Raw genomic sequence first — 48,720 nt, 5'->3', positions numbered from 1 at the left:
CGCAGCCATGTTTTCACGCCAGCAAGGCGTACCCGAAGGGAACAGGGAGACTGACCTGCGACAATTCGAGAGTGACAACAAGTCACTCTCAAAGGTCAGTCATCCACAGGCCCGTCGGAGCCTCACCATCTACTCCCGCCGCGCCGTCCTCAATGTCGCCATGCTGCTCCGGGACAGCGAAGTAGCACGTCAGGTACGTGCCTACCTCCTGGACATGGAGTATCTGGCGCGCACACAGCCTGTGGATAACCCGGTCCCCACCGAACCCGTCTCACTCGACGACCGCATCGACCAGCGCATCACCCACATCCTCGGCAGGACGGTCGTGCCGATGTTCAACACCCTGATCGCCGCATCCGGTGAACACCGCCGCGAGCTCATCGAGCTCCGCGAGGACATCGAGAACGTCGAGCGCAGGATGTGCTGGCACCACAAGCGTCTCGCCACCCTGGAAGGAGCGGCCCCCGCGGAGAACGTCCGGTCGACGCTCCAGGCGATGACCTGGCAGGCCTTCGAACAGCACGTCGCCGATCTCCTACGGCGCGACGGCTGCACCGATGTCGTCGTACGGCAGGCCCGCAGCGACAGGGGCATCGACATCACCGGCCGCACCGCGGACGGGCGGACCGTGGCCGTCCAGTGCAAGAACCGGTCCGGCCGCTCGACGGTGCCCAGTGCCGACCTGCAGAAGTTCGCGGGCGCGGCGCGGGCCATCAACCGTGTGGACCTCGCGCTCTTCGTCGCCACCTGCAACTTCAGCCATGAGTCTCAGGCGATCGCCGACCTGACCGGGGTCGTCACGGTCAATCGGGAGGAAGTCGAGGCCTGGACCGCCGGAGTGCGCCTCAAGGCTCTGCGGTAACGGCGGATCGCAGAAGCCCGAAGCCGCAAGAGCAAGTTGCGGCTTCGGGTCTTCGCCATGTTAGGCGACTGAGTTACTTGAAGTACCTCAGTCGCCTCAGCGCAGTTCCTCCGGCGGTGTCCGGTCCTCGTCGACCTTCTCCGTGCGGACCAGCTCGCCCCAGACGACGTAGCGGTACTTGCTGGTGTACAGCGGCGTGCAGGTCGTCAGCGTGATGTAGTGGCCGGCCTTCTTGCGGCCGGACTCCCCGGGGACCTTCGAGAGGACGTCCACGTTGTACTTCGAGGTCTCGGGAAGGATCGCGTACGTCTTGTAGACGTACCAGGTGTCCTTCGTCTCGAAGACGATCGGATCGCCGTCCTTGATCTTGTGGATGTCGTGGAACTTGGCCCCGTGGCCGTCCCGGTGCGCGGCCAGCGAGAAGTTGCCCTTCTTGCCGGACATCGGCAGGGTCGCCTTCACCGGGTCGGTGTAGTAGCCGGCGACACCGTCGTTGAGCACCTTCAGCGTGGTGCCCTTCTCGATCAGAATGTCGTCGCCGCCCATCGCGGGCACGTGCAGGAAGCCGATGCCGTTCTGGCTGTCGAAGGAGGCGGGACCGTCACCTGTGCCGGCACCGGGTCCCTGGGCCCAGTTGTCCCGCACCTTGTCCGCCTGCTTGTCCGCGGCGCGGTCGGCGAGCACGTTCGTCCACCACAGGGAGTAGACGACGAACAGGCCGAGCACCAGGCCCGCGGTGATGAGGAGTTCCCCGAGGGCGCTGACCAGCATCGCACCCGGTCCCATACGGCGGCGGCCCGGAGGCGACGGTGACGCGGGCATGGCGGTGTGCTCTTCGGTGTCGTCGGCGGTCGCTGCCACGTTTCCTCTGCCCTTAACTGACGAGCGCATCCGGCTTGCCCTTGCTGCGCGGCCGTTCCTCGTCCATCTTGCCCCAGACGATCATGCGGTACTTGCTGGTGAACTCCGGTGTGCACGTGGTCAGCGTGATGTAGCGGCCCGGTCCGGTGAAGCTCGATCCCTTCGGGACGGGCTCGAGGACGCTCACGTTGCTCGGCGGCGTCACCGGCAGGATCGACGCCATCTTGTAGACGAAGTACGTGTCCTGCGTCTCCACGACGATCGGGTCGCCCCGCTCCAGGCGGTTGATGTACCGGAACGGCTCCCCGTGCGTGTTGCGGTGCCCCGCGACCCCGAAGTTGCCCTTCTTGTCGTTCGGCATCGCCGTCTTCAGGGCCCCCTCCGCGTAGTGGCCCACCATGCCCCGGTCGAGCACCTTCTTGCTGTCGATGCCCTCGGCGATCGGCACGACCACGTCCAGCTTCGGGATGTGCAGCAGCGCGAAACCCTGCCCCGGCTCGAACGCCCCTGGATTGCGCTTGCCGTTGGCCCAGTCCTTCTGGAGATCGCTGGCCTCCTGGCCGGCCTGTGCCTGCGCACGCACATTCGTCCACCACAACTGGTACGTCACGAACAGCAGCATCAGCACACCGCAGGTGATGAACACCTCGCCGATACCCCGGCTCGCGACGACTGCGGGGCTCACCTTCCGCTCCCGGGCCCGCCGCCGCGCCTCCACGCGCGAGAGCGGCGCCTGGGGCTCGCTGTGGCCCTGCGGAGTATCGCAGTCCTCGGAGAGGCTGTTCGCGCCGCCACGGCGCCCGTGGCGGCTCTTGGCGGCCTTCCTGCGTGCCGCCCGGCCCCCGGGACCCGCCGGGGACTCCGTGCGCGCCCCGTTCGCCCCGTTCACTCCGTACGCCGCAGCACCGTCCGTGCCCGTCGTGTACCCCGTGCCGTCCGTACGCTGCGTGCGCTCCACGCGCTGCGACGGGTCGGGGATCCGCAGCGCCATCGTCTCCTCGTCGACGGGCGGCAGATACGCGTGCTCGTCGACGGGCGGCAGATACGCGGTGCCGTCGCCGGCCCCCGCCGCACCACTGCCGGCCGCACCACTGCCGGCCGCACCTGCGCCGCCGTAGGGGTAGGCGCCCTGTTGGGTGGTGTCGTACCAGTCGCCGCTCCCGAGCGTGCCGGGTGCCTCGTACGGCTGCTGCTGCCCGTACGAGGTCCCCTGCTCGCCGTCGGTGCCGTACGAGAAGCCATCCGTGAAGGGCTCTCCGTATCCGGCGCCGGACTCGCGCTCGGGGCGCAGCGCGGTCACGCCGGCGACCTGCCCACCACCGGGGCGAGCCCCGCCGATCTCGCCACCGCTCCCTCGTCCCCGCACTCCACCAGCCAGTTGGCCAGCATCCGGTGGCCGTGCTCGGTGAGCACCGACTCGGGGTGGAACTGCACGCCCTCGACGCACAGCTCACGGTGACGCAGACCCATCACGATGCCGTCCGGCGTCCGGGCCGTCACTTCCAGCTCTTTCGGCACGGTGGCCGGCTCGGCGGCCAACGAGTGGTAGCGCGTCGCCGTGAACGGTGAAGGCAGGCCCGCGAAAACGCCCTTGCCCTCGTGCTCGACCGGCGAGGTCTTCCCGTGCAGCAACTCGGGGGCACGGCCCACGACACCGCCGTAGGCCACCTGCATGGCCTGCATGCCGAGGCAGACACCGAAAACGGGCACCCCGGTCGACGCACAGTGCCGCACCATGTCCACACAGACCCCGGCCTGTTCGGGAGTGCCGGGCCCCGGGGACAGCAGCACACCGTCGAACCCGTCCTGTGCATGCGCCGTCGACACCTCGTCGTTGCGCAGGACCTCGCACTCGGCGCCCAGTTGGTACAGGTACTGAACCAGGTTGAAGACGAAGCTGTCGTAGTTGTCGACGACGAGAATGCGCGCGCTCACTGGTTGTCCACCGTCACATCGTTGAAGGGCAGCAGCGGCTCGGCCCAGGGGAAGACGTACTGGAAGAGGACATAGACCGCAGCGATGATCAGCACGAGCGAGATGAGTGCCCTCACCCATCCGTTCCCCGGCAGATGCCGCCAGATCCAGCTGTACATGCCGTCCCTTCCGTCGCACCACGGCACCAGACCCACGCCGTACGTCACCAGACTAGCGGCGCAACGCCTCCGGTTTCCCGGCCTCCACAGGCTGCGTGGAGTCCAGGTGGGCCCAGACGATCAACCGGTGGCTGTGCCCCCATTCCGGTTCACACGTCGTCAGCGTCAGGTAGCGGCCCGGACGTGCGTACCCGGAAGTACGTGGCACAGGGTCGATCACCTCGATGTCCGTGGGCACGGTTTTGTACGGGCCCCGGTCGATCCGGTACGTGAACCAGGTCACCCCGTCGGTCAGCACCACCGCGTCGCCCCGCCCCAGCCGGGGAAAGTCCTTGAACGGATCGCCATGGGTGCGCCGGTGGCCGGCGACGGCGAAGTTGCCCTCGCGGCCCAGCTGCGCGGTGTTCGCGTAGTGACCGAGGCCCTTCTTCAGGATGCCGCTCTCCGTGCCCTCGAGCACGGGCTTGTTCCACGTGAAACCAAGGCGCGGGATGTACATGATCGCGAAGGGCTTTCCCTCGGCGTACGGCTTCGGCTTCGCAGTGCCGACAGGGCCGGCGCCGGTACGGGAGCTCGGGGCGGGCACGGGCGCAGGCGTGGGCGTGGCGGTCGGCAGGGCGCTCCCACTCGCCCACTGGTCCTCGAGGAGGGCGATCTGGTCGTCCATGACCTGGTCGGCCCTCACCCCGGTCCAGAAGAGGACGTAGACGACGAAGAGCACGATCAGGGTGCCGACGGTGATGCACAGTTCGCTGACGGTCCTGACGATCACACGCACCGGCGGCTCCCGGCCTCGCTCCCGGAGCCCGTCCCGGTCCAGGGTCTGCCCCGTGGCCTCTACTCCACGGGCTTTGCGTAGTGCAGGTCCACTGTGCCCGAGTAGCCGGGCAGCGTCACCGGCCCCTCGTCCTCGACTTTCCAGCCGAGCCCGTAGACGTTGACGTACACCATGTAGTTCTGGATCGACGGGGAGGCCGCGAGCGCGTTCTTCAGCTTCTCCGGGTCACCGACCGCCGTGATCTTGTACGGCGGCGAATAGACGCGGCCCTGGAGAATCAGGGTGTTGCCCACACAGCGCACCGCGCTGGTGGAGATCAGCCGCTGGTCCATCACCTTGATGCCCTCGGCACCGCCCTGCCACATCGCGTTCACCACGGCCTGGAGGTCCTGCTGGTGGATGACCAGGTAGTCGGGTTCCGGCTCGGGGTATCCGGGAAGCTTGGCGGTGGCGTCCGGCGGAGCGTCGTCGAGCGTGACCGTGACGGCCTCGCCCTTGAGCTCCTGCGTGCCCGCGCGGTGCTCCAGGCCCGCGAGTTCGTCGTCCTCCGCCGCACTCCTGCCGGCATCGCGCTCGGCGAGGGACTCGACGTCATCCCGCAGGGCTCCGTTGGACTCCTCCAGCTCACCGTTCTTGCGGCTGCGCTCATGAATGAGGTCGGACAGCTTCAGCAGCGAGTCGTCCGTGCGGATGTTGGTCCCCTTCGCTGTGTTGAAGCTGGTGAAGAAGAGCAGACCCGCGAGGGCGAAGACACCCGCGGTGAGGATCCGGACGGGCCGGAAACCCTGTCTGCGGGCAGGGCTGGATTCCGTTCCGGGAGAGTCGGCAGAATTGCTCAACGTACCCTTATCTCCTTCAGCGCCACGGAAGGACTACGCTAACGGACGCCCGGGGAGCGCTCGGAGTCCCCTTCCAACCGCCCCGAGCCCGACCCAGTTCCCTGCGCGGCCACGCAGCGCATCGACAGGAGAGACCCTCGTGCCGAAGTCACGTATCCGCAAGAAGGCCGACTACACGCCGCCGCCGGCGAAGCAGACGACCGCCCTCAAGCTGACCAGCCGCGCCTGGGTCGCGCCCGTGATGCTGACCCTGTTCCTGATCGGCCTGGCCTGGATCGTCGTGTTCTACGTCACCGACGGCCAGCTGCCCATCGACGATCTGCGCAACTGGAACATCGTGGTGGGCTTCGGCTTCATCGCCGCCGGATTCGGCGTCTCGACGCAGTGGAAGTAGCGTCCGGCAGGGCTCACCGCCCACTGGACCAAGCCCTGCCCGGAGCTGCCCGACAGCTCCGGGCAGGGCTGTCGTCAGCTCTGGGCAGGACTGTCCACCGAGTTATCCACAGGCGTTTCCACAGCGTGGGGAAAAGAAACGACGATCTGTGGATAACCCATCGAACGTTGACGCCCCCGCAACAGAAACACCAGTAACCGAATGCTTGTTCGCAAGTCCCTGACCTGGGGAAACGCCAATCAGTGACATCGGGCACAGATGTTCTCGCACTGTGTGCACAAGATCCGCCACATGCTGTGGACAACTTGCACTCAGGCGAGCTGGGCCGTCCTCACCAGGGTCATCAACACGACTGCGGCAAGAACCAGTGCACAGGTCCCGTACTGGATCAGCGCCCGCCGCTCCCGCGGGGCATGAACCATGGCGTACCCGATCACGACACCGGCTACGAGCCCTCCGATATGAGCCTGCCAGGCGATGTTGCTCCAGCCGAAGGTGAAGATCAAGTTGATCACCAGCAGGACGATGATCGGCCGCATGTCGTAGTTGAGCCGGCGCACCAGGACCGCGGTCGCGCCGAACAGCCCGAAGATGGCGCCGGAGGCACCGAGCGAGGCCGTGGATCCCGAGGCCAGCAGATAGGTCAGCGCACTGCCCGCCAGACCCGAGATCAGATAGAGCGCGAGATAGCGGGCCCGGCCGAGGGCCTGCTCGAGCGGGCCACCGAGCCACCACAGACTGAGCATGTTGAAGGCGATGTGCCAGATCTCCTCGTGCGTGAACATCGAGGTGACCAGGCGGTACCACTCGCCCTCGGCGACACCCTCGGTGGGAGAGAACGGCGCTGGGGGCCGGGCCCCGATCAGCACGAGATGGCCCAGCAGCGACGACCAGACATGCACCGCGATGAACACCGCGACATTGATCCCGAGAAGGATCTTGGTGACCAGCCGGGGGTCCGCGGCGATGGTGCCGCCCGCGATCGTGCGGGGCATGGAGGTCGTGGGTGCGTGGCCGGTGCCCGAGCCTCCGCGGACGCATTCGGGGCACTGGAACCCGACCGAGGCGCTGATCATGCACTCGGGGCAGATCGGACGCTCGCAGCGGGTACAGCGAATGCCGGTCTCGCGGTCCGGGTGGCGATAGCAGACGAGGACGCCATGGGTGTCCTGCGGGCTGCCGGCAGCCTGGTCGTCCATGAGATCCCCTAGGTCGTGTGGAAAAGCCCCGCCCCGCTCATCCTTACGGATGAGCGGGGCGTTTGGTTCCCTCTGGGGGGCTTGCGCACTCCTCGGGGACAGGGCCGTCCTCAGCCCTCGCGGATCTCGACCGACTCGATGACGACGTCATTGAGCGGACGGTCGGTACGCGGGTTGGTCTGCGCGGCCGCGATGGTGTCGATGACCTTCTGGCTCGCGGCGTCGGTGACCTCACCGAAGATGGTGTGCTTGCGGTTCAGCCACGCCGTCGGAGAGACGGTGATGAAGAACTGCGAGCCGTTGGTGCCCGGACCGGCGTTGGCCATCGCCAGCAGGTAGGGCTTGTCGAAGCGCAGGTCCGGGTGGAACTCGTCCTCGAACTGGTAGCCGGGACCGCCGGTGCCGTTGCCCAGCGGGTCCCCGCCCTGAATCATGAAACCACTGATCACCCGATGGAAGACCGTGCCGTCGTAGAGCTTGGCCGTGGACTTCGCCCCGGTCTCCGGGTGCGTCCACTCCCGCTCGCCCTTGGCGAGCTCGACGAAGTTCTTGACGGTGATCGGCGCCTGGTTCGCGAAGAGCCGGACCTCGATGTTGCCGTTGTTGGTCTTCAGGGTGGCGTAGAGCTGGTCAGCCACGGTGTGCCTTCCGTTGTCTTTCCGTAACGCCCTGATCCTCGCACGGACGGGGCGCACAGTCGCCCGACGCCCGTCCACAGGGGCAACAGGGCCGAACAGCTTGCGGAAACCGGGTGAGTGCCGCCGCGACGGGGGCACTCGGCAACGATCCGTGGCATTGTCGACGACTAGCTCCCGTTCCCCCGCATTCATCCGTTATTGCACTCGATCAATGCCATCGGCACCCGTATGCCCGCCCGCACATGCCCAGCGTCGACGCGGGAGGCATGATCCGTAAAAGGGTGGACAGTCGAAAAACGTACGCCACCGAGGAGGAGGAACCGTGACCCGCATCGAAAGCGTGCGCGCCGCGACTGATTCGGCAAAGGACAGCGTGCTGCACGCCGCGGACGTGGTGGCGCCCTACGCCGACACAGCCAAGGTGAAGGCCGCACACTACGCGCAGGAGGCACGCGTACGGCTGGCGCCCAAGGTGACCCAGGCCGCAGGGCATGCTCTTGTCCAGTACGGCACCCATGTCCAGCCGTACCTGGAACAGGCTCGCACCCATGTGCCGTCGAAGGTCGACCTGACCGCCCATGAGGCCGCCGCCCGCACCCGCAAGGTCGCCCAGCAGGCGGCGGACTACTCCCGGCCGAGGCTCGAGCAGGCCAGGGCTGCCGCCGGCCCGGCGAAGGACGAGGCGGCGGCGCGCAGCGCGGCGGTGCTGGCCGCCCTGCGCGGTCAGGTATCGGCCCAGCAGATCCAGAAGCTGGTCCGCAAGCAGCAGCGGCGCGCGAAGGCCGGCCGTGCCGCGAAGGTGATCGTCGTCCTGGGTGCCGTTGCCGGCGGTGCCTTTGCCGCCTGGAAGTGGTGGGACAAGCAGGCCAACCCGGACTGGCTGGTGGAGCCGCCGCCCGCGACCGATGCCCGGGAGTCCGGCACGCTGACGTCGGTGGACGGCAGTCGCGGAGCCACGCTCGACCCCGAGGTCCGGGCGAAGGAGGCCGAGGAGGAGGCCAAGCGCGACGAATAGCCGTAGGTCTGTCCGCGCGCGGCGGCACGCCCGCCTGCGGCATGAACAGCCCGGTGGGGCAGGAGAGTTCGGCATCTCCTGCCCCACCGGGCTGTTTCACGTGAAACAGGTCCCCGGAGCGGCGAACGGAAGCCGGGCGACGGGAAGCCGGGACCGGGGGCAGGGGGCAGGGAAACGGGGTCGACGGACAAAACCCCCCCCGCCTACGTTTCCGCAGGTGGGAGGGGCTTCCTTGTGGAGCCTAGGGGAGTCGAACCCCTGACATCTGCCATGCAAAGACAGCGCTCTACCAACTGAGCTAAGGCCCCGTGGGCAAAGCGTCCACCAGGAAGAAGGACATCCGGGTGGGCGCCGGAACTAGAGTACCGGGTCACCCGGGGGGTTCCGCAAAAAGGATTGGGGGTCCCCGCGACCGACCACTCTCCGTAAGATGCTCGGCGTGGTTCGCTACAGCGAAGCACGGTTCTTGGGGAAGCGATGGGGAGACGCAATGGACGCCGCACAGCAGGAAGCCACCGCAAGAGCGCGGGAACTGCAGCGGAACTGGTACGGGGAGCCACTGGGGGCGCTCTTCCGTAAGCTCATAGACGACCTCGGCCTCAACCAGGCTCGTCTCGCGGGGGTGCTGGGACTGTCCGCTCCGATGCTGTCGCAGCTGATGAGCGGCCAGCGGGCGAAGATCGGCAACCCTGCTGTGGTCCAGCGGGTACAGCTGCTGCAGGACCTGGCGGGACAGGTCGCGGACGGAAGCGTCAGCGCGGCCGAGGCGACCGAGCGCATGGAGGAGGTCAAGAAGTCGCAGGGCGGCTCGGTACTCAGCAACACCACACAGACGACAAGTGGTTCGGGGGCGCCCACGGTCAAGCGGGTGGTGCGCGAGATCCAGTCTCTGCTGCGCTCGGTGGCGGCCGCCGGTGACATCATCGACGCCGCCGACACCCTCGCCCCGACCCACCCCGAACTGGCAGAGTTCCTCCGGGTCTACGGCGCCGGCCGCACCTCCGACGCGGTCACGCACTACCAGTCCCACCAGAGCTGAGGCCCCGGCCGCCGGAGGGGGGCCGGCGGCCGGAAACGCGGGAGGGGCAGCCGGGGGGGCCGAACCACTCGTCACGGGGAAGCAGCCGAGGGAAAGCAGTCGGCGTGAGGCAGAAGGGGTAGGGCAGGGCCAGGCACGGCACCGCTGGGGGAGGAGCGACGCACAGCCATGGGTGAGGTCTTTGCCGGCCGGTACGAACTGGCCGACCCGATCGGGCGCGGAGGTGTCGGTGCCGTCTGGCGTGCCTGGGACCACCGTCGCCGCCGCTACGCGGCCGCCAAGGTCCTGCTGCAGAGCGACGCCCACTCCCTGCTCCGTTTCGTGCGCGAGCAGGCCCTGCGGATCGACCACCCCCATGTACTCGCCCCGACCAGCTGGGCCGCCGACGACGACAAGGTTCTGTTCACCATGGACCTGGTCGCCGGCGGTTCGCTGGTCCACCTCATCGGCGACTACGGTCCCCTGCCGCCGGTGTTCGTCAGCACCCTGCTCGACCAGCTCCTGGCGGGACTCACCGCGGTGCACACGGAAGGCGTCGTCCACCGCGACATCAAGCCCGCCAACATCCTCCTGGAGGCCACCGGCACGGGCACGCCACGGCTGCGGCTGTCCGACTTCGGCATCGCCATGAGGCTCGGAGAGCCCCGCCTGACCGAGACCGACCTGGTGGTGGGCACGCCCGGCTATCTCGCGCCGGAACAGATGATGGGCTCCGAACCGGACTTCCCCGCAGACCTGTTCGCCGTGGGCCTGGTCGCGCTGTATCTGCTGGAGGGTGCCAAACCGGACGCCAAGGCCCTCATCCAGTACTTCGATGAGCACGGGACGCCCGGCGCTCCCCAGGGCGTCCCCGAGCCGCTGTGGCAGGTCGTGGCGACACTGCTGCAGCCGGACCCGCAGGCACGGTTCCGTACGGCCACGGGGGCGCGCAAGGCCTTGGCGGCTGCCAGGGAGCTGCTCCCGGAACCCGGCCCCGACGACGAAGTGATCGAGGTCTTCGACCAACTCGGCCCGCTTCCCCCGGGCTTCGGCCTCGACGGCCCGCTGAAGGCGGCCCTGGGCGTGCGTTCGGGCCGGGGCCGTCCCGAAGTGGAGGGTCACCATCCGAAGCACGAGGAGACGGGCCGCCCGGGGGACGCCCGCCCAAGAGACCCCCGCCCAAGAGACCTCGGACCGGCGGGTGCCGGACCGGCAAGCCCGATGCTTCAGCCCTTAGGCGGAGGCGACAGCACTCCGGCGTCACCCGGTTCGTCCTCCCTGGGCAGCGGTACCACTTCCACCGACCCCCGCCAGAGCACCGCCCCGGCACCACATTCCGCCCCCCACACCACCCGGACACCCGCCTCCGGCCCCGATACCGTCCCCCCTCCGGCACCGTCCGTCCCGCCGCAGCCGTCCTCCATGTCGGACACCGGCAGCTTCCACCTGCCACCGCCCCAGGCCACCGTCGCGCCCTCCCCCGCGCCCGCGCACGCTCCGCCCCATCACACCCACACGCCACCGGCACAGACACCGTTACCGGCACAGCATCAGGTGCCGGGGCTGCCCCAGCCGTCGTACAACACGCAGCCGCAGGCCGCCCACGCCGGCCACGTGTCCTACGTATCCCCTCACGACCCCACCCACCCTCTGCACTCCCCCCTGCCCCAGCCGTCCACGCATCCCCGCCCCGCGTCGCACCGCGCCGATCCCTCCACGGCCGAATACACCGCCGGGGTCCCTGAGGCCCCGTCTCAAGGCAGGGCAGGTCCCCGGCACGGAGCGGGCAGCCGACGCCGTCGCCGCCCCGGCCCTCCCGCGCGGGTGGCCGTCCCTCTCCTGCTCCTGGCCCTGGCCTGCTACGCCGTGGGGTTCTGGGCGCTCACCCGAATCTGAAGCTCTGCCGCCCTGCCACCCTGCCACCCTGTGGACTGTCGTCCCAGGAGCTGCCTCCCTAGGGCCTGTCCGGGGAGACGGTTCTCCGCCGAGCCGCCATGGTCCACACCCCGAGGCCCACCAGCAGTGCGCTGCCGGTGCCGATACCGCCCACCGCGAGCGCCGTCATCACGGTGTCGTCGTTCGCTGCCCGACCCGCCGCCTGCCCGTCCGCCACCGCCTCGTGGTCCTGTTCACCGGCCGCGAAGACGTCCGACGGCACGGGCTCCCCCACGTATCGGGGCCCGTCCTGTGCCGTCCCGCTCACGCGTACCCGCAGCGTCAGCGGGACGGGCCCGTCGCCGAAGTCCTCCGCGACCTTCTCCGCGAGGTGCGCGACGAGGTAGTACGAGCCTGCGAAACGCATCGCCGCGACCTGGCTGTTGGGTGCATGCCGATTGGCGTACGCGACGTGGGGCAGCGGGGGGAGGCTGCTCGACTTCTGCCTGCCGTCGTAGCCGGTGCCCACGTCCGCGACATGTCCGCGTACGGGGTTGTAGAGGTCCATGTCCAGGGCGGCGGGGACGAATCCGGTACCACCCGAGCTCGAACTGCCCAGTTCGGCGGTGGCGCTGACCTGCCGGCCCCACCCGACCGGGACCTTGTAGAAGAGCGTTTGGCCGGGCCGGATGTCGTCTCGCCAGACTCCCTCACCGAGAGGGGTGGCCTCGGTGAAACCGGCGCCGCCGGCACGCCGTCGGGCTTCCCCGGCGACGGGATCGGGCGAGGCGGAGTTCCACGTGTCCGGCGCGGTCGTCGCTCCGGTCTGCGCCGGCCGCGGTTCCGACACGGTGGTGAGCTCCAGCTCCCAGGCATCGGGGGAGGCGCCCTTCCCGTCCGGATCCGCGCGTTCGACGGTCACGTAGTACGTAGCGGCGTCCTTGCAGAGGGACCGCCTGGGAGAGATCTCGCGCACGACCCACGCGGCGACCGGGTGCGGGCTGGCGGCAGCGCCGAAGGTCACCGTGTCCACGTCACAGGAGCGGCCGTCACCGTCCTGTACGGACACCTTGACGCCGTCGATGACAGCGGCGCTGCTGCCGCCCGGCGGGACGGCGGTGGCGGCGACATAGACGTCCGAGGTGTCGTCGAGTTCCAGGCGGTAGTGGACCGGGCCGCTCGGCGGGAGGGTGCTCCGGTAGGTGCGGCCGGTCTCCAGCCGTACGGCGTCGGCGGTGCTCAGGGCTCCTTCGACCCGCGACGCACCCTCATCGAAGGCATACGTCCCAAAAACCCCTGCGGCGGCTGCCTCCTGCCCCGCGGGCAGGCCCGGCACGCCCATCATCAGCACCGCCGTGAGCGTCACCACTCCCGCGCGTCCGGCCGCCGAGGTCCGGCCGCTCCTCCCCGCCCGCGCACGCCGTCCCCACGCAGTACACCACCGTGCCCTCGTACACCACCGTGCCCTCACGCGCCACTCCTCGTCGTCACCGGACGCCGCACCGTGACCATCCTGCCCCGCGGACAAGGTCCGTCGGCAAGGCCCCACCACACACAAAACCCCGACCGCGAGCGCGGCCGGGGTCTGTTCAGCGTCGTATGTCGGTACTCACGAACCCGTGGGCACGGAGTCAGTCGCCTCCGTCCACAGATCCTGCTCGGCGCGATCCGCCTGGATCTGGCGGTACACGAGGAGCCCGCCGATGGCGGCCAGTGCGACCAGGAGAAGCTTCTTCACCGCGCGACCTCGTCTTTCTTGACGTAGGGGACCTCTGGCGCCCGACTATACACACCGGCCGAGACCGATCGGTGACCTGCGTCGGCCCGTCAACTCCCCTCCTGAACTGCGCAGTCGAAGCAGGAACATCGGCCGGACCGGAGGGTGAGCACCCCCGCACGTTCGGTGATTTCGGCCATCTCCCTCCACGATCTTCCGCTTTTCTCCCCTCTTGCGCCCATCCGGGTGGTGTTCATCTGAACATCGACGCGCCACGTACGGAGGTCCACCACTTCGCGGCCCGCATACACATCATGAGGAAAGTACGCAAATCGCCCGACCCGAAAGTGAGGGGCCATGGCCCGGAACAAGGTCATGAAGCTGTGGACCGCCATCATCACCGCCTTCCTCGCGCTGTGCACGGCGCTCGGATTCGTCACCACGACCGCCTCAGCGGCCGTACCCCGGACCGATACGACGCGCAACAGCAAGAGCGCCCCGGACGTGACGGCGCCGGCGACGTCCATCCGACCCTGGTCCCATGTGAGGGCCCTGCCTCCCACGATGAAACAGCGCATCCGCGCGGAGGCCCACGGCGCATCCCCCGGCTGCCGCCACCGCCCGCTCGCGAACCCGGCCCCAGCCCCCGTCCTTGATCCGGCCGCCTCCGCACCCCGCTCCGACGACGACTCCCCGTCCCCGGCGGAACCCCTCAAGGGCCGCCTCCCGCTCCAACGCTGAGCCCCCGCGGCCAACGCTGAGCCCCCGGATCCCCACAGCGCCCCTCCCGTGCCGTTCCGGCTCCCCCGAAGTCCCGGCGAACTCGCGTACAGCCCCACGGCACGCGAAAAACAGCCCGGCAGCTCGAACACGAGCAGCCGGGCTTCCCCATGCCCATGCCCACGCCCACGCCCACGCCCACGCCCACGCCCACGCCCACCGGGTCATCGGATCATCGGGGTTCAAGGGTCCAGCACACTCACCGGTCTTCTGCCACAACGGCGAAGGACGCAAAGAAAGACATCCAAGCCACGCCCCACGACGGGACGGGACGAGGGGGATGAGTCCTGGCGGAACAGGGCCGTCACGACCGCATCGGCCACGACCACCGCCACGCCGCCCGATGCCGGCCACAGACGCCCCACCCCGCCAAGGAATGAGCCGAATGAGCCCCTCCGGCCACACCGCACACGGCACACGGCACCGCAGACGAAAGCCCCGGAAACACCGAGGCCCCCGGTCACATTGACCGAGGCCCCCGGTCACATTGACCGGGGGCCTCGCAATGATGTGGGGCTAACAGGATTTGAACCTGTGGCCTCATCCTTATCAGGTCGATCATGCGGTGTTGACCACATCGGTCAACGCGCTCTGTGCCTCGCCTGATCGTCCACTGCGGTCCGGCCTGGATCACTGCTGTTCGCGTTTGTTGGTGTCAGGCGCTGATGTCAGCGCGGGGTGGCAGCCTTGACAGATCCGGCTCGGTGCTCCGTGAGAACGGCGCATCTGAGTACCTGTACTCATGTGCAGTGCCCGTTGTAACAGCATGCTGGCCGCGTGTACTTAGGAGATCTTCACCTGAAGACGGGACGGCAGTGGGCATGAGACAGGCGAATGAGCCGTCAGCCGGCCAACAGATCGGGGTCAGCGTGGCGCTACTCGTCATCGACCTCATGGTCATCGCTTGGATGGTGTACGGCTATGGGATAGCGGGATGGGCCGACGGCTACGAAAGCGATAGCGCCAGTCCGTCGAGTGCGTCACGGGTGGCGTCGCAGGCATCGTGGCTCCTGGGAGGCGGCGCAGTGCTCACAGGCGGTGGCCTCCTCGCCCTGGGATGGCGTATTCCTGGCGTCGTGCAGTTGGTTGTCCTCGGGGGCGGGGCGACGCTGTTCTCTTCTGCCAGTGGATAGCGTGAGCCTGCCGAACCAGAGATTCCCACCACTCGCCCCAGCGCCCATCCCGTCCGCCGTCGACCCACACACCGTGGAGCGGGCGTGGTTCAGGGCGTCAAGGTGGAGCGCGCCACTGTACGAACGACCTTGACGCCCTGGGCCGCGTCTGCTCGGCTCTGCCTGGGTCGACGGTGGACGGGATGGGAGCACCCCGCGCACGCCACAACGTGCCGGCACTCGGCAACGGCGCCTCCTCCATCCCGGTGCCGGCCGATCCCCCGCCGGAGGCATCATCTTGTGGCCGCGGATGAGGTCTGACCCTTGCCCGCTTGCACGCAGCGCGCCGCCGGGCGGGGCCGCCGCTGGCGAAGACAGAGCGGCGGCCCCGCCGACAAGGCGGCGCGCGCCCGCGCCGTGCGCGGGCCTTGATGAGGTAGAGAAACCTGTAACAACTGGCTCGGCGTCCGTGGGATCTCGTGCCTTCGAGCCTCAAGCGGAGGGCGTGCCCGTAGTAAGGAGCCGGCTCGTGAAGCCGCTTTGGCACAGTCGCTCGTATGCCTCGATGATGTCGCCCGGTACCGGCTGGCTGACCATGAACCCCTGCGCCGGATAGATCATCAGCCGCTGAAGCGCGCCCATCAGCATGTCGATCACCAAACGAGCGTCACCGATGGAGTCGACGTACTCGTCCAACGTCATCGGAGTGGAAGCGCTCACGAACTCAACTTCGGGCCAGAGCTTGCATGCGGTGGCGTACGCTCGCCGCTCCTCGTACGGCTTGCTGATCAGGAGGACAGAGGACACGTCGACGCCGGCCTCTTCCAACAGGTCTCGGGAGAAGCGGATGTTCTCACCCGTGTTGCGGGCGCGGGGTTCAACAAGCACGGCTGAGCTGGGGACGCCAAGCTCAAGGGCCCGCTCCTGGTAGTGGACGGCTTCGCCCCGCGGCATGCGGTCCCGCGTCGTAGGACTGGTGGCTCCGGTGAACACGAGCAGTGGAGCCATGCCGCGCTTGTACAGGTCCACCGCCGTGTCGGCGACCCCCAGATCGTGGCTGCCGAGACCGATGGCGACCGAGCAAGGCCGAAGCGAATGGCCCATCTGGTGGTACTCCCACAGGCGCCGCGCATCTGCCCAATCCTGCGTCGAGATCACTGCTGACCTTCCCTGTCCTTCGCCGAGTCCGGCACCTTGAAGTCGTACTCCCAGGCAAAGCGTGAAGCCGCGTGTACCCCGATGGCGAACTCCACCACTGTGCCTGACGCCGTATAGGTGGTCCGGTGCAGCTCCACAACCGGTTCGCCCGGTGGCAGTTGAAGCAGCTTCACTTCATCCGGCGTGGGAGCACGGGCATAGAGTTCTTCCTTCATGTGATCGATCTCGTAACCCGCGTCGTACAGCACGCGAAATCCTCCGCCCCGGCCGGCTGGTCCTGGTGTGGGGTCCACCAGGCGCGTGCCTTCCACGTGTTCGGGACGGTAGTAGCTGGTCAGCGTGTGCGTAGGCTGCTCACCTTCCTTCACCAGCCGCGCGCGTGCGTAGACCTCGGCACCCACCGGCAAGTCATGCGCGGCGGCCACCTCTGCCGGCGCTTCAACAAGGCTGATCGTCTGGGTCTGCTCGTTGCGGCGATACCCGCGCCCGGAGGCCACCCTGTCCGCGATGAACGCCACCTCGTCGCCGTCCCGCCACTTGGCTTTGTCGTAACGGGCGATGCCGAGTCGTTTGAGCGGTACTTGCTGTCGCACGACCGTGCCGTGCCCCCGTGACGAGGTGACCAGGCCCTCGGCTTCCAGTGCCTTGTATGCGGCATGGACGGTGGACTTTGAACCCTCGCCGGCCTCGACAAGCTCTCTGATGTGCGGCAACTGCTGGCCCGGTGCGTAGTCACCCCTCTTGATCTGCTCAGCCAGCCTGTCAGCCAGTTCTCGCCACTTGGGCGCCATCTCGAACCCCTCTCTACGGACCCCAGTCAAACACAGTCCCAGGACTGTTGACAGTCCTAGGACTGCGGTGCAATATCTCTCTCAAGCGCTCGCAGTCCTAGGACAGCGGGCTCCGGGAGCCTTCTTTGGGCTGCCCGACGTCCACGCAGGGAGAAGTCATGCCGTCCTTCAAGATCGACCTTTCGTCCGCCATCGTGTTCGTGGCGACTGCCCCGGTGCCGAAGCTGGTCAACCAGAAGACCGGAGAGCGGGCCGTCGACCGGGAGACCGGTGCGGGTCTGTCGACCGTGGGCCTGCTCGTCTCGGACGAGGGCGAGGGCAACCTCTACCAGGTCACCATCCCGGAGACCGGTTTCCCCGAGGGTCTGGCGCCGGGCATGTCGGTGCGGGTGGTCGGGCTCAAGGCCCGTGACTGGGAGAACGAGTTCAACGGCCAGAAGCGGCACGGCATCTCGTTCCGCGCGGTCGCGATCACTGCGGCGGCCTGATCATGGCTGACCTGACGATGTGGCTGGAGGCCACGGGAGCCATGGCGGGCGCCGGCGGGATCGGCTACGCCAAGGCACGGGCCCCGCGGGTGTACTGGTCGTTGGTCGGGATGCCGCTCACCTGGGGCCGCTTCGTCTTCTCCTACCGCTCGACGATGGACGTGTGCGGGCTGACGGTGCAGCCGTCCGGCCTGCGGGCGTTCATGACCCGCAACGTCGCCCGCCGCGAGGTGCAGCCGGTGCCCCCGAAGATCCGCCGCATCCGGCCCACCTCAACCGGTCTGCGGGCCACGCTGCGGCTCCCGGCCGGTCTGGAGCCCGCCGACGTGGCCGCCTCCTCCGAGCGGCTGCGCCACGCCTGGGGGGTGCACTCGGTGACCGTGGTGGAGACCGGGCCCGGTTTCGTCGAGCTGCGCATGACCGGCTACGACGTGCTGCGCCGGGTGCGTATGCCGCGCAACGCCGCACCGCGTGACCTGGTGGTGCCGGTGGCGCTGCGGGAGGACGGGACCGCCTTCGAGCGGGATTACCGCAAGGCCCCCATGGCGCTCACGTTGGGCGCGAACCACTCGGGCAAGTCGATGTATCAGCGCAACCTGATCAAGGGGTTGGCGCAGTTGCCGGTGGCGCTGGTCGGCATCGACTGTAAGCGCGGGGTGGAACAATCCGCGTTCGCTGCTCGGCTGTCGGCGCTGGTCACCACCCCCGACGATGCCGCCTCGCTGCTGGCCGTCCTGGTGGCGGAGATGGAAGACCGCTTCGACCTGCTCAGCCGGCACGGCGTCTCCGACGTGTGGGAGCTGCCCGAGCACCTGCGCCCGGTGCCGTTCGTCGTCCTGGTCGACGAGGTGGCGGAACTGTTCCTGATCTCCTCGAAGAGGGACGAGGAACGCCGCGAGCGGATCGTGACCGCGTTGATCCGGCTGGCGCAGATGGCCCGTGCGGTCGGCATCTACCTGGAGATCTGCGGGCAGCGCTTCGGCTCCGACCTGGGCAAGGGCGCCACCATGCTCCGTGCCCAGCTCACCGGCCGTGTCGTGCACCGGGTCAACGACAAGCAGACCGCCGAAATGGGCCTGGCCGACGTGGCCCCGGACGCGGTCACCGCCGCCGGCCTGATCCCGATGGAACGCCCCGGGACCGCGGTCGCGGTGGACCCTGCGGGCGGCTGGTCGAAGATCCGCACCCCGCATACCTCCCGCGCGGAAGTGGTGGCGGCCTGCCGGGAGTTCGCCCACCTGGTCCCGGACTTCCCCGCCCTCGACCCGTTCCGCCCCAACGTGCCCACCGAGGCGCCGACGGCCGTTCCCTCGCTGGTCAAGCCCCGCCCGGTCACCGACTGACCGCCGGGACCGGGCGGCGGCTGGATACCGCTGACCGCCCGTCCCCGGCCCAACCCCCCTCGAAGGGAGGTGCCCCATGCTCCGCTCGATCCGCATCGACGCCGTGCTCGTCCAAGCCGTCATCGCCGGCGCGCTGTCCTTCGCCCACCTGCACGACCTGGCCGAAGCCGCCGGACAGACCGGCTGGAAAGCCTGGGCCTATCCGGTCTCCGTCGACCTGCTCCTGGTCGCCGCCTGGAGCCGACTGCGCACGGCCCGCCGGGACCGCTCGGCCTGGACCTGGTTCGTGATCGCCCTGTTCGCCTCCCTCGGCGCGAACATCGCGACCGCCGGGCTCCTCGACCTGCACCACGTGCCCGACTGGCTGCGCATCCTCGTCGCCGGCTGGCCCGCCCTGGCCTTCCTCGGCGGAACCCTGCTGGTCCACACCCCCGCCGCCAAGCCGACTCCCACGCAGCCCGTGGACGACGCACCGGCAACACCGCCGGAAGTCGACGTGACCCGCACCGACACCCCCGAGCCGGTTCCGGCACCCGCCGCACCGGAACTGACCCCGGCGCCGCCTCAGCCCACTGAGATGCCCACGGTCCCGGTCGCGTTGCTGGACCACGCCCGGAAGATCGCCGACGCACATCAGGCGTCCACCGGCACCCCGATGCCCGCCGACACACTCTCGGCCCGGCTCGGCCTGCCCGCACCGATGACCAACGCGATCGCCGCCCAACTCCAGCTCACCTGACCCGCGAAGGAGAACCACCCATGCGCCCATCGATCGAATCCGCATTACGACAGTCCGCGGAACTCACCCGGAACAACCAGTTGGTCAAGGCCGTGGAGGTCGCCGAAGCCGCCATCAGCCGGGCCGACGGCTACGAGCACGCCGAGATCCAGCAGTGGCTCACCGACCACACCGACGACTTCGTCGGACGGGAGGACTGACCCATGAGCGTGTACCGCCGCTTCCGCAACCGCATCCGCATCGGCCCCGTACAGGTCGCCACCTACTACGACGGCCGGGGCCGGGAGATGCACACCGCCGCCTGCACCGCCCCGCGCTGCGGATTCTCCGCCGACTACCACGACCGCTCCGCCGCCGAACTCGCCGCCCGCACCCACCGCTGCAAGGCATAGGAGGACACCGCGCCATGGACGTTCCCCTCTGGCTCGCCCTGATCGTCGTCGGCTGGCTCGGCGTCAAGCTCATCCGCCCGCCCTGGTGGCTGATCGCCGTGCTCCTCCTCGGCGGCTACCTCCTCGCCGACAGCCTCTTCGCCCCGGTCATCGACACCGCCGTCAAGTAACGCCCTGAAAGGAGATCCGCCCGTGCTCCGGCCCAAGCCCCCGACCATGCCCCAGCCCACCGGCCACCTCACCCCGCCCGCGGTCGTCGTCCAGCCGACCAGCATCACCCCCGGTACTCCGACCCCGCCGCCGGCCCCGATCGCCCCGGTCCCGGCCTCGACCCGGCCCACGGTCCAGCTCACGCCCGGTACCGCGCTCGCCCTCGTCGGCGGCGGCACCGCCGTCGTCCTGGTCGTCGGCGCGGTCCTGGTCTCCATGCTCCTCGCCATCGCCGTCACCGCCACCTCGGTCGCCGTCTGCGCCGTCGTCCTCCGCTCGCTGCTCAACGCCGAAAGGAAGCACTGACATGGGCCTCTTCAGCCGCAAGACCACCAACGCGCCGGCCAACCCGGAGATGACGGAGCTGGGCCGCGAGTACGCCATCGCCAAGCGCCACGGCGACCGCAAGGCCGTGGGCCGGATCACCCGGCAGATCGGCACGTCCGGCATGAGCAAGGACGACCGGGACGCCTTCGAGCAGGGCCGCCGGGCCTACGACGCCATCCCGCCCGTTCCCGGGTTCCGCCGCAACCGCCGCCGCTGAACGGCCCCCGGAGCGGCCTCGGTCGCCAAACTTCCGCCGCTCCGGGCGCCTGCACCCCCATCCAGATCCAACGGACCCGAAAGGGAGATCCCATGATGCCCCAGCGCACCCGGACCACGCGCGTCTGCCGCGCCTGCGACGGCTTCCCCATCGTCGCCATCACCACCGGCACCCGCCACACCGACGGCACCCGCACCACCCTCCGCATCACCTGCCCGACCTGCCAGGGCACCGGCCACACCGCCGCCCCCGCCATCGGCCTCGTCCGGTTCGGGAAGTGACCGAGTGACCGACACCGCCACCGCGGCGGGCCTGGACCCGGCCACCCTCGCCGATGTGCTGAGGCTGGCCGGGTCCACCGGCTTCGACCGCATACAGGAGCAGATCCGCCGCACCGGCGGCTGCACCGACCCGATCCACCTGATGGGCTCGACCGTCACCCGCGACGCCGCCACCGGGCAGGTGCTGCACTCCTACTCGACCGACACCGAGCCCGGCGGACGCCTCCGCCTCGCCTGCGGCAACCGCCGGGCCTCCCGCTGCCCGGCCTGCGCCTGGACCTATGCGGGCGACACCTACCACCTCATCCGCGCCGGCCTCGTCGGCGACCCCGACAAGGGCACCCCGCACACCATCCGGGACCACCCGCGCGTGTTCGCCACCCTCACCGCCCCCTCGTTCGGCCCGGTCCACAACCGGCCCGGCAACCGGCCCTGCCGCTGCGGCACCCATCACACCGAGGACGCCCCCGAGCTGGGCACCCCGCTCGACCCCGACACCTACGACTACGCGGGCGCCGTGCTGTGGAACAACCACGCCTCCGAGCTGTGGCGCTACTTCACGATCTACCTCCGCCGCGAGATCGCAAAGCGGGCCGGGCTCACCCAGAAGGCAGCGCGCGAAGCCTCCCGCGTCTCCTTCGGCAAGGTCGCCGAGTACCAAAAGCGCGGGGCCGTGCACTTCCACGCCGTGATCCGCTTCGACGGACCCGACGGGCCCGACGACCCGCCGCCGGCCTGGGCCACCCTCGATCTCCTCACCGATGCCATCCACGCAGCCGCCGCCCGCGCCGAAGTCGACGTACCCACCGCCGGGGACCAACCGGCCCGCACCCTGCGCTGGGGCACACAGCTCGACGTACGCCCGATCCGGGCCTTCGGCGACGGCGAAGAGATCAGCGAACAGGCGGTCGCCTCCTACGTCGCCAAGTACGCCACCAAGGCCGCCGAAACCACGGGCACCGTCGACCGCCGCATCGGCAACAAGGAGGCCCTGATCCTGCTCGGCGTACCCAACCACCCCCGCCGGCTGATCGAGGCATGCCTGGACCTGCACGCGCTCTACCCGGACCGCAAGCTCCGCAACTGGGCCCACATGCTCGGCTTCCGCGGCCACTTCTCCACCAAGTCGCGCAGCTACTCCACCACCCTCGGCGCCCTCCGCCAGACCCGCGCCGACTACCGCGCCACCCAGCAACGCCAAGCCCTCGGCCTGCCCGACCCCGACGACGAAGAGGCGACCACTCTGACCCTCGCCCACTGGACCTACGCCGGCCACGGCCACACCCCCGGCGAATCCTGGCTCGCTGCCAACATCCGCCGCGACATCCAACTCAACCGCGAAACCGCCCGCGAGGAACTACCCGCCCTGCTCGACCTGGAAGGAGCCGCCACATGACCACCGCCGCCCCCGAACTGCTGACCGTGCCCGAGGTCATGGCGCGGCTCAAGGTAGGCCGTACCAAGGTCTACGACCTGATCCGCACGCATCGCCTCGTCTCCATCAAGGTCGACGGGTGCCGTCGCATCCCGGATCACGCGGTCCGCGACTTCATCACCGGGCAGATCGGAGAGGCTGCCTGATGGCAAAGCGACGGCCCAACGGCGGTGGCACGATCACCAAGCGGTCCGACGGTCGCTACCAGGGCGCCGCGTACGTGACCGACACGGACGGCAACCGGGTCCGCAAGTACGTGTACGGCCGGACCTGGGACGAAGCGAACGAGAAGCTCGGCAAGCTCCAGGACCAGGAGCGCAACGGCGTCCCCGTGCCGTCCCGGTCCTGGACGCTCGGCGAGTGGCTGTCCTACTGGCTCGAGCACATCGTCGCTCCGGAGCGCGAGCACAACACGTACGTCAAGTACGAGTCCAAGGTTCGCCTCTACCTGCTGCCGCACCTCGGGAAGAAACCACTGGTCAAGCTCACTCCGGCGCAGATCCGCGTCTTCATGGCCGCGCTGAGGCGTGAGAAGGTCGGCGCCTCCGCCCGCTTCGAGGTCCTGCGCGTTCTCCGCAACGCCCTCAACCGGGCGATCCGCGAGGAGCTGGTGACGCGTAACGTCGCGCTCCTGGTCGACATGCCCAAGGTCACCAAGGACAAGGTCAAGGCGTGGAACGCGCGGGAAGCGATCGTCTTCCTTCGCTCGGTCCGTGCCCACCGGCTCTACGCGGCCTGCGTCCTCGTCCTGGTCCTCGGCCTGCGACGGAGCGAGGTGCTCGGGCTTCGCTGGCAGGACATCGACTTCGAGGCCGGCCAGTTCACCCCGGTCAAGCAGGTGCAGCGGGTCAAAGGCGTGGGCCTGGTCCTCAAGGACCTCAAGACGGAGTCCTCACAGGCGGTGCTCCCGCTTCCGGAGTTCTGCGCCCGTGCCCTGGAGGAGCGCCGGGAGCTGCAAGAGCTGGAACGGAAGATCGCCGGTGAGCACTGGTCGCAGGAGCCGGACCGTGACCTGATCTTCTCGTCCGAGCACGGCGGCATGATCGACCCGGTGGGCTTCTCCCGTACCTTCGATCGACTGGTCAAGCGGGCCGGTGTCCGTCGCATCACGGTCCGCCTCGCCCGGCACACCTGCGGGACCCTGCTGGCCTTCCTGAAGGTGCATCCCAAGGTGGCTCAGGCGATCCTCCGGCATAGCCAGATCAGCATGACCATGGACGTGTACACGCATGTGGTCGGCGACAGTGAGCGGGAAGCGGTCGGCATGCTCGCCGAGCTTCTGGAAGACCCGCTCATCGGCTGATGTCACCCGTGGATGTCAAAGACCCCCAGTCTTGATCGACTGGGGGTCTTTTGGCTGGTGGGGCTAACAGGATTTGAACCTGTGGCCTCATCCTTATCAGGGATGCGCTCTAACCAACTGAGCTATAGCCCCGCCGCGCTCTGCGGTGTATGTCCCGCGCGCTGACTCCTGAAGATTAGCGCACGACCGGGGCAGTCCCAAAATCGGTTGTCGAGGGGCCGTCGGAGCGGGCCGGGAAAGCGCTGAGCGCCGCTCACTCGTCCTCGGCCAGCGTCAGCTCGACGCCGCCCACGAAGCCCGCGGAGAGGTTGTAGATGAACGCGCCGAGGGTCGCCAGGGCCGTCGCCAGGACGACGTCGATGACCGCGATGATCGTCGTGAACAGCAGCACGTTGGGCAGCGACAGGAACGACTGGAGGTCGAAGCCGTTCGACTCGTTGGAGCCGGTCGCCTCGGAGATGGTGCCGCCGACGGTGGAGAAGACGCCCATCGCGTCCATGACCATCCACAGCACCGCGGACGCGACGATCGTGCAGATGCCCAGGGCGATGGAGAGCAGGAAGCTGACCTTCATCACCGACCAGGGGTCGGCCTTGGCCACCCGCAGGCGCGCCTTGCGCACGCGCGGTGTGGTGCGCGCCCCGGTGCGCGGGCGGCGTACCGCGCCGGCCTGTCCCCCTGCCGTACCCTCCTGCGCGGGGTAGGCCTGTGGCGGGTGGTACGGCCCCGCCTGCTGCTGCGGCTGCCGTTCCCCCGGCAGCGGTGAGGCCGTGTGAGCAGCGGCGCCCTGTCCGGGCGCGCTCTGCTGCTGGCCTCGGGTGTCCGTCACAGTTCCCCCCTGGGATCCATGTCTCTCGGACGAAGGCGAGTCCTTGCCGGGCGACTTGATCGCTTTCAGGTTGGTCGTGTGCGGATCTGTCGCCCGCGCGGCAGAGCCACGGCCACCGCCGTCCGTGCCCGTACTGGTACCGGTCGGCCCGGCGCCCGTGGCTCCGCTCACGCTGACTCACTCCTCGTGCTACTCGGACGAGGGCGCCTCACCCTCGTCCGTGCCGGTGGTCACGGCACCTTCATCGGTCTCGTCCACGGCCACGTCGCCGTCGACTTCCTCCGCCTCGCGTCCCGCCTCGGCGTTACGGGCGATGCCCACCACGGCATCGCGCTTGCCCAGATTGATCAGTTGGACGCCCATGGTGTCACGGCCCGTCTCCCTGACCCCGCTGACTCGCGTACGAATCACACCGCCCGACAGCGTGATGGCGAGGATCTCGTCGGTCTCCTCGACCACCAGCGCACCGACGAGAGTTCCACGATCCTCGACGATCTTGGCGGCCTTGATACCGAGGCCGCCACGACCCTGGACGCGGTACTCGTCGACAGCGGTCCGCTTCGCGTACCCGCCGTCTGTGGCAGTGAACACGAACGTACCGGGTCGAACAACATTCATCGAGAGCAGTTCGTCCCCTTCGCGGAAACTCATGCCCTTTACGCCTGAAGTCGCACGGCCCATGGGCCGCAAAGTCTCATCCGTCGCGGTGAACCTGATCGACTGCGCCTTCTTGCTGATCAGTAGTAGATCATCTTCTGGCGAGACAAGTTCGGCCCCGATCAGTTCGTCGTCGGAACCGTCCTCCTGCTCCCGCAGGTTGATCGCGATCACACCGCCCGAGCGCGGCGAATCGTAATCCTTCAGCGACGTCTTCTTCACCAGGCCGGCCTTGGTGGCAAGAACCAGGTAGGGCGCCGCCTCGTAGTCACGGATCGCGAGGATCTGGGCGATCGCCTCGTCCGGCTGGAAGGCCAGCAGGTTCGCCACGTGCTGGCCGCGCGCGTCCCGGCCGGCGTCGGGCAGCTCGTATGCCTTCGCCCGGTAGACCCGGCCCTTGTTGGTGAAGAACAGCAGCCAGTGGTGCGTGGTGGACACGAAGAAGTGGTTGACGATGTCGTCTTCCTTGAGCTTCGCGCCCCGTACACCCTTGCCGCCACGCTTCTGGGCCCGGTAGTCGTCGGTCTTGGTGCGCTTGATGTAGCCACCGCGCGTGACCGTGACGACGATGTCCTCCTCGGCGATCAGGTCCTCGATGGACATGTCGCCCTCATAGGGGATCAACTTCGTTTTGCGGTCTTCCCCGTACTTTTCGACGAGCGCGGCCAGTTCCGCGCTGACGATCCCGCGCTGGCGGACCGGGGAGGCGAGGATCTCGTTGTACTCGTTGATCTTCGCCTGAAGTTCGTCGTGCTCCTGGACGATCTTCTGGCGTTCCAGTGCCGCCAGCCGGCGCAGCTGCATCTCCAGGATCGCGTTGGCCTGGATCTCGTCGATCTCCAGGAGGCCCATCAGGCCCCCGCGCGCGATCTCCACGGTGTCGCTGCGCCGGATCAGCGCGATGACCTCGTCGATGGCGTCCAGGGCCTTCAGCAGGCCACGCAGGATGTGTGCGCGCTCCTCGGCCTTGCGCAGCCTGAAGCGCGTACGGCGGACGATGACCTCGATCTGGTGGTTCACCCAGTGGCGGATGAACGCGTCCAGGGAGAGCGTGCGCGGCACGCCGTCGACCAGCGCCAGCATGTTGGCGCCGAAGTTGGTCTGCAGGTCGGTGTGCTTGTAGAGGTTGTTCAGGACGACCTTGGCGACCGCGTCCCGCTTGAGCACGATGACCAGGCGCTGGCCGGTGCGGGACGACGTCTCGTCACGGACGTCCGCGATACCGCCGACCTTGCCGTCCTTCACCAGGTCGGCGATCTTCTGCGCGAGGTTGTCGGGGTTGGTCTGGTAGGGCAGCTCGGTGACCACCAAACACTGGCGGTTCTGGATCTCCTCGACCTCGACCACCGCACGCATGGTGATCGACCCGCGGCCCGTCCGGTACGCCTCCTCGATGCCACTGCGGCCCACCACGAGGGCACCGGTGGGGAAGTCGGGGCCCTTGATGCGCTCGAGGAGTGCGTCGAGCAGTTCCTCGTTCGACGACTCGTGGTGTTCCAGGTACCACTGGGCGCCGGCCGCGACCTCGCGCAGGTTGTGCGGCGGGATGTTGGTCGCCATGCCGACCGCGATACCGGCCGATCCGTTGATCAGCAGGTTCGGGAAGCGGGCCGGCAGGACGGTCGGCTCCTGGGAGCGGCCGTCGTAGTTGTCCTTGAAGTCGACGGTTTCCTCGTCGATGTCGCGGACCATCTCCATCGACAGCGGCGCCATCTTGCACTCGGTGTACCGCATGGCCGCCGCGGGGTCGTTGCCCGGGGAGCCGAAGTTGCCGTTGGAGTCCACCAGCGGCATCCGCATCGACCACGGCTGCGCGAGGCGGACCAGCGCGTCGTAGATCGAGGAGTCGCCGTGCGGGTGGTAGTTGCCCATGACGTCGCCGACGACACGTGCGCACTTGTAGAAACCGCGCTCGGGCCGGTAGCCGCCGTCGTACATGGCGTACAGCACGCGGCGGTGAACGGGCTTGAGCCCGTCACGGACGTCCGGCAGCGCACGCGAGACGATGACGGACATCGCGTAGTCGAGGTACGAACGCTGCATCTCCGTCTCGAGCCCGACGGGCTCGACGCGCATGACGATGCCGTTCTCTTCGGACGTGACGGGGGTGTTCTCGTCGGTCATTGCTGGTGAAGATCCTTCCTGATGCGGTCAGCTGAGACCGACTCAGATGTCGAGGAAGCGGACGTCCTTGGCGTTGCGCTGGATGAACTGGCGGCGCGCCTCCACGTCCTCGCCCATGAGGACGGAGAACAGGTCGTCGGCCTGCGCGGCGTCGTCCAGGGTGACCTGGCCGAGAACGCGGTGCTCCTGGTCCATCGTGGTGATGCGCAGTTCCTCGGCGTTCATCTCGCCGAGACCCTTGAAGCGCTGGACGGAGTCCTCACGGATGCGCTTGCCGGCCTGACGGCCCAGCTCGATCAGCGCGTCGCGCTCGCGGTCGGAGTACGCGTACTCGAAGTCCTCCCGGCCCCACTTGATCTTGTAGAGCGGAGGACGGGAGAGGAACACGTGCCCGGCCTCGACCAGCGGCCGCATGAAACGGAACAGGAACGTCAGCAGCAGGGTGTTGATGTGCTGGCCGTCGACGTCGGCGTCCGCCATCAGGATGATCTTGTGATAGCGGAGCCTCTCGATGTCGAAGTCCTCGTGCACACCGGTGCCGAACGCGGAGATCATCGCCTGGATCTCCTGGTTCTGCAGGATCCGGTCGATGCGCGCCTTCTCGACGTTGAGGATCTTGCCCCGGATCGGGAGGATCGCCTGGTACTGCGGGTTCCGGCCGGACTTGGCCGAGCCGCCGGCGGAGTCGCCCTCGACGATGAAGATCTCGCACTTGGTGGGGTCGTTCGACTGGCAGTCCGAGAGCTTGCCCGGCAGGGACGCCGACTCCAGCAGGCCCTTGCGGCGGGTCAGGTCGCGGGCCTTGCGGGCCGCCACACGCGCGGTGGCCGCCGCGATGCCCTTGCGGACGATGTCCGCGGCCTCGTTGGGGTTGCGGTCCAGCCAGTCCGCCAGGTGCTCGTAGATGACCTTCTGGACGAAGGTCTTCACCTCGGTGTTGCCCAGCTTGGTCTTGGTCTGGCCCTCGAACTGGGGCTCGCTCAGCTTGACCGAGATGATCGCGGTCAGACCCTCGCGGATGTCGTCGCCCGTGAGGTTGTCGTCCTTCTCCCGCAGCAGCTTCTTGTCGCGCGCGTACTTGTTGATGAGCGAGGTCATCGCCGCGCGGAAGCCCTCTTCGTGCGTACCACCCTCATGGGTGTGGATGATGTTGGCGAAGGAGTAGACGCCCTCGGTGTAGCCACTGTTCCACTGCATGGCGACCTCGAGGGACAGGAGCTTCTCCTTGTCCTCGGCCTCGAGGTCGATCACGGTGGGGTGCACCACGTCGCCCTTGCGGGAGTTGAGGTACTTCACGAAGTCGACGATGCCGCCCTCGTAGCAGTACGAGACGGCCTTGACCTCGTGCTTCTCGTCCTCGCCCGCCTCGTCCGCCCCGGCGGTGGCCTTCGCCGACTCGCGCTCGTCGGAGAGGTTGATCCGCAGGCCCTTGTTGAGGAACGCCATCTCCTGGAAACGCCGCGAAAGCGTCTCGAAGGAGTACTCGGTGGTCTCGAAGATGTCCGCGTCGGCCCAGAAGGTGACCGTGGTCCCGGTCTCCTCCGTAGCCTCCTGCTGGACCAGCGGGGCCGTGGGGACGCCCATCTTGTAGTCCTGCGTCCAGCGGTGGCCGTCACGCTTGATCTCGACGGAGATCCTGCTCGACAGGGCGTTCACCACGGAGACACCGACGCCGTGCAGGCCGCCGGAGACCGCGTAGCCGCCGCCGCCGAACTTGCCGCCCGCGTGCAGTACGGTCAGCACGACCTCGACGGCCGGCTTGTTCTCCGAAGGGACGATGTCCACCGGGATGCCCCGGCCGTTGTCGACGACCCGGACACCGCCGTCGGCCAGGATCGTCACATCGATCGTGTCCGCGTGCCCGGCCAGCGCCTCGTCGACGGAGTTGTCGACAACTTCCTGCACCAGGTGGTGCAGCCCTCGTTCACCGGTCGAACCGATGTACATACCGGGTCGCTTGCGGACCGCGTCCAGGCCCTCGAGGACGGTGATGGCACTGGCGTCGTACGAAGCGGTGATCTCGCCGCTGAGGGCGGGCGCCTCGTTCTTCACGCCGGTGTCGGTGGACGGGATGTTCTCGTTGGGGTTGCCGGAATCGGCCACGAAGCGCCCTTTCTGGCACACCACGAGCCAGGCTCGGCGGCGGGTTGCCGGAGCGGCTGCGGCATGTTGCGTTGGTAAGCCTTGATCAGCGTTGCTCAGCTTTTCCCGGGCGGTCCCCACGATCGGGGCGGGATTGCTTCCAGTCTACCGGTAGCTCGGACATCGATGGGGGTTTGCCGGTGCCTGAGTCCGCACGTGCCGCCCTCAACCGGTCTCACCCGACTCCCGATATACGGATGGGGGCTCCAAGAGGCTCACGAGGGCACCTAGCGCTTCCGGCCATCAACCCTTTGCTACTTACGAGTCAGGTGCCGATCCGGCACCCCGGCCGAAGGTCCGACGAAAGGGGCACCGACGGACCGAACGCACCCCTGGAAGCCCATGATGTGACGTCGGTCACCCTCCTGTGGAAGGTCTGGAACAGGGCCCCGACCATGGCTCGGAAAAGGTCTCGGTCACCCGTAGGTGTCGCCGGGACCGGTGCTTCCGGGGGCGCGCAGCGGGCCGTAGCGGCGGGCCGGACCACCCGGTCCGTTGACCTTGATCAGCGTCACCGTGCCGTGGCCCAGGTCCTCGTTCAGCCGGGCGACCAGAGTCGGGGCGAGCAGCCGCAGATTCGTCGCCCACGCGGTGGAGTCGCAGCGCACGACCAGCACCCGCTCGTCCTCGTCGTAACGCTCCGGCTCACAGTGCTTGGCCACGTCCGCACCGACGATCTCGGACCAGCGCCCCATCACACCGCCGACCGCGGCCGGGGCCTCCCAGCCGCGCTCGGCGAGCAACCGGTTGATCGCCGAGCCGAGGGCCATGGGATCGCGCCGGTCCCCGCGCGCGCCCGAGCGCAGGCCACCGCGCCGCGCCTGCTTCTTCTGCTGCGCCACGTCCCCACGCGCGCGAGCCGCCTCCTTGGCCGCGCGCAACGCCACACGAGCGAGGTCGACACCCGAGGGCTCAGGGGTCGCCTTCCGAGCGTCTCCGGGGGCGCCGTCGGGCCTGCCCGGCTCGCTCATGCCCGTTCCACCGTCCCCTCGGCCACCGCGAACCGCGTCCCCGACAGCACATGGGGGACATCGTCATCGACCGCCGCCGTCACCAGCACCTGCTCGCCGGGCGCGACCAGCTCGGCGAGGCGCTCACGACGGCGGGCGTCCAGCTCGGCGAAGACGTCGTCGAGGACCAGCACCGGCTCGTTGCCCTCGGCGCGCAACAGGTCGTAGGAGGCCAGGCGCAGTGCCAGCGCATAGGACCAGGACTCGCCGTGGGAGGCGTAGCCCTTGGCCGGCATCCGGCCGAGATTGAGCAGCAGATCGTCGCGGTGCGGGCCGACCAGGGTGACGCCCCGCTCGACCTCCTGCTTGCGCGCCTCGGCGAGCGCGGCCGACAACTGTTCGAACAGGTCCTCGCGCGTGTGCGCCTCGCCGGGTGCCGACGACTTGTACTCCAGGGCGACGGGGCCGCCCCCCGGCGCGAGCTGTTCGTACGCCTTGTCGGCGAGTGGCTGGATCGCGGCGATCAGATCCAGTCGCCGGGCCAGCAGTTCGGCACCCGCACGCGCGAGGTGCTGGTCCCAGACGTCGAGGGTGGACAGGTCCATGGTGCGCCCGCCGTGGCGACGGGCCAGCGCCGCGGACTTCAGCAGCGTGTTGCGCTGCTTGAGAACACGGTCGTAGTCGGAGCGGACACCGGCCATACGCGGGGAGCGGGCGGTGATCAGCTCGTCCAGGAACCGACGCCGCTCGCCGGGATCACCCTTGACCAGGGCGAGGTCCTCGGGCGCGAACAGGACGGTGCGGACGATCCCCAGCACGTCCCGGGGCCTGACCTGCGAGGACCTGTTGATCCGGGCGCGGTTGGCGCGGCCCGGGTTCAGCTCCAGCTCGACGAGCTGCTGCCGCTCGCCCTGGCGGACCTGGGCCCGGATGATCGCGCGGTCGGCTCCCATGCGGACCAGCGGGGTGTCGGAGGAGACACGGTGGCTGCCGAGGGTGGCGAGATAGCCGACCGCCTCGACGAGATTCGTCTTGCCCTGCCCATTGGGGCCGACGAAGGCCGTGACCCCCGGGTCGAGCGGGACCTCGACCCGGGGATAGGACCGGAAATCGGCCAGCGACAGATGCGTGACGTGCATGGTCGTTCACCGACCTTCCCCGGCGTTGTGGACCGTCGTGCGGTCCTGTGGACTGCAAGCTCCCCGGAGCTGCCCCGACCGCTCGGGCTGTGGCCGCTCCGGCTGCTTCGTGGATTGCTTCTCCGTGGATTACTTCTTCTCGACCGCGTGGCCGCCGAACTGGTTGCGCAGCGCCGCGATCATCTTCATCTGCGGCGACTCCTCCTGACGGGAGGAGAACCGCGCGAACAGCGACGCGGTGATCGCCGGCAGCGGGACCGCGTTGTCGATCGCGGCCTCCACGGTCCAGCGTCCCTCACCGGAGTCCTGCGCGTACCCCCGGAGGCTCTCCAGGTGCTCGTCCTCGTGCAGCGCGTTCACCGCGAGGTCGAGCAGCCAGGAGCGGATGACCGTGCCCTCCTGCCAGGAGCGGAAGACCTCCCGGACATCGGTCACCGAGTCGACCTTCTCCAGGAGCTCCCAGCCCTCGGCATAGGCCTGCATCATCGCGTACTCGATGCCGTTGTGGACCATCTTCGCGAAGTGGCCGGCGCCGACCTTGCCGGCGTGCACCGAGCCGAAGTCGCCCTCCGGCTTCAGGGCGTCGAAGACCGGCTGCACCTTGGCGACGTGCTCCTTGTCGCCGCCGTACATCAGCGCGTAGCCGTTCTCCAGGCCCCAGACACCGCCGGAGACCCCGCAGTCGACGAAACCTATGCCCTTGGCCGCCAGCTCCTCGGCGTGCTTCTCGTCGTCCGTCCAGCGGGAGTTGCCGCCGTCCACGACGACGTCGCCGGGCTGCAGCAGCGCGGCAAGTTCGTCGATGGTCGACTGGGTGGCCTCGCCCGCCGGGACCATCACCCAGACCACGCGCGGGCCCTCGAGCTTGCCCACAAGTTCTTCCAGGCTGTGGACATCGGCGAGGTCCGGATTGCGGTCGTATCCGAGAACGGTGTGGCCCGCGCGGCGAATCCGCTCGCGCATGTTGCCGCCCATCTTGCCGAGGCCGACGAGACCGAGCTCCATCAGTTGTGTTCCTTAGGTTGCGACGTGGCATGGCGGCACGAGCGTGCCGCGGCACTTACGTACCGACCCGACCCTAAACCCGGGCGCTCACGCACATCTGTGGGCATACGCGCTCATACGCACGCCCTCACCTGCGGTTTCACCAACGCCGGCCGACCAGTCGTCTTCCGCCGCTTCCGGGCCCGGCACGATCCGGTACACACTCACGGTCCGGTGTCCGGGCCCGGAAGGCTGTGCCCGCCTGTGGACCGATGCGGGCGGTCGTGGACGGGCGGGGCGAGGTCAGCCGCTGAGCCGCACCGGCATGATCAGATACTTGTAGGCGTCGTCCGCCTCCGCGTCCACCGCGGGCCTGCCGCTGAGCAGCGCGGGCTTGGTGGACGTGGTGAACGACAGCTGGGCCACCGGGGAGTCGATGGCGCTCAGGCCGTCCAGCAGGAACGTGGGGTTGAAGGCGATCGAGATGTCGTCGCCCTCCAGCTGGGCGTCGACCCTTTCCACAGCCTGTGCGTCGTCGCTGGAACCGGCCTCCAGGATGAGCACACCCTGCTCGAAGCTCAGCCGCACCGGCGTGTTGCGCTCGGCGACCAGAGCCACACGCTTGACGGCCTCCACGAAGGGGGCGGTCTCGATGACGGCGACGCTGTTGAACTCGGTCGGGAACAGCGTGCGGTACTTCGGGAGGTCACCCTCCAGCAGCCGCGTGGTGGTGCGTCGGCCCGCGCCTTCGAAGCCGATCAGACCCTCGCCCGCACCCGAGCCGGACAGCGCCAGGATCACCTGGTCGCCGCTGGTCAGTGCCTTGGCGGTGTCAAGAAGCGTCTTGGCGGGCACCAGGGCGACCGCCGAGGCCTCCGGGTTCTCCGGCTTCCACAGGAACTCGCGGACCGCGAAGCGGTAGCGGTCGGTGGAGGCCAGCGTCACCGTGTCGCCCTCGATCTCGATGCGGACACCGGTCAGGACGGGCAGGGTGTCGTCGCGGCCCGCCGCGATGGCGACCTGTTGCACGGCGGACGCGAAGACCTCACCGGGCACCGTGCCCGTCGCGTTCGGCATCTGCGGCAGGGCCGGGTACTCCTCCACCGGCAGGGTGTGGAGCGTGAACCGCGAGGAGCCGCAGACCACCGTCGCCCGTACACCGTCTGTGGAAATCTCCACCGGCCGGTTGGGGAGAGCGCGGCAGATGTCGGCGAGCAGTCGGCCCGAGACGAGCACCGTGCCCTCCTCCTCGACCTCCGTCTCCACCGAGACCCGCGCGGAGACCTCGTAGTCGAAGCTGGACAGGCTCAGCTGTCCCGACCCGGCCTTCAGCAGCAGGCCTGCGAGGACCGGCGCCGGCGGACGGGCCGGGAGGCTGCGTGCCGCCCACGCCACTGCCTCCGCGAGTACGTCGCGTTCCACCCGGATCTTCACCGTAAGCCGCCTCCTGCTGTTGCCGGCGTTCTCGCGCCCTGCTTCGCCTTCGTCATCTGACTCGGTGTGCTCGGCCTCTGGGAGGGGCAAGGACACCGGGAACAGTCTGACGCACAGCACTGACAGTAGGTGCCCCTCGGGGTCAAGTCGTGACGAGGGGCAGTCGGCGTAGAAGCGGCGAGTTGTGCACAGGGCCCTCTTCGAAACGGATTCCTCACTCTCTCTAGTTGGGAGTAGTAGTAGGGCCTGTGGATACCGTGGATAACCTCGTTTTCCCAGCTCAGGGCCTAGATTTTGTCCACTGGCCCTGTGGGCGGAGCCGGTGGACAACTCGGGGTGTCTGTGGAGAACAGAAAGTTCTGCACACTCCGTACACAGGGGGGGCCGAGTTCTCCCCAGCTCTGTCCCCAGGTTTTCCGGTCTTTCCCACAGGCCCCCGCGGCACCTTGGTGTGACGCCTTTCACTCGCCCCGGTGAGGGGACGCGTGACGTTGCCGAACAGTGGACAGGCGTGTGGAGAAGCGGATGATCGCTGGGGACAACCGGTCTCTGCCTGTGGGTTACCAGTGGAAAACTTTGTCCACAGCCTGTGGATCACCGTTTTGTCCACAGCCTGTGGAGATCGCTTGTCCACTAATCCACAACCGGTTGACCTGGCCCGATGGTGTCCCATCGGGCGGCCCTGTGGACAGGATCGGGACAACTTCGCGGTCCCCAGGATGTGGACGGAAAAAACTTGCCGAATCTGTGGAGGAAGGCCGTAACCCGGTGCCGAAATGGAACAGCGGACGAGACCTCGAGGACGACCGGGGGTGACCGGGGGCCGACGCGAGGACGGTGGGGGACGGCTGAGGGGCGAGTCCCGGCGAGTCCCGGCGGCTCCTGAAGGCCCCCGAAGGTCCTTCTGGGGTCCGCCGGCGAGCGGGCCGGTGAGTCGGCGGGCGTACGAGGAAGGGCGTCCCCGGATGTGGTCCGGGGACGCCCTTCCTGGGTGTCTGACGGCTCTGAGGGGGGCCGAGCCTGCCCGAGGGCGAGGGGCAGGGACAGCTGTGGGCGGGCGCTGTATCCCCCTCGTACCCGCGACGGATGGCCTGTCACCGGCCCCTTGTCATGGGTGCCTGCCAGTCACGGGCGCTGTGAGGCCTCAGCCGGCCTTGATGCGGTTGGTGAGTTCGGTGACCTGGTTGTAGATGGAGCGCCGCTCCGCCATCAGATTGCGGATCTTCCGGTCCGCGTGCATCACCGTCGTGTGGTCGCGGCCGCCGAACAGTGCGCCGATCTTCGGCAACGACAGGTCGGTCAGCTCGCGGCACAGGTACATCGCGATCTGCCGCGCGGTCACCAGCGCGCGTCCGCGCGAGGTGCCGCACAGGTCCTCGACCGTGAGCCCGAAGTAGTCGGCGGTCGCGCCCATGATGGCCGTCGAGGTGATCTCCGGTGCGGAGTCGTCTCCGCCGGGCATCAGGTCCTTCAGGACGATCTCGGTGAGCCCGAGGTCCACCGGCTGCCGGTTGAGCGAGGCGAAGGCCGTCACCCTGATCAGCGCGCCCTCCAGCTCACGGATGTTCCGCGAGATCCGGGAGGCGATGAACTCCAGTACCTCCGGCGGGGCGTTGAGCTGTTCCTGCACCGCCTTCTTGCGCAGGATCGCGATCCGCGTCTCCAGTTCCGGCGGCTGGACGTCAGTGATCAGACCCCACTCGAAACGGTTCCGCAGCCGGTCCTCCAGCGTCACCAGTTGCTTGGGCGGCCGGTCACTGGAGAGCACGATCTGCTTGTTGGCGTTGTGCAGCGTGTTGAAGGTGTGGAAGAACTCCTCCTGCGTCGACTCCTTGTCCGCGAGGAACTGGATGTCGTCGACCAGCAGGATGTCCATCTCCCGGTACCGCTTGCGGAAGCTGTCGCCCTTGCCGTCGCGGATGGAGTTGATGAACTCGTTGGTGAACTCCTCCGAGCTCACGTACCGCACCCGGGTGCCGGGATAGAGACTGCGCGCGTAGTGCCCGATCGCGTGCAGCAGGTGCGTCTTGCCGAGTCCGGACTCCCCGTAGATGAAGAGGGGGTTGTACGCCTTCGCGGGCGCCTCCGCCACCGCCACCGCCGCCGCGTGCGCGAAGCGGTTGGAGGCGCCGATGACGAACGTGTCGAAGAGGTACTTCGGGTTCAGCCGCGCGGTCGGCTCACCGGGGCCGGTCGCCGGCGCGGGCTGCGCGGCCAACGGGCCAGGTGCACCGCTGGCGGGCAGGTTCGGGCCGACGGGGCCGCCACGGTGGACGTGGCCCGCGCCGGAGGGAGGCTCCGGCAGCTCGCGGCGGACTACGTTGCGCTGGTCGTAGTCGCCGCGCTCGTAGTCCTTGCGGTCGTATTCGCCGCGGTCGTACTCCGCGCGTGCTGTCTCGTAGTCGGAGCGCTGCTGGTCGTAGGAGGGGCGTTCCATCGGCTGCGGACGGTAGTCCTGCGAGGGCGCGCCACCGTAGCCGCCCTGGGAGCCGTACGTCTCCTGGGACGGCGAGGCGTACGGGTCACGGTCCGGGAATCCGAGGCGCTGCTGCTGCCAGCTGTACTCGTCCTTTGCCGGGCGAGGCCAGGAGCCGGGCTCCGGGCGCTGGTACTCCGAGGGATAGGCCGGGCGGGCGGTGGGGAGTTGGTCGCCGGGCGGTCCGGGATGCTGGTCGGCGCGGCGTCGGCCGTAGCCCTCGTACTGCTCGTGCTCCTGGCGGTCCTGCCTGTCCGGACGGTCCTGGCGCTCGGGCGGGAGTTGGGATTCCTCGTAGCGCGGCTGAGGGCGGGGGGCGAGCGGGGCCGGAGGCTCTCCCGCGGAGTCGTCGACGGTGATGGCGATACGGATGGGGCGCCCGCACTCGCGGCTCAGGCTCTCGCTGACGACCGGTGCCAGGCGGCCCTCCAGCACGCCCTTGGCGAACTCGTTCGGCACGGCGAGCAGGGCGGTGTCGGCGACCAGCGCCAGCGGCTGGCAGCGCCGGATCCAGTGTTCGTCCTTCCCCTCCACTCCCTGGCCCCGGCCCTCACCGAGGAGCTGCTCCAATACGCGTGGCCACACTGCGGCAAGATCGGCAGGTACATCAGCCACAGGGCACGCTCTCTCACAGGTCCCTCGAAGCAGGTGGTTCAGGGACGGGATTGGATCGGTTCTCAAAGGGGTGCTGGAGGGACAAAGGAACGAATCGGAGTCCAGCCACGGTAGTCAGGGCGGCCGGTACGGTTCAAGTTATTGTCCCCAGCCTGTGGACAAGTGTCTCCCGGCGACGGCTGGTTTGACCTAATGGCGCAGCCGCGCGTACCGTGACGAGGTCGAGTTGTCGATGGCTGCTGCCGCCTGCCTCCGATGGGCACAGATCGCGCAAGATGATCGGTCAGCGGTGCACTCGGGCGTAACGCGAGCTACTCGTGGGCGCACGGTGACAGCCAGGACGGCACCCCGCAATCTACGAACTCTTTCTGGAGCCCCCGAGTGAGCAAGCGCACCTTCCAGCCGAACAACCGTCGCCGCGCCAAGACCCACGGCTTCCGGCTGCGTATGCGCACCCGTGCCGGCCGCGCGATTCTCGCGTCCCGCCGTGGCAAGGGTCGCACCCGTCTGTCCGCCTGATCCTGATCAGGTCATGACGTCGTGCTGCCTACCGAGAACCGGCTGAGGCGGCGCGAGGACTTCGCGACCGCGGTACGACGGGGACGCCGGGCCGGACGTCAGCACCTCGTCGTACACCTACGCAGCGGTGTCACGGACCCGCATGCGTCTGGGGAGAACGCTGCCCCGACGCGTGCGGGTTTCGTCGTCAGCAAGGCGGTGGGTGGCGCGGTCGTGCGGAACAGGGTGAAGCGCAGACTTCGCCACCTGATGCGCGATCGAGTCGACCTGCTGCCCCCCGGTAGCCTGGTAGTCGTACGAGCGTTGCCCGGAGCGGGGGACGCCAACCATGCACAACTGGCCCAAGACCTGGATGCCGCTCTTCAGCGGTTGCTGGGAGGGGGCATGCGATGAAGTACCCGCTGCTGGTTCTGATCAAGCTCTATCAGTGGACGATCAGTCCCCTGCTCGGGCCTGTATGCAAGTACTACCCGTCGTGTTCCCACTACGGCTACACGGCCATCGACCGGCACGGTGCCATCAAGGGCACAGCACTCACGGCCTGGCGCATCCTGCGGTGCAATCCGTGGTCGCTGGGCGGCGTGGACCATGTCCCGCCGCGCAAGCGCCCACGGTGGTACGAAATGCTGCGTAACGCCTGGCGTGCACGCAAGGGCGGGCCCGCCTCCGCCGAACCGGCCACCGAAGGACGGACCCCTCCCATGAGTCCGAGTCCTTCGAGCCCGGCCGCAGAGATCTCGCCCCATGCCCAAGGAGCATGATTAGTGGACACGATTGCCAGCCTCTTCAGCTTCATCACGACACCTGTCTCCTGGGTTATCGTCCAGTTCCACAGCGTGTACGGGGCCATCTTCGGCCCTGACACCGGGTGGGCCTGGGGCCTGTCCATCGTGTCCCTGGTGATCTTGATCCGTATCTGCCTGATCCCGCTCTTCGTGAAGCAGATCAAGGCGACACGCGCGATGCAGACGCTCCAGCCGGAGATGAAGAAGATCCAGGAGCGCTACAAGAACGACAAGCAGCGCCAGTCCGAAGAGATGATGAAGCTGTACAAGGATGCGGGCACCAACCCGCTCTCCTCGTGTCTTCCCATCCTGGCGCAGTCCCCGTTCTTCTTCGCCCTGTACCGCGTGCTCAACAGCATCGCGTCCAATGACACCGTCGGCGTGATCAACGCGCATCTGCTGGAAAGCGCGCAGAAGGCACACATCTTCGGTGCCCCGCTCGCGGCGAAGTTCACGGACAACTCGGACAAGCTCGAGGCCCTCAACGCCTCCCTGACCGATGTACGCGTCGTCACGGCGCTCATGATCGTGCTGATGTCGCTGTCGCAGTTCTATACGCAGCGCCAGCTGATGACGAAGAACGTCGACACCACGGTGAAGACGCCGTTCATGCAGCAGCAGAAGATGTTGATGTACGTCTTCCCCGTCATCTTCGCCGTCTTCGGTATCAACTTCCCCGTCGGTGTCCTCGTCTACTGGCTGACCACCAACGTGTGGACCATGGGCCAGCAGATGTACGTCATCCACAACAACCCGACGCCGGGTTCCAAGGCGCAGGCCTCGTACCTGGAGCGCCTCTCCAAGCACGTCACCCACCACGGCAAGACCCGTAACCGCCGTGAGCGTGCCACCGTCAAGGCCATCGTCGCCAAGGGCCGGGACCGCAACGAGTACGAGCGCAAGTTCATCAACGGTCTGAACAAGGCGGGTCTCGCGGCCCAGGCCGACGGTGCGGTGACCAAGGGCGACGCCACGGCCGCCGCTCAGGCGGAGGACGGTTCCACGACCACGGCTCAGGCCGCGAAGCGGCAGCAGCCCAAGCGGCAGAGCAAGTCCCAGCGCCAGGGCGGTGCGGCGAAGACAGCCGGTGAGTCCCTCTCGCTGACCAAGGCCGAGGAGCCCCAGGACGACGTCAAGCCCGCCGCCGCTGCCAAGAAGGGCAACGCGAAGCCCGGCGGAAGCACCCGCAGCAAGGCCCAGTCCGGACAGCGCAAGGGTCCGCAGCGGCCCAAGTCCTCGTCCAAGAAGTAAGAAGGAGTCCATCCCGTGACGGAAGGCACCACCTCCGCCGCTGCCGAGGGCGCAGACACCCTGACCCGCCTGGAGCAGGAAGGCGAGATCGCAGCGGACTACCTGGAGGGTCTGCTCGACATCGCCGACCTCGACGGTGACATCGACATGGACGTCGAGGCCGACCGTGCCTCTGTCTCGATCATCAGCGATTCGTCCGGCCGTGACCTGCAGAAGCTGGTCGGTCGTGACGGCGAGGTGCTCGAAGCGCTCCAGGAGCTCACGCGTCTGGCCGTGCACCGCGAGACCGGTGACCGCAGCCGGCTGATGCTCGACATCGCGGGGTACCGCGCCAAGAAGCGGGCAGAGTTGTCCGAGCTCGGCGCGAAGGCCGCTGCCGAGGCCAGGAGCAGCGGTGAGCCCGTGAAGCTCGACCCGATGACGCCGTTCGAGCGCAAGGTCGTGCACGACGCGGTCAAGGCTGCCGGCCTGAGCAGTGAGTCCGAGGGTGAGGAGCCGCAGCGCTTCGTCGTCGTGCTTCCCGCCTGAACGGTTCCGCATTCCACCGGCCCCGTCTGTTGCGCAGACGGGGCCGAATTTTGTCAGCCTGATAGTTCTGTGGTGTCGGCCGGTGGGCCGGCACGGTACGGAAGGACGGTCCCCCGTGACGGAGGCAGCGGAGCTTCCCCCCGCGCCCGAGCAGGCCCGTGAGGTGTTCGGTGATCGTTTCGCGGACGCGGTGCGTTACGCGGAACTACTTGCTGAGACGGGCGTGCAGCGTGGTCTGATTGGTCCGCGGGAGGTGCCCCGACTGTGGGAGCGGCATCTGCTGAACTGCGCGGTGCTCTCAGAGGTCGTCCCCGAGGGTGTGACGGTGTGCGATGTCGGCTCGGGTGCCGGTCTGCCGGGCATTCCCTTGGCGCTGGTCCGGGAGGACCTCAAGATCACGCTGCTGGAACCGCTGCTGCGGCGTACCACCTTCCTGACCGAAGTCGTGGAGCTGCTGGGCCTGGATCATGTGACGGTCGTCCGTGGACGGGCCGAAGAGGTCATGGGAACGCTGCCTCCGGTCCATGTGGTGACCGCGCGGGCCGTGGCGCCGCTCGACCGTCTCGCCACATGGGGCATTCCCCTGCTACGGCCCTACGGGGAGATGCTCGCACTCAAGGGCGACGCCGCCGAGGAGGAGCTGAAGAGCGCCACCGCTGCTCTGAACAAGCTCGGTGCAGTAGCGACGTCGGTCGTGCATGTGGGTGAGGGCGTAGTGGATCCGATGTCCACAGTCGTGCGCGTCGAGGTCGGGGAAAGTCCCGGAGGCGTGCGCTTCGCGGCGAAGCGAGCGAAGGCCGCTCGCACGGGGCGTGTGCGGCGCCGACGCGGATAACGGGTTCGCGCATCCTGTGGCAGGACGGCTGGCAGGCAGGCATACGCTCTGAGGGGTCAGACGTACTCCACACAAGCTGCCGAACCTCCACGTTCCGGAGTGTCGTGCCAGTGCGAGCCTGGCTGCTGTGCATCGTGTTTCACGTGAAACGTCGCTCCCTGCTGCACGGCATCATCAGTCGCGGTCGCGTCGCGGCCGAACCCCGCGACCGTAAGCCTCTCGGTTCACTCGGAGAGGGTTCTGTTCCCGACGAGAGTTCGCCCCCCTCAGGGGGCACGGAGTTGTCCACAGAGGTGGTTTTCTCCACAGAACGTAAGGCCTCGCTGGTTCACGACCCCGAAGACATGGGAGGCTCTGTTCATTGCGAGCCTGAAGTCGAGGAGAGTGAATCCTTGCGGTCCGACGCCAACATCGCGGGACCGATGACCGATCCGGTCCCCGGTCCCCGTACCGAATCGATGGGGGCGGATGTTTCACGTGAAACACCGCCTCCGATGGACGACACTCCCATCGGTCGTGCTGCCCAGGTGGCGGTGGACGCGCTGGGCCGCGCAGGTGAGGGCCTGCCGCGGCCTGAGCGGACACGCCTCATGGTGGTTGCCAACCAGAAAGGTGGCGTGGGCAAGACGACGACGACCGTCAACCTTGCCGCGTCACTCGCGCTCCATGGCGCTCGGGTCCTGGTGATCGACCTCGATCCTCAGGGCAACGCATCCACGGCCCTGGGGATCGACCACCACGCTGAAGTTCCTTCCATCTATGACGTGTTGGTCGAGAGCAGGCCGCTGGCAGAAGTGGTCCAGCCGGTCCCCGACGTGGAGGGTCTTTTCTGTGCACCCGCCACGATCGATCTTGCCGGTGCGGAGATCGAGCTGGTGTCCCTGGTGGCACGGGAGAGTCGGCTGCAGCGTGCGATCCAAGCCTACGAGCAGCCCTTGGACTACATCCTCATCGACTGCCCCCCGTCGCTCGGCCTGCTGACAGTCAATGCGATGGTGGCAGGTCAGGAGGTCCTGATCCCGATTCAGTGCGAGTACTACGCGCTGGAAGGCCTGGGGCAGCTGCTCCGCAATGTCGATCTGGTGCGGGGGCACCTCAACCCCTCCCTGCATGTATCGACGATCCTGCTCACCATGTACGACGGTCGGACGCGGCTCGCGTCCCAGGTCGCGGACGAGGTGCGAAGTCACTTCGGTGAAGAGGTGCTGCGGACGAGCATTCCCCGTTCCGTACGCATCTCGGAGGCACCGAGTTACGGACAGACGGTACTGACCTACGATCCTGGATCGAGTGGGGCCCTCTCCTACCTTGAGGCGGCACGAGAGATCGCGTTGAGGGGTGTAGGCGTCAGCTACGACGCATCGAACGCGCACATCGGCGCACAGCAGAACGATCCGAGCATGGTGGAGGGCGTCCAGTGAGTGAGCGACGGAGAGGGTTGGGTCGTGGTCTCGGCGCACTGATCCCTGCTGCCCCGACAGAGAAAATGGTCGCCCCGGCCATGACGGGAGGTGCTGCTTCCGCGTCTTCCGCCAGCCCATCGGTGGCGCCGAACGAGCGCGGGGTGGCCGCCGCGAAGCTGGCCGCGTTGTCCTCTGTTCCACGTGAAACAGAGGGGCCCTCGGCGCAAGGTGCGGCGGAGACTCCCATGCCTCCCCTGGGGGCACATTTCGCTGAGATCCCCATCGAGTCCATCAAGCCGAACCCGCGTCAGCCCCGCGCGGTCTTCGACGAGGACGCACTGGCAGAGCTTGTCACGTCCATCAAGGAGGTCGGCCTCCTCCAGCCCGTTGTCGTACGGCAGGTCGGGCCGGCGCACTACGAGCTCATCATGGGTGAGCGCCGCTGGCGGGCCTGCCGCCTGGCGGGGCTCGAGGCGATCCCGGCGATCGTCCGGGCCACGGAGGACGAGAAACTCCTTCTGGACGCCCTTCTGGAGAACCTGCACCGGGCCCAGTTGAACCCGTTGGAAGAGGCAGCCGCCTACGACCAGCTGCTCAAGGACTTCAACTGCACCCACGATCAGCTGGCGGACCGCATCGGCCGCTCCCGCCCGCAGGTGTCCAACACCCTGCGTCTGCTGAAGCTCTCGCCGAGGGTCCAGAGCCGGGTGGCTGCGGGAGTGCTTTCCGCCGGACATGCGCGGGCCCTGCTCTCTGTCGAGGACTCTGAGGAACAGGACAGGCTGGCCCATCGGATCGTGGCTGAAGGGCTCTCGGTAAGAGCCGTCGAGGAGATCGTCACGCTGATGGGGCCTGGGCCTCAGAAGGCGCCGCGGTCCAAGGGCCCGCGGGCGGGCGCACTGGTGTCGCCGGCGTTGTCCGATCTGGCCACCCGTCTTTCGGATCGCTTCGAGACGCGGGTGAAGGTCGACCTGGGGCAGAAGAAGGGCAAGATCACCGTCGAGTTCGCTTCCATGGAGGATCTCGAACGCATTCTCGGCACGCTCGCTCCCGATGAGGGGCCGGTTCTGCAGAAGAGCCTTGTGGACGACGATGCCATAGAGGACGATTCCTGAGACATCGGCTCGTTCAGCCGAACAGTCGACCAAGGGCGGATCATGTCCGGTATGTGCCGGAACATGGTCCGCCCTTTGCTTTTTGTCGGTATCGACGGAATCGCTTCGTGGATACGATGCGTTGAAATACGAGGTGTATCCACCGGCAGTACCTTTGATTCTCTGAGCGCAAGGCAGGGGCCATGCGAATGATGAACCGCACCGGACTGGTGAGTACAGGGCTGGCGATTGCTGTCTTCGGTGGGTTCATCGGCAGCCTGCTCAAGGAGCGACAGGCTCTGAAAGCCGTCCGTGAGGCGGCAGGCGAAGGAAGCGAGGAGCAGGCTTCATGGGACGTCGGCTCGTACCGCTCACGCTGGACAACCTTCAGGACCTTCCCCAGCACTGTCGCTCGTGCGTCTTCTGGGAGCTTGATCCCGTCAGTGGTGAGGCAGCGGTAAAGGCGGGTACGTCAGCGGTCGAGAAGGAGTCGTGGATCTCCGCTGTCCTCCTGGACTGGGGGTCGTGCGGAAGAATCGTCTATGTGGATGACGTCCCCGTGGGTTTCGTTCTCTATGCCCCGCCCGCCTACGTGCCGCGTGCCACGGCCTTTCCCACGAGCCCTGTGTCGCCCGATGCAGTGCAGTTGATGACCGCGTTCATCGTGCCGGGCTACCAGGGTCAAGGGCTGGGGAGGGTGATGGTGCAGACGGTGGCGAAGGATCTACTGCGTCGCGGGTTCAAAGCGATCGAAGCCTTTGGTGACACGCGCTGGAAGGCGCCGGCCTGTGTGCTGCCCGCTGATCATCTACTGGCAGTAGGGTTCAAGACGGTCCGTCAGCACCCCGCGTATCCCCGGCTCAGGCTGGAACTGCGGACGACGCTGTCGTGGAAGGACGACGTCGAGATGGCGTTGGACCGTCTGCTCGGCGCCGTGCAGAAGGAACCGGCATTGCGCCCCCTTTGAACCAGGTGATGCTGACCCATCTGGAGTTGATGCCCCGAGTCCGGACCGACGAGTTCGGTACCTGCGAGGCCGGGGCGCCTCGTGCGAATGGGCCGACCCATGAGGGTCGGCCCATTCGTGTTTCACGTGAAACATGTGCCGCCCGTGAGGCGGCCGGCGATCATTCGGCGATGAAGTCCTCGAGGTCGCGGACGATCGCGGCCTTCGGCTTGGCACCGACGATGGTCTTGGCGACCTCGCCACCCTGATAGACGTTCAGGGTCGGGATGGACATGACGCCGTACTTGGCGGCCGTACCCGGGTTCTCGTCGATGTTCAGCTTGACGACCTCGATCTTGTCGCCGTACTCCGCGGCAATCGCCTCGAGGGAAGGGGCGATCTGGCGGCACGGACCGCACCAGGCGGCCCAGAAGTCCACCAGGACAGGCTTGTCGTTCTTGAGGACGTCCTCGTCGAAGGAATCGTCCGTCACGTTCTTCAGGGTGCCGGCCACGGCGGGCTCCTTAACTGGTTGATGCGTGGGGCGGGTGAGGGTCAGACAGTGGTCTTCTCGGGCTCGGCCTTCTTCTCGTCGGCGAGAGCGGCAAGGAACCTCTCGGCGTCGAGGGCGGCGGCACAGCCCGTACCGGCCGCGGTGATCGCCTGGCGGTAGGTGTGGTCGACCACGTCACCGGCACCGAACACACCGGTGAGGTTCGTACGCGTCGACGGCGCCTCAACCTTCAGGTAGCCCTCGTCGTCCAGCTCCAGCTGGCTCTTGAAGAGCTCCGTACGAGGGTCGTGCCCGATCGCGATGAACAGACCGGTCACCGCCAGGTCTGAAAGCTCGCTGGTCTTGACGTTCCGCAGCTTCAGACCTGAAAGCTTCTGGTCACCCTGGACCTCGGCGACCTCGCTGTCCCAGATGAACGAGATCTTTGGGTCGGCGATGGCACGTTCCTGCATCGCCTTCGAGGCCCGCAGGGTGTCGCGGCGGTGGACGATCGTGACGGACTTGGCGAACCGCGAGAGGAAGGTGGCCTCCTCCATCGCGGTATCACCGCCGCCGATCACGGCGATGTCCTGGTCCTTGAAGAAGAAGCCGTCACACGTGGCACACCAGGAGACACCGCGGCCGGAGAGGGCGTCCTCGTTCGGCAGACCGAGCTTGCGGTGCTGCGAACCGGTGGTGACGATGACGGCCTTCGTCTTGTGGACCGTGCCCGCTGTGTCCGTGACGGTCTTGATCTCGCCGGTCAGGTCAACGGAGACCACGTCGTCCGGAATAAGCTCGGCACCAAAGCGCTCCGCCTGGGCGCGCATGTTGTCCATGAGTTCGGGGCCCATGATGCCGTCCTGGAAGCCCGGGAAGTTTTCGACATCGGTCGTGTTCATCAGCGCGCCACCGGCGGTGACGGCGCCCTCGAACACCAGAGGCTTAAGCGACGCACGGGCGGTGTAAAGCGCCGCGGTGTAGCCGGCAGGCCCCGAACCGATGATGATCACGTTACGGACGTCGCTCACAGCTTGATTCCTCGTCTCTGATCTGTGTCATCCGACCGGTGGGAGCTTCTGTCGGAACTCTCACCTCACCCAACGGATCCTAAGGGGCGCGCATTCCCGCTGTGCCCGAGCACACGGACGTGACCCTCGGACGGGCGCGGGAAGATACACACCGTACGAGATATCACACAGGATGCGGGCGAAGCGTCGCGTCGGCACTCAGTCGCGTGTGTAGCCATGCTCCAGCAGAACCTTTGCCGTGGAGGCAGAGGAGGGATCGGCGACACAAGCGGCATCGACGATGTAGGCGGTCACCCGGGTGTCGTCGGAGGCGTCGGGAAGTACCACCAGCAGAGCCCCTCGCCCCTCGTAGGTGCCTTTCTCCGTGACGAGGGCGGCGTCGTCACGGCCGATCCCTTTACGGATGCATTCCGGGACCGTGACCTTGAGCACCCTGGGGCTGGCAGCGGTCCCGGATGCCGATTCCAGCCCGAAGGGCTGCGGGCTGCGGGAGGAGCCGATCTTCATCCGGCTCTGTGCGAGCAGATCGGAGACCTGCTTCTCCAGCTTTCCCTCGGAGAAGGTGTCCGCGGCAGCCGTCTGACGACCGTCCCCCTTGACCTCGTTCTGGGACGAGAGGAATACGGTGCCGAGCCCCAGAGCCGCGACGGTGAACACCGTTCCCAGCACTGCGGCCCTGTGTCGTCCACGCTGCACGCGGCCCTTGCGCCCCGGGCCGGTGGTAGAGGGGCGAGGGCGTCCAGCAGGGCGGCCCGCCGACGCTGGTGCTTCACGCGGTACCGATGTTTCACGTGAAACATGCGCGCGATCGTCGTCGGACAGGGCAGGGGAAGCGCCGACGGGTTTTATGTCGACCGATTCTGTGATGTCTCTGGGCTCCGGCACTGTGGCATGGAGCAGAGCTTCTGCGGCGAGCGCGGCGTCGATACGGCTCGCCACCTCGGCCGGCATGCGGGGCGGCCCCGGCATGGTGCCGAGCAGCCCCTGGATCTCCTCCAGTGAGGCATGGACGTCCGCGCAGAGCTCGCACTCATCCAGATGCCTGCGCACAGCGATGTCCCGGGCGGGCGGCAGAAGTCCCTCGGTGAGATCGGAGATCTCCTCGACGTCCGGGTGCTCCGTCATGTCTGTCGTCGAGGTCACGTTCGCCCACCTCCGCCCTTCACTGCCGCTGGGTCACTCGATCCTGTATCCGGCGAACCCGCTCGACGCGGTCCCGCTGCGGGTGGGACGGATGCCCCCTGCGTCCGGTTCCGTTCCTCGTCCCGTTTCCTGCCGTCACCGCTGCCGTCCGGTCGTAGGTGGCGCAGAAGAGGCAGGAGTCTGACTCTGCCCCGGGCGCAGCGGCTCTTCACCGTGCCGATGGGCACGTCGAGGATGCGGGCGGCCTCGGCCACCGGATAGCCCTGCATGTCCACGAGGATGAGCGCCGCCCGCTGATCGGGCGGTAACGTCCCCATCGCTTCGATGAGCTGGCGGTGCAGATCGTTCCGTTCTGCAGGAGCCGAAGCGGACTCGTGGGGCTCCAGCAGTTGCTCCAGGCGCTCCGTGTCATCGATAGGAGAGGTCTTCCGGGATGCCGCCTTGCGCGCACGGTCCAGACAGGCGTTCACCGTGATCCGGTGCAGCCATGTCGTGACGGCCGACTGGCCGCGGAAGGTGTGAGCGGCACGGTAGGCAGATACAAGGGCATCCTGAACCGCGTCAGCGGCTTCCTCCCGGTCCCCCAGTGTCCGGAGGGCAACGGCCCAGAGCCGGTCGCGATGACGGTGCACGAGCTCACCGAAGGCGTCCTTGTCCCCTGAGACATGGGATGCCAGGAGTTCGGCGTCTGAGCGATCGGCTCGGCGCGACTCATTGTCCACACAGATTCCCCGCGTCCTTGGGGAGGCAGCCGTGACACTGCTGCCCAACTCGTAATCCTGGCCGACAGAATGGCACACAGTGGGTCGGGATGTAACGGGGTAGGGAGAGATCCGCCCTACACTGCGCCAATTTCCCATGGCGAGCAGATCCACCCAAAAGTGTCGACGAAGGCATGCCGTGGCCGGTAAGCGAGAGTTCTTTTATTTTTGCAAGTAAAGATCAACTGCGGATATTTTTTGCCCCGCTGGTCGGTTCCTTTCAGGTTCCGACCTTTTGTTGCATGTGTGAATATTTTTGTGGGGAGGGGGAATGAGGCGCCGTGTCATCGCTGCGGCCGTGACTGTCTCTGCAGCATTTCTCGCGCTGCTGCCGTCCACTGCTTCGGCGGCCACGTACAGTAACCGCCCGAGTGGTAGTCGTTGCCTGGTGCTCTACTGCAACACGGGACGAGTGGGTTCGAAGGCGGCCTTCACCAGCTCCGCTTCAAATTTCGCCGGGTATGCCTTCCTGAGCTCGGGCAGCGGTCAGGAGCAGGCGCTGAAGAGCGATGCGGCCTCTGCCTCGCTTCTCACTTACCCGACCAACGACGTCAAACGCTGCGGTGTTCTTCAATAGTGGTTACGGCGGCGCCTGCGACTTCCTTTACGGGTATGACGACGGGTCGTTCAATGATGTGAAGCAGCTGGGACCCACCTGCAACAACAACGCTTCCTTCTGCTTCACCGGTGGCGGACCGACACGGCAGCTGTAGTTC

General features: G+C 67.7%; 51 protein-coding genes and 2 tRNA genes. 27 read left to right on the top strand and 26 right to left on the bottom strand.

What is annotated here, in order from left to right:
* Positions 1–862, top strand: an 862-nt coding sequence (locus ACFP2V_RS19395) for a restriction endonuclease (protein WP_381213651.1), incomplete at its 5' end; no start/stop codon positions are given.
* Between the two features lie 96 nt (positions 863–958).
* Here ACFP2V_RS19395 and ACFP2V_RS19390 read toward each other — a convergent pair.
* Genes ACFP2V_RS19390 through ACFP2V_RS19365 form a run of 6 tightly spaced genes read right to left on the bottom strand, consistent with a single transcriptional unit; the run spans position 959 to position 5,433 of the window.
* Positions 959–1,723 carry a class E sortase gene (locus ACFP2V_RS19390; RefSeq protein ID WP_381213648.1) on the bottom strand — a complete coding sequence of 255 codons (765 nt, stop codon included), beginning with the start codon at positions 1,721–1,723 and terminating at the stop codon, positions 959–961.
* Between the two features lie 13 nt (positions 1,724–1,736).
* On the bottom strand, positions 1,737–3,023 hold the full coding sequence (locus ACFP2V_RS19385; RefSeq protein ID WP_381213645.1) for a class E sortase: 1,287 nt from the start codon (positions 3,021–3,023) through the stop codon (positions 1,737–1,739).
* Entirely contained in the window at positions 3,020–3,658 is a 639-nt protein-coding gene (locus tag ACFP2V_RS19380) for an aminodeoxychorismate/anthranilate synthase component II (RefSeq protein ID WP_381213642.1), read from the bottom strand. The genes ACFP2V_RS19385 and ACFP2V_RS19380 overlap by 4 nt, the downstream gene beginning before the upstream one ends.
* Positions 3,655–3,816 (bottom strand): hypothetical protein, encoded by a 162-nt coding sequence (locus ACFP2V_RS19375; protein ID WP_381213639.1) that lies wholly within the window; start codon positions 3,814–3,816, stop codon positions 3,655–3,657. The genes ACFP2V_RS19380 and ACFP2V_RS19375 overlap by 4 nt, the downstream gene beginning before the upstream one ends.
* Before the next feature lie 52 nt (positions 3,817–3,868).
* The gene (locus ACFP2V_RS19370) at positions 3,869–4,594 is read right to left on the bottom strand and encodes a class E sortase (protein ID WP_381213636.1); all 726 of its coding nucleotides are present in this window, start codon (positions 4,592–4,594) and stop codon (positions 3,869–3,871) included.
* A gap of 59 nt (positions 4,595–4,653) precedes the next feature.
* Positions 4,654–5,433 (bottom strand): DUF881 domain-containing protein, encoded by a 780-nt coding sequence (locus tag ACFP2V_RS19365; protein ID WP_381213633.1) that lies wholly within the window; start codon positions 5,431–5,433, stop codon positions 4,654–4,656.
* 139 nt (positions 5,434–5,572) lie between these two features.
* Here ACFP2V_RS19365 and crgA point away from each other — a divergent pair, with 139 nt between their 5' ends.
* Positions 5,573–5,827, top strand: a complete 255-nt coding sequence (gene crgA, locus ACFP2V_RS19360; RefSeq protein WP_381213631.1) for a cell division protein CrgA — start codon at positions 5,573–5,575, stop codon at positions 5,825–5,827.
* Positions 5,828–6,138: 311 nt separating this feature from the next.
* Here crgA and ACFP2V_RS19355 read toward each other — a convergent pair whose 3' ends face one another.
* Positions 6,139–7,026 carry a rhomboid family intramembrane serine protease gene (locus tag ACFP2V_RS19355; protein ID WP_381213628.1) on the bottom strand — a complete coding sequence of 296 codons (888 nt, stop codon included), beginning with the start codon at positions 7,024–7,026 and terminating at the stop codon, positions 6,139–6,141.
* A 110-nt stretch (positions 7,027–7,136) separates the two neighbouring features.
* Entirely contained in the window at positions 7,137–7,664 is a 528-nt protein-coding gene (locus ACFP2V_RS19350; RefSeq protein WP_381213624.1) for a peptidylprolyl isomerase, read from the bottom strand.
* Positions 7,665–7,986: 322 nt separating this feature from the next.
* Between ACFP2V_RS19350 and ACFP2V_RS19345 the strand changes: the two genes are divergently transcribed.
* A complete protein-coding gene (locus ACFP2V_RS19345) occupies positions 7,987–8,679 on the top strand; it encodes a DUF5324 family protein (RefSeq protein WP_381213621.1) in 693 nt (230 codons plus the stop codon).
* Positions 8,680–8,914: 235 nt separating this feature from the next.
* On the opposite strand, the gene ACFP2V_RS19340 is transcribed toward ACFP2V_RS19345, so the two are convergent.
* Positions 8,915–8,987: transfer RNA gene (locus ACFP2V_RS19340), tRNA-Ala, on the bottom strand.
* 182 nt (positions 8,988–9,169) lie between these two features.
* Between ACFP2V_RS19340 and ACFP2V_RS19335 the strand changes: the two genes are divergently transcribed.
* The gene (locus ACFP2V_RS19335) at positions 9,170–9,718 is read left to right on the top strand and encodes a helix-turn-helix domain-containing protein (RefSeq protein ID WP_381213618.1); all 549 of its coding nucleotides are present in this window, start codon (positions 9,170–9,172) and stop codon (positions 9,716–9,718) included.
* Positions 9,719–9,886: 168 nt separating this feature from the next.
* The gene (locus ACFP2V_RS19330; protein ID WP_381213615.1) at positions 9,887–11,593 is read left to right on the top strand and encodes a protein kinase domain-containing protein; all 1,707 of its coding nucleotides are present in this window, start codon (positions 9,887–9,889) and stop codon (positions 11,591–11,593) included.
* Between the two features lie 58 nt (positions 11,594–11,651).
* On the opposite strand, the gene ACFP2V_RS19325 is transcribed toward ACFP2V_RS19330, so the two are convergent.
* Both ACFP2V_RS19325 and ACFP2V_RS19320 read right to left on the bottom strand, forming a co-directional pair.
* Positions 11,652–12,938, bottom strand: a complete 1,287-nt coding sequence (locus ACFP2V_RS19325; RefSeq protein WP_381213612.1) for a hypothetical protein — start codon at positions 12,936–12,938, stop codon at positions 11,652–11,654.
* 243 nt (positions 12,939–13,181) lie between these two features.
* Positions 13,182–13,310: a DLW-39 family protein gene (locus ACFP2V_RS19320; RefSeq protein ID WP_003999697.1), complete on the bottom strand. Its 129-nt coding sequence runs from the start codon at positions 13,308–13,310 to the stop codon at positions 13,182–13,184.
* A gap of 336 nt (positions 13,311–13,646) precedes the next feature.
* Here ACFP2V_RS19320 and ACFP2V_RS19315 point away from each other — a divergent pair, with 336 nt between their 5' ends.
* On the top strand, positions 13,647–14,030 hold the full coding sequence (locus ACFP2V_RS19315) for a DUF6344 domain-containing protein (RefSeq protein WP_381213609.1): 384 nt from the start codon (positions 13,647–13,649) through the stop codon (positions 14,028–14,030).
* Positions 14,031–15,673: 1,643 nt separating this feature from the next.
* On the opposite strand, the gene ACFP2V_RS19310 is transcribed toward ACFP2V_RS19315, so the two are convergent.
* Both ACFP2V_RS19310 and ACFP2V_RS19305 read right to left on the bottom strand, forming a co-directional pair.
* Positions 15,674–16,339 (bottom strand): YdcF family protein, encoded by a 666-nt coding sequence (locus tag ACFP2V_RS19310; protein WP_381213606.1) that lies wholly within the window; start codon positions 16,337–16,339, stop codon positions 15,674–15,676.
* Positions 16,336–17,130, bottom strand: coding sequence for a GntR family transcriptional regulator (locus ACFP2V_RS19305; RefSeq protein ID WP_381213603.1), 795 nt, complete (start codon positions 17,128–17,130; stop codon positions 16,336–16,338). The genes ACFP2V_RS19310 and ACFP2V_RS19305 overlap by 4 nt, the downstream gene beginning before the upstream one ends.
* Positions 17,131–17,288: 158 nt before the next feature.
* On the opposite strand from ACFP2V_RS19305, the gene ACFP2V_RS19300 reads away from it, so the two are divergent.
* From ACFP2V_RS19300 to ACFP2V_RS19245, 12 genes are all read left to right on the top strand, one after another.
* Positions 17,289–17,618 (top strand): SCO3933 family regulatory protein, encoded by a 330-nt coding sequence (locus tag ACFP2V_RS19300; RefSeq protein ID WP_381213600.1) that lies wholly within the window; start codon positions 17,289–17,291, stop codon positions 17,616–17,618.
* A gap of 2 nt (positions 17,619–17,620) precedes the next feature.
* Complete coding sequence (locus ACFP2V_RS19295; protein WP_381213597.1) at positions 17,621–18,961, top strand: FtsK/SpoIIIE domain-containing protein; 1,341 nt, start codon at positions 17,621–17,623, stop codon at positions 18,959–18,961.
* A 76-nt stretch (positions 18,962–19,037) separates the two neighbouring features.
* On the top strand, positions 19,038–19,700 hold the full coding sequence (locus ACFP2V_RS19290) for a DUF2637 domain-containing protein (protein ID WP_381213595.1): 663 nt from the start codon (positions 19,038–19,040) through the stop codon (positions 19,698–19,700).
* A 20-nt stretch (positions 19,701–19,720) separates the two neighbouring features.
* Positions 19,721–19,900 (top strand): hypothetical protein, encoded by a 180-nt coding sequence (locus ACFP2V_RS19285; RefSeq protein ID WP_381213592.1) that lies wholly within the window; start codon positions 19,721–19,723, stop codon positions 19,898–19,900.
* A 3-nt stretch (positions 19,901–19,903) separates the two neighbouring features.
* Positions 19,904–20,092, top strand: a complete 189-nt coding sequence (locus ACFP2V_RS19280) for a mobile element transfer protein (RefSeq protein WP_381213590.1) — start codon at positions 19,904–19,906, stop codon at positions 20,090–20,092.
* A gap of 14 nt (positions 20,093–20,106) precedes the next feature.
* Entirely contained in the window at positions 20,107–20,262 is a 156-nt protein-coding gene (locus tag ACFP2V_RS19275) for a hypothetical protein (protein ID WP_381031496.1), read from the top strand.
* A 22-nt stretch (positions 20,263–20,284) separates the two neighbouring features.
* Positions 20,285–20,608, top strand: a complete 324-nt coding sequence (locus ACFP2V_RS19270; RefSeq protein WP_381213587.1) for a SpdD-like protein — start codon at positions 20,285–20,287, stop codon at positions 20,606–20,608.
* Between the two features lies 1 nt (position 20,609).
* On the top strand, positions 20,610–20,846 hold the full coding sequence (locus ACFP2V_RS19265) for a hypothetical protein (RefSeq protein ID WP_381213584.1): 237 nt from the start codon (positions 20,610–20,612) through the stop codon (positions 20,844–20,846).
* A 95-nt stretch (positions 20,847–20,941) separates the two neighbouring features.
* Entirely contained in the window at positions 20,942–21,127 is a 186-nt protein-coding gene (locus ACFP2V_RS19260) for a hypothetical protein (protein WP_381213657.1), read from the top strand.
* A gap of 4 nt (positions 21,128–21,131) precedes the next feature.
* The gene (gene repSA, locus ACFP2V_RS19255; protein ID WP_381213581.1) at positions 21,132–22,523 is read left to right on the top strand and encodes a replication initiator protein RepSA; all 1,392 of its coding nucleotides are present in this window, start codon (positions 21,132–21,134) and stop codon (positions 22,521–22,523) included.
* Positions 22,520–22,708, top strand: coding sequence for a helix-turn-helix domain-containing protein (locus ACFP2V_RS19250; protein ID WP_381213579.1), 189 nt, complete (start codon positions 22,520–22,522; stop codon positions 22,706–22,708). The genes repSA and ACFP2V_RS19250 overlap by 4 nt, the downstream gene beginning before the upstream one ends.
* The gene (locus ACFP2V_RS19245) at positions 22,708–23,865 is read left to right on the top strand and encodes a tyrosine-type recombinase/integrase (protein ID WP_381213576.1); all 1,158 of its coding nucleotides are present in this window, start codon (positions 22,708–22,710) and stop codon (positions 23,863–23,865) included. The genes ACFP2V_RS19250 and ACFP2V_RS19245 overlap by 1 nt, the downstream gene beginning before the upstream one ends.
* A 55-nt stretch (positions 23,866–23,920) precedes the next feature.
* Here ACFP2V_RS19245 and ACFP2V_RS19240 read toward each other — a convergent pair.
* From ACFP2V_RS19240 to dnaA, 9 genes are all read right to left on the bottom strand, one after another.
* Positions 23,921–23,997 (bottom strand) — tRNA-Ile (locus ACFP2V_RS19240).
* 121 nt (positions 23,998–24,118) lie between these two features.
* Positions 24,119–24,865, bottom strand: coding sequence for a DUF3566 domain-containing protein (locus ACFP2V_RS19235; protein WP_381213573.1), 747 nt, complete (start codon positions 24,863–24,865; stop codon positions 24,119–24,121).
* Positions 24,866–24,883: 18 nt separating this feature from the next.
* Positions 24,884–27,475, bottom strand: a complete 2,592-nt coding sequence (gene gyrA, locus ACFP2V_RS19230) for a DNA gyrase subunit A (protein ID WP_381213570.1) — start codon at positions 27,473–27,475, stop codon at positions 24,884–24,886.
* Positions 27,476–27,517: 42 nt separating this feature from the next.
* A complete protein-coding gene (gene gyrB / locus ACFP2V_RS19225; protein WP_381213567.1) occupies positions 27,518–29,578 on the bottom strand; it encodes a DNA topoisomerase (ATP-hydrolyzing) subunit B in 2,061 nt (686 codons plus the stop codon).
* A 455-nt stretch (positions 29,579–30,033) separates the two neighbouring features.
* Complete coding sequence (locus ACFP2V_RS19220) at positions 30,034–30,588, bottom strand: DciA family protein (protein ID WP_381213564.1); 555 nt, start codon at positions 30,586–30,588, stop codon at positions 30,034–30,036.
* Positions 30,585–31,706, bottom strand: a complete 1,122-nt coding sequence (gene recF, locus ACFP2V_RS19215; protein ID WP_381213561.1) for a DNA replication/repair protein RecF — start codon at positions 31,704–31,706, stop codon at positions 30,585–30,587. The genes ACFP2V_RS19220 and recF overlap by 4 nt, the downstream gene beginning before the upstream one ends.
* A gap of 129 nt (positions 31,707–31,835) precedes the next feature.
* A complete protein-coding gene (gene gnd / locus ACFP2V_RS19210) occupies positions 31,836–32,711 on the bottom strand; it encodes a phosphogluconate dehydrogenase (NAD(+)-dependent, decarboxylating) (RefSeq protein WP_381213558.1) in 876 nt (291 codons plus the stop codon).
* 282 nt (positions 32,712–32,993) lie between these two features.
* Entirely contained in the window at positions 32,994–34,124 is a 1,131-nt protein-coding gene (dnaN, locus tag ACFP2V_RS19205; RefSeq protein ID WP_381213555.1) for a DNA polymerase III subunit beta, read from the bottom strand.
* Between the two features lie 1,144 nt (positions 34,125–35,268).
* Positions 35,269–37,215, bottom strand: a complete 1,947-nt coding sequence (gene dnaA, locus ACFP2V_RS19200; RefSeq protein ID WP_381213552.1) for a chromosomal replication initiator protein DnaA — start codon at positions 37,213–37,215, stop codon at positions 35,269–35,271.
* Positions 37,216–37,596: 381 nt separating this feature from the next.
* Here dnaA and rpmH point away from each other — a divergent pair, with 381 nt between their 5' ends.
* The 9 genes from rpmH to ACFP2V_RS19155 all read left to right on the top strand — a co-directional run bounded on the left by rpmH (position 37,597) and on the right by ACFP2V_RS19155 (position 44,597).
* A complete protein-coding gene (gene rpmH, locus ACFP2V_RS19195) occupies positions 37,597–37,734 on the top strand; it encodes a 50S ribosomal protein L34 (RefSeq protein WP_030215407.1) in 138 nt (45 codons plus the stop codon).
* 21 nt (positions 37,735–37,755) lie between these two features.
* Positions 37,756–38,127: a ribonuclease P protein component gene (gene rnpA, locus ACFP2V_RS19190; protein ID WP_381213548.1), complete on the top strand. Its 372-nt coding sequence runs from the start codon at positions 37,756–37,758 to the stop codon at positions 38,125–38,127.
* On the top strand, positions 38,124–38,495 hold the full coding sequence (gene yidD / locus ACFP2V_RS19185) for a membrane protein insertion efficiency factor YidD (RefSeq protein ID WP_381213546.1): 372 nt from the start codon (positions 38,124–38,126) through the stop codon (positions 38,493–38,495). Before rnpA ends, yidD begins: the two co-directional genes overlap by 4 nt.
* A gap of 3 nt (positions 38,496–38,498) precedes the next feature.
* Positions 38,499–39,770 carry a membrane protein insertase YidC gene (gene yidC, locus ACFP2V_RS19180; protein WP_381213543.1) on the top strand — a complete coding sequence of 424 codons (1,272 nt, stop codon included), beginning with the start codon at positions 38,499–38,501 and terminating at the stop codon, positions 39,768–39,770.
* A 15-nt stretch (positions 39,771–39,785) separates the two neighbouring features.
* The gene (locus tag ACFP2V_RS19175) at positions 39,786–40,298 is read left to right on the top strand and encodes a Jag family protein (protein WP_055595877.1); all 513 of its coding nucleotides are present in this window, start codon (positions 39,786–39,788) and stop codon (positions 40,296–40,298) included.
* 115 nt (positions 40,299–40,413) lie between these two features.
* Complete coding sequence (gene rsmG, locus ACFP2V_RS19170; RefSeq protein WP_381213538.1) at positions 40,414–41,133, top strand: 16S rRNA (guanine(527)-N(7))-methyltransferase RsmG; 720 nt, start codon at positions 40,414–40,416, stop codon at positions 41,131–41,133.
* A 344-nt stretch (positions 41,134–41,477) separates the two neighbouring features.
* Positions 41,478–42,554 (top strand): ParA family protein, encoded by a 1,077-nt coding sequence (locus ACFP2V_RS19165; protein ID WP_381213654.1) that lies wholly within the window; start codon positions 41,478–41,480, stop codon positions 42,552–42,554.
* The gene (locus ACFP2V_RS19160) at positions 42,551–43,651 is read left to right on the top strand and encodes a ParB/RepB/Spo0J family partition protein (protein ID WP_381213535.1); all 1,101 of its coding nucleotides are present in this window, start codon (positions 42,551–42,553) and stop codon (positions 43,649–43,651) included. Before ACFP2V_RS19165 ends, ACFP2V_RS19160 begins: the two co-directional genes overlap by 4 nt.
* 328 nt (positions 43,652–43,979) lie before the next feature.
* Positions 43,980–44,597, top strand: coding sequence for a GNAT family N-acetyltransferase (locus ACFP2V_RS19155; RefSeq protein ID WP_381213532.1), 618 nt, complete (start codon positions 43,980–43,982; stop codon positions 44,595–44,597).
* A 160-nt stretch (positions 44,598–44,757) separates the two neighbouring features.
* Here the strand turns inward: ACFP2V_RS19155 and trxA are convergent, their stop codons facing one another.
* From trxA to sigM, 4 genes are all read right to left on the bottom strand, one after another.
* Positions 44,758–45,090 carry a thioredoxin gene (gene trxA, locus ACFP2V_RS19150; protein WP_042163195.1) on the bottom strand — a complete coding sequence of 111 codons (333 nt, stop codon included), beginning with the start codon at positions 45,088–45,090 and terminating at the stop codon, positions 44,758–44,760.
* 41 nt (positions 45,091–45,131) lie between these two features.
* Positions 45,132–46,100 carry a thioredoxin-disulfide reductase gene (gene trxB / locus ACFP2V_RS19145; protein ID WP_381213528.1) on the bottom strand — a complete coding sequence of 323 codons (969 nt, stop codon included), beginning with the start codon at positions 46,098–46,100 and terminating at the stop codon, positions 45,132–45,134.
* 198 nt (positions 46,101–46,298) lie between these two features.
* Entirely contained in the window at positions 46,299–47,243 is a 945-nt protein-coding gene (locus ACFP2V_RS19140) for an anti-sigma factor family protein (RefSeq protein WP_381213525.1), read from the bottom strand.
* Positions 47,240–47,965: an RNA polymerase sigma factor SigM gene (sigM, locus tag ACFP2V_RS19135; RefSeq protein WP_381213522.1), complete on the bottom strand. Its 726-nt coding sequence runs from the start codon at positions 47,963–47,965 to the stop codon at positions 47,240–47,242. The genes ACFP2V_RS19140 and sigM overlap by 4 nt, the downstream gene beginning before the upstream one ends.
* Between the last annotated feature and the right edge of the window lie 755 nt (positions 47,966–48,720).

This window comes from Streptomyces incanus (assembly GCF_042656345.1).
GTDB lineage: Bacteria > Actinomycetota > Actinomycetes > Streptomycetales > Streptomycetaceae > Streptomyces > Streptomyces incanus.
This window is presented reverse-complemented; position numbering and strand designations above follow the sequence as displayed.

Excerpts from the sequence above, each read along its gene's own strand:
- ACFP2V_RS19330 (WP_381213615.1), top strand. The coding sequence starts at position 9,887 with ATGGGTGAGGTCTTTGCCGGCCGGTACGAACTGGCCGACCCGATCGGG.
- ACFP2V_RS19245 (WP_381213576.1), top strand. The coding sequence starts at position 22,708 with ATGGCAAAGCGACGGCCCAACGGCGGTGGCACGATCACCAAGCGGTCC.
- ACFP2V_RS19285 (WP_381213592.1), top strand. The coding sequence starts at position 19,721 with ATGCGCCCATCGATCGAATCCGCATTACGACAGTCCGCGGAACTCACC.
- ACFP2V_RS19355 (WP_381213628.1), bottom strand. The coding sequence starts at position 7,026 with ATGGACGACCAGGCTGCCGGCAGCCCGCAGGACACCCATGGCGTCCTC.
- yidD (WP_381213546.1), top strand. The coding sequence starts at position 38,124 with ATGAAGTACCCGCTGCTGGTTCTGATCAAGCTCTATCAGTGGACGATC.
- gnd (WP_381213558.1), bottom strand. The coding sequence starts at position 32,711 with ATGGAGCTCGGTCTCGTCGGCCTCGGCAAGATGGGCGGCAACATGCGC.
- ACFP2V_RS19295 (WP_381213597.1), top strand. The coding sequence starts at position 17,621 with ATGGCTGACCTGACGATGTGGCTGGAGGCCACGGGAGCCATGGCGGGC.
- ACFP2V_RS19220 (WP_381213564.1), bottom strand. The coding sequence starts at position 30,588 with ATGAGCGAGCCGGGCAGGCCCGACGGCGCCCCCGGAGACGCTCGGAAG.
- ACFP2V_RS19280 (WP_381213590.1), top strand. The coding sequence starts at position 19,904 with ATGAGCGTGTACCGCCGCTTCCGCAACCGCATCCGCATCGGCCCCGTA.
- ACFP2V_RS19155 (WP_381213532.1), top strand. The coding sequence starts at position 43,980 with ATGGGACGTCGGCTCGTACCGCTCACGCTGGACAACCTTCAGGACCTT.
- ACFP2V_RS19250 (WP_381213579.1), top strand. The coding sequence starts at position 22,520 with ATGACCACCGCCGCCCCCGAACTGCTGACCGTGCCCGAGGTCATGGCG.
- recF (WP_381213561.1), bottom strand. The coding sequence starts at position 31,706 with ATGCACGTCACGCATCTGTCGCTGGCCGATTTCCGGTCCTATCCCCGG.
- ACFP2V_RS19275 (WP_381031496.1), top strand. The coding sequence starts at position 20,107 with ATGGACGTTCCCCTCTGGCTCGCCCTGATCGTCGTCGGCTGGCTCGGC.
- gyrA (WP_381213570.1), bottom strand. The coding sequence starts at position 27,475 with ATGACCGACGAGAACACCCCCGTCACGTCCGAAGAGAACGGCATCGTC.
- ACFP2V_RS19335 (WP_381213618.1), top strand. The coding sequence starts at position 9,170 with ATGGACGCCGCACAGCAGGAAGCCACCGCAAGAGCGCGGGAACTGCAG.
- ACFP2V_RS19165 (WP_381213654.1), top strand. The coding sequence starts at position 41,478 with ATGGGAGGCTCTGTTCATTGCGAGCCTGAAGTCGAGGAGAGTGAATCC.
- ACFP2V_RS19305 (WP_381213603.1), bottom strand. The coding sequence starts at position 17,130 with ATGGCGCCCAAGTGGCGAGAACTGGCTGACAGGCTGGCTGAGCAGATC.
- ACFP2V_RS19265 (WP_381213584.1), top strand. The coding sequence starts at position 20,610 with ATGGGCCTCTTCAGCCGCAAGACCACCAACGCGCCGGCCAACCCGGAG.
- ACFP2V_RS19260 (WP_381213657.1), top strand. The coding sequence starts at position 20,942 with ATGCCCCAGCGCACCCGGACCACGCGCGTCTGCCGCGCCTGCGACGGC.
- ACFP2V_RS19290 (WP_381213595.1), top strand. The coding sequence starts at position 19,038 with ATGCTCCGCTCGATCCGCATCGACGCCGTGCTCGTCCAAGCCGTCATC.
- ACFP2V_RS19375 (WP_381213639.1), bottom strand. The coding sequence starts at position 3,816 with ATGTACAGCTGGATCTGGCGGCATCTGCCGGGGAACGGATGGGTGAGG.
- ACFP2V_RS19315 (WP_381213609.1), top strand. The coding sequence starts at position 13,647 with ATGGCCCGGAACAAGGTCATGAAGCTGTGGACCGCCATCATCACCGCC.
- ACFP2V_RS19300 (WP_381213600.1), top strand. The coding sequence starts at position 17,289 with ATGCCGTCCTTCAAGATCGACCTTTCGTCCGCCATCGTGTTCGTGGCG.